The organism is Nocardiopsis sp. NPDC049922 (assembly GCF_040660275.1).
In the GTDB taxonomy this organism is placed as follows: Bacteria; Actinomycetota; Actinomycetes; order Streptosporangiales; family Streptosporangiaceae; genus Nocardiopsis.
In genome coordinates this window covers 159029-211073 of sequence record NZ_JBFAME010000010.1, presented here as the reverse complement: position 1 = coordinate 211073, position 52045 = coordinate 159029, and the positions used below count along the sequence as shown (strand labels likewise).

General features: G+C 69.5%; 74 protein-coding genes (2 of these 74 cut by a window edge). 24 read left to right on the top strand and 50 right to left on the bottom strand.

Annotated elements, in window-relative coordinates; genetic code table 11:
• The 3 genes from AB0I72_RS20195 to AB0I72_RS20185 form a co-directional block, all read right to left on the bottom strand.
• Nucleotides 1-809, bottom strand: partial view of an iron chelate uptake ABC transporter family permease subunit gene (locus AB0I72_RS20195; protein ID WP_358570771.1) — the 5' portion only. The gene continues 241 nt to the left of window position 1, outside the view; the window shows 809 of its 1050 coding nt (coding positions 1-809); its start codon is at nucleotides 807-809; the stop codon falls past the left edge of the window.
• Nucleotides 810-821: 12 nt separating this feature from the next.
• Nucleotides 822-1856, bottom strand: a complete 1035-nt coding sequence (locus AB0I72_RS20190; protein ID WP_358570769.1) for an iron-siderophore ABC transporter substrate-binding protein — start codon at nucleotides 1854-1856, stop codon at nucleotides 822-824.
• A gap of 139 nt (nucleotides 1857-1995) precedes the next feature.
• A complete protein-coding gene (locus AB0I72_RS20185) occupies nucleotides 1996-2583 on the bottom strand; it encodes a TetR family transcriptional regulator (protein WP_358570766.1) in 588 nt (195 codons plus the stop codon).
• Nucleotides 2584-2711: 128 nt separating this feature from the next.
• Between AB0I72_RS20185 and AB0I72_RS20180 the strand changes: the two genes are divergently transcribed.
• Nucleotides 2712-3290 carry a dihydrofolate reductase gene (locus tag AB0I72_RS20180; protein ID WP_358570763.1) on the top strand — a complete coding sequence of 193 codons (579 nt, stop codon included), beginning with the start codon at nucleotides 2712-2714 and terminating at the stop codon, nucleotides 3288-3290.
• Nucleotides 3291-3355: 65 nt separating this feature from the next.
• Here the strand turns inward: AB0I72_RS20180 and AB0I72_RS20175 are convergent, their stop codons facing one another.
• A complete protein-coding gene (locus tag AB0I72_RS20175; RefSeq protein WP_358570760.1) occupies nucleotides 3356-3955 on the bottom strand; it encodes a hypothetical protein in 600 nt (199 codons plus the stop codon).
• 105 nt (nucleotides 3956-4060) lie between these two features.
• Nucleotides 4061-4765, bottom strand: coding sequence for a TetR/AcrR family transcriptional regulator (locus AB0I72_RS20170; RefSeq protein WP_358570757.1), 705 nt, complete (start codon nucleotides 4763-4765; stop codon nucleotides 4061-4063).
• 556 nt (nucleotides 4766-5321) lie between these two features.
• Here AB0I72_RS20170 and AB0I72_RS20165 point away from each other — a divergent pair.
• Entirely contained in the window at nucleotides 5322-5648 is a 327-nt protein-coding gene (locus tag AB0I72_RS20165; RefSeq protein ID WP_358570754.1) for a hypothetical protein, read from the top strand.
• Between the two features lie 191 nt (nucleotides 5649-5839).
• Here AB0I72_RS20165 and AB0I72_RS20160 read toward each other — a convergent pair whose 3' ends face one another.
• Together AB0I72_RS20160 and AB0I72_RS20155 are read right to left on the bottom strand one after the other, a co-directional pair.
• Complete coding sequence (locus AB0I72_RS20160) at nucleotides 5840-6016, bottom strand: DUF397 domain-containing protein (RefSeq protein WP_358570855.1); 177 nt, start codon at nucleotides 6014-6016, stop codon at nucleotides 5840-5842.
• Between the two features lie 15 nt (nucleotides 6017-6031).
• The gene (locus AB0I72_RS20155) at nucleotides 6032-6883 is read right to left on the bottom strand and encodes a helix-turn-helix transcriptional regulator (protein ID WP_358570750.1); all 852 of its coding nucleotides are present in this window, start codon (nucleotides 6881-6883) and stop codon (nucleotides 6032-6034) included.
• A 171-nt stretch (nucleotides 6884-7054) separates the two neighbouring features.
• Here AB0I72_RS20155 and AB0I72_RS20150 point away from each other — a divergent pair, with 171 nt between their 5' ends.
• The 10 genes from AB0I72_RS20150 to AB0I72_RS20105 all read left to right on the top strand — a co-directional run bounded on the left by AB0I72_RS20150 (nucleotide 7055) and on the right by AB0I72_RS20105 (nucleotide 12472).
• Entirely contained in the window at nucleotides 7055-7447 is a 393-nt protein-coding gene (locus tag AB0I72_RS20150; RefSeq protein ID WP_358570747.1) for a hypothetical protein, read from the top strand.
• Nucleotides 7444-7596 carry a hypothetical protein gene (locus AB0I72_RS20145; protein WP_358570745.1) on the top strand — a complete coding sequence of 51 codons (153 nt, stop codon included), beginning with the start codon at nucleotides 7444-7446 and terminating at the stop codon, nucleotides 7594-7596. The genes AB0I72_RS20150 and AB0I72_RS20145 overlap by 4 nt, the downstream gene beginning before the upstream one ends.
• On the top strand, nucleotides 7593-7844 hold the full coding sequence (locus AB0I72_RS20140; protein WP_358570742.1) for a hypothetical protein: 252 nt from the start codon (nucleotides 7593-7595) through the stop codon (nucleotides 7842-7844). Before AB0I72_RS20145 ends, AB0I72_RS20140 begins: the two co-directional genes overlap by 4 nt.
• A complete protein-coding gene (locus tag AB0I72_RS20135) occupies nucleotides 7841-8407 on the top strand; it encodes a hypothetical protein (RefSeq protein ID WP_358570739.1) in 567 nt (188 codons plus the stop codon). The genes AB0I72_RS20140 and AB0I72_RS20135 overlap by 4 nt, the downstream gene beginning before the upstream one ends.
• 71 nt (nucleotides 8408-8478) lie before the next feature.
• The gene (locus AB0I72_RS20130) at nucleotides 8479-8622 is read left to right on the top strand and encodes a hypothetical protein (protein WP_358570736.1); all 144 of its coding nucleotides are present in this window, start codon (nucleotides 8479-8481) and stop codon (nucleotides 8620-8622) included.
• Nucleotides 8623-8715: 93 nt separating this feature from the next.
• The gene (locus tag AB0I72_RS20125) at nucleotides 8716-8994 is read left to right on the top strand and encodes a hypothetical protein (protein ID WP_358570733.1); all 279 of its coding nucleotides are present in this window, start codon (nucleotides 8716-8718) and stop codon (nucleotides 8992-8994) included.
• Nucleotides 8995-9237: 243 nt separating this feature from the next.
• Nucleotides 9238-9396, top strand: a complete 159-nt coding sequence (locus tag AB0I72_RS20120; protein WP_358570730.1) for a hypothetical protein — start codon at nucleotides 9238-9240, stop codon at nucleotides 9394-9396.
• A gap of 54 nt (nucleotides 9397-9450) precedes the next feature.
• On the top strand, nucleotides 9451-11013 hold the full coding sequence (locus AB0I72_RS20115) for an asparagine synthase-related protein (protein ID WP_358570727.1): 1563 nt from the start codon (nucleotides 9451-9453) through the stop codon (nucleotides 11011-11013).
• 15 nt (nucleotides 11014-11028) lie between these two features.
• Complete coding sequence (locus AB0I72_RS20110; RefSeq protein WP_358570724.1) at nucleotides 11029-11553, top strand: GNAT family N-acetyltransferase; 525 nt, start codon at nucleotides 11029-11031, stop codon at nucleotides 11551-11553.
• Between the two features lie 196 nt (nucleotides 11554-11749).
• Nucleotides 11750-12472, top strand: a complete 723-nt coding sequence (locus AB0I72_RS20105) for a DUF3800 domain-containing protein (RefSeq protein ID WP_358570721.1) — start codon at nucleotides 11750-11752, stop codon at nucleotides 12470-12472.
• Between the two features lie 184 nt (nucleotides 12473-12656).
• Here the strand turns inward: AB0I72_RS20105 and AB0I72_RS20100 are convergent, their stop codons facing one another.
• The 4 genes from AB0I72_RS20100 to AB0I72_RS20085 all read right to left on the bottom strand — a co-directional run bounded on the left by AB0I72_RS20100 (nucleotide 12657) and on the right by AB0I72_RS20085 (nucleotide 14740).
• The gene (locus AB0I72_RS20100) at nucleotides 12657-13832 is read right to left on the bottom strand and encodes an N-acetylmuramoyl-L-alanine amidase (protein WP_358570852.1); all 1176 of its coding nucleotides are present in this window, start codon (nucleotides 13830-13832) and stop codon (nucleotides 12657-12659) included.
• Nucleotides 13833-13844: 12 nt separating this feature from the next.
• Nucleotides 13845-14177: a hypothetical protein gene (locus AB0I72_RS20095; protein ID WP_358570718.1), complete on the bottom strand. Its 333-nt coding sequence runs from the start codon at nucleotides 14175-14177 to the stop codon at nucleotides 13845-13847.
• A gap of 84 nt (nucleotides 14178-14261) precedes the next feature.
• On the bottom strand, nucleotides 14262-14456 hold the full coding sequence (locus tag AB0I72_RS20090; protein WP_358570716.1) for a hypothetical protein: 195 nt from the start codon (nucleotides 14454-14456) through the stop codon (nucleotides 14262-14264).
• Nucleotides 14457-14488: 32 nt separating this feature from the next.
• Nucleotides 14489-14740, bottom strand: coding sequence for a hypothetical protein (locus AB0I72_RS20085; RefSeq protein ID WP_358570713.1), 252 nt, complete (start codon nucleotides 14738-14740; stop codon nucleotides 14489-14491).
• 174 nt (nucleotides 14741-14914) lie between these two features.
• Here AB0I72_RS20085 and AB0I72_RS20080 point away from each other — a divergent pair, with 174 nt between their 5' ends.
• Nucleotides 14915-16681, top strand: a complete 1767-nt coding sequence (locus tag AB0I72_RS20080; protein ID WP_358570710.1) for a pentapeptide repeat-containing protein — start codon at nucleotides 14915-14917, stop codon at nucleotides 16679-16681.
• Between the two features lie 301 nt (nucleotides 16682-16982).
• Here AB0I72_RS20080 and AB0I72_RS20075 read toward each other — a convergent pair whose 3' ends face one another.
• The 24 genes from AB0I72_RS20075 to AB0I72_RS19960 all read right to left on the bottom strand — a co-directional run bounded on the left by AB0I72_RS20075 (nucleotide 16983) and on the right by AB0I72_RS19960 (nucleotide 37469).
• Nucleotides 16983-18524: an SGNH/GDSL hydrolase family protein gene (locus AB0I72_RS20075; RefSeq protein ID WP_358570707.1), complete on the bottom strand. Its 1542-nt coding sequence runs from the start codon at nucleotides 18522-18524 to the stop codon at nucleotides 16983-16985.
• Between the two features lies 1 nt (nucleotide 18525).
• Nucleotides 18526-19449: a hypothetical protein gene (locus AB0I72_RS20070; RefSeq protein WP_358570704.1), complete on the bottom strand. Its 924-nt coding sequence runs from the start codon at nucleotides 19447-19449 to the stop codon at nucleotides 18526-18528.
• Between the two features lie 3 nt (nucleotides 19450-19452).
• Nucleotides 19453-20613 (bottom strand): siphovirus ReqiPepy6 Gp37-like family protein, encoded by a 1161-nt coding sequence (locus AB0I72_RS20065; RefSeq protein ID WP_358570701.1) that lies wholly within the window; start codon nucleotides 20611-20613, stop codon nucleotides 19453-19455.
• Between the two features lie 3 nt (nucleotides 20614-20616).
• On the bottom strand, nucleotides 20617-21846 hold the full coding sequence (locus AB0I72_RS20060) for a hypothetical protein (protein WP_358570698.1): 1230 nt from the start codon (nucleotides 21844-21846) through the stop codon (nucleotides 20617-20619).
• A gap of 12 nt (nucleotides 21847-21858) precedes the next feature.
• The gene (locus AB0I72_RS20055; protein WP_358570696.1) at nucleotides 21859-25635 is read right to left on the bottom strand and encodes a phage tail tape measure protein; all 3777 of its coding nucleotides are present in this window, start codon (nucleotides 25633-25635) and stop codon (nucleotides 21859-21861) included.
• A 69-nt stretch (nucleotides 25636-25704) separates the two neighbouring features.
• Nucleotides 25705-26025 carry a hypothetical protein gene (locus AB0I72_RS20050; RefSeq protein ID WP_358570693.1) on the bottom strand — a complete coding sequence of 107 codons (321 nt, stop codon included), beginning with the start codon at nucleotides 26023-26025 and terminating at the stop codon, nucleotides 25705-25707.
• Between the two features lie 15 nt (nucleotides 26026-26040).
• Complete coding sequence (locus AB0I72_RS20045) at nucleotides 26041-26319, bottom strand: hypothetical protein (protein ID WP_358570690.1); 279 nt, start codon at nucleotides 26317-26319, stop codon at nucleotides 26041-26043.
• Between the two features lie 3 nt (nucleotides 26320-26322).
• Nucleotides 26323-26784, bottom strand: coding sequence for a hypothetical protein (locus AB0I72_RS20040; protein WP_358570687.1), 462 nt, complete (start codon nucleotides 26782-26784; stop codon nucleotides 26323-26325).
• 56 nt (nucleotides 26785-26840) lie between these two features.
• Nucleotides 26841-27197, bottom strand: a complete 357-nt coding sequence (locus tag AB0I72_RS20035) for a hypothetical protein (RefSeq protein WP_358570684.1) — start codon at nucleotides 27195-27197, stop codon at nucleotides 26841-26843.
• Between the two features lie 15 nt (nucleotides 27198-27212).
• A complete protein-coding gene (locus AB0I72_RS20030) occupies nucleotides 27213-27524 on the bottom strand; it encodes a hypothetical protein (RefSeq protein ID WP_358570681.1) in 312 nt (103 codons plus the stop codon).
• Nucleotides 27525-27600: 76 nt separating this feature from the next.
• Nucleotides 27601-27771, bottom strand: a complete 171-nt coding sequence (locus AB0I72_RS20025; RefSeq protein ID WP_358570678.1) for a hypothetical protein — start codon at nucleotides 27769-27771, stop codon at nucleotides 27601-27603.
• 26 nt (nucleotides 27772-27797) lie between these two features.
• On the bottom strand, nucleotides 27798-28445 hold the full coding sequence (locus AB0I72_RS20020; protein WP_358570675.1) for a hypothetical protein: 648 nt from the start codon (nucleotides 28443-28445) through the stop codon (nucleotides 27798-27800).
• 73 nt (nucleotides 28446-28518) lie between these two features.
• On the bottom strand, nucleotides 28519-28899 hold the full coding sequence (locus AB0I72_RS20015; protein ID WP_358570672.1) for a DUF3168 domain-containing protein: 381 nt from the start codon (nucleotides 28897-28899) through the stop codon (nucleotides 28519-28521).
• Nucleotides 28900-29115: 216 nt separating this feature from the next.
• The gene (locus tag AB0I72_RS20010) at nucleotides 29116-29442 is read right to left on the bottom strand and encodes a hypothetical protein (RefSeq protein ID WP_358570670.1); all 327 of its coding nucleotides are present in this window, start codon (nucleotides 29440-29442) and stop codon (nucleotides 29116-29118) included.
• On the bottom strand, nucleotides 29439-30005 hold the full coding sequence (locus tag AB0I72_RS20005) for a hypothetical protein (protein WP_358570667.1): 567 nt from the start codon (nucleotides 30003-30005) through the stop codon (nucleotides 29439-29441). Before AB0I72_RS20005 ends, AB0I72_RS20010 begins: the two co-directional genes overlap by 4 nt.
• A 3-nt stretch (nucleotides 30006-30008) precedes the next feature.
• The gene (locus tag AB0I72_RS20000; RefSeq protein WP_358570664.1) at nucleotides 30009-30173 is read right to left on the bottom strand and encodes a hypothetical protein; all 165 of its coding nucleotides are present in this window, start codon (nucleotides 30171-30173) and stop codon (nucleotides 30009-30011) included.
• Nucleotides 30166-30444, bottom strand: coding sequence for a hypothetical protein (locus AB0I72_RS19995; protein WP_358570661.1), 279 nt, complete (start codon nucleotides 30442-30444; stop codon nucleotides 30166-30168). The genes AB0I72_RS20000 and AB0I72_RS19995 overlap by 8 nt, the downstream gene beginning before the upstream one ends.
• Nucleotides 30445-30511: 67 nt before the next feature.
• On the bottom strand, nucleotides 30512-31774 hold the full coding sequence (locus tag AB0I72_RS19990; RefSeq protein ID WP_358570658.1) for a phage major capsid protein: 1263 nt from the start codon (nucleotides 31772-31774) through the stop codon (nucleotides 30512-30514).
• A gap of 70 nt (nucleotides 31775-31844) precedes the next feature.
• Entirely contained in the window at nucleotides 31845-32762 is a 918-nt protein-coding gene (locus tag AB0I72_RS19985) for an HK97 family phage prohead protease (RefSeq protein WP_358570655.1), read from the bottom strand.
• Nucleotides 32763-32769: 7 nt separating this feature from the next.
• The gene (locus AB0I72_RS19980; RefSeq protein WP_358570652.1) at nucleotides 32770-33462 is read right to left on the bottom strand and encodes a hypothetical protein; all 693 of its coding nucleotides are present in this window, start codon (nucleotides 33460-33462) and stop codon (nucleotides 32770-32772) included.
• A 5-nt stretch (nucleotides 33463-33467) separates the two neighbouring features.
• Complete coding sequence (locus AB0I72_RS19975; RefSeq protein ID WP_358570649.1) at nucleotides 33468-34868, bottom strand: phage portal protein; 1401 nt, start codon at nucleotides 34866-34868, stop codon at nucleotides 33468-33470.
• Nucleotides 34856-35233: a hypothetical protein gene (locus tag AB0I72_RS19970; RefSeq protein WP_358570646.1), complete on the bottom strand. Its 378-nt coding sequence runs from the start codon at nucleotides 35231-35233 to the stop codon at nucleotides 34856-34858. Before AB0I72_RS19970 ends, AB0I72_RS19975 begins: the two co-directional genes overlap by 13 nt.
• A 9-nt stretch (nucleotides 35234-35242) precedes the next feature.
• Nucleotides 35243-37039, bottom strand: coding sequence for a terminase TerL endonuclease subunit (locus tag AB0I72_RS19965; RefSeq protein ID WP_358570643.1), 1797 nt, complete (start codon nucleotides 37037-37039; stop codon nucleotides 35243-35245).
• Complete coding sequence (locus tag AB0I72_RS19960) at nucleotides 37008-37469, bottom strand: phage terminase small subunit P27 family (RefSeq protein ID WP_358570640.1); 462 nt, start codon at nucleotides 37467-37469, stop codon at nucleotides 37008-37010. The genes AB0I72_RS19965 and AB0I72_RS19960 overlap by 32 nt, the downstream gene beginning before the upstream one ends.
• Before the next feature lie 132 nt (nucleotides 37470-37601).
• Between AB0I72_RS19960 and AB0I72_RS19955 the strand changes: the two genes are divergently transcribed.
• From AB0I72_RS19955 to AB0I72_RS19915, 9 genes are all read left to right on the top strand, one after another.
• On the top strand, nucleotides 37602-37820 hold the full coding sequence (locus AB0I72_RS19955) for a hypothetical protein (protein ID WP_358570637.1): 219 nt from the start codon (nucleotides 37602-37604) through the stop codon (nucleotides 37818-37820).
• A 73-nt stretch (nucleotides 37821-37893) separates the two neighbouring features.
• Complete coding sequence (locus tag AB0I72_RS19950) at nucleotides 37894-38982, top strand: DUF932 domain-containing protein (protein ID WP_358570634.1); 1089 nt, start codon at nucleotides 37894-37896, stop codon at nucleotides 38980-38982.
• A 73-nt stretch (nucleotides 38983-39055) separates the two neighbouring features.
• Entirely contained in the window at nucleotides 39056-39250 is a 195-nt protein-coding gene (locus tag AB0I72_RS19945; protein ID WP_358570631.1) for a hypothetical protein, read from the top strand.
• Entirely contained in the window at nucleotides 39247-40407 is a 1161-nt protein-coding gene (locus tag AB0I72_RS19940) for a hypothetical protein (RefSeq protein ID WP_358570628.1), read from the top strand. The genes AB0I72_RS19945 and AB0I72_RS19940 overlap by 4 nt, the downstream gene beginning before the upstream one ends.
• A gap of 55 nt (nucleotides 40408-40462) precedes the next feature.
• On the top strand, nucleotides 40463-40741 hold the full coding sequence (locus tag AB0I72_RS19935; RefSeq protein WP_358570625.1) for a hypothetical protein: 279 nt from the start codon (nucleotides 40463-40465) through the stop codon (nucleotides 40739-40741).
• 92 nt (nucleotides 40742-40833) lie between these two features.
• Nucleotides 40834-41133 (top strand): hypothetical protein, encoded by a 300-nt coding sequence (locus AB0I72_RS19930; RefSeq protein ID WP_358570622.1) that lies wholly within the window; start codon nucleotides 40834-40836, stop codon nucleotides 41131-41133.
• Entirely contained in the window at nucleotides 41130-41528 is a 399-nt protein-coding gene (locus AB0I72_RS19925; RefSeq protein ID WP_358570619.1) for a hypothetical protein, read from the top strand. Before AB0I72_RS19930 ends, AB0I72_RS19925 begins: the two co-directional genes overlap by 4 nt.
• Nucleotides 41525-42076: a hypothetical protein gene (locus tag AB0I72_RS19920; RefSeq protein ID WP_358570616.1), complete on the top strand. Its 552-nt coding sequence runs from the start codon at nucleotides 41525-41527 to the stop codon at nucleotides 42074-42076. Before AB0I72_RS19925 ends, AB0I72_RS19920 begins: the two co-directional genes overlap by 4 nt.
• 75 nt (nucleotides 42077-42151) lie before the next feature.
• On the top strand, nucleotides 42152-42697 hold the full coding sequence (locus AB0I72_RS19915; RefSeq protein WP_358570613.1) for a hypothetical protein: 546 nt from the start codon (nucleotides 42152-42154) through the stop codon (nucleotides 42695-42697).
• Here the strand turns inward: AB0I72_RS19915 and AB0I72_RS19910 are convergent, their stop codons facing one another.
• Nucleotides 42698-43615 (bottom strand): NAD(P)-dependent oxidoreductase, encoded by a 918-nt coding sequence (locus AB0I72_RS19910; RefSeq protein ID WP_358570610.1) that lies wholly within the window; start codon nucleotides 43613-43615, stop codon nucleotides 42698-42700.
• Between the two features lie 92 nt (nucleotides 43616-43707).
• Here AB0I72_RS19910 and AB0I72_RS19905 point away from each other — a divergent pair, with 92 nt between their 5' ends.
• Nucleotides 43708-44451 (top strand): DUF2786 domain-containing protein, encoded by a 744-nt coding sequence (locus AB0I72_RS19905; RefSeq protein WP_358570607.1) that lies wholly within the window; start codon nucleotides 43708-43710, stop codon nucleotides 44449-44451.
• Here the strand turns inward: AB0I72_RS19905 and AB0I72_RS19900 are convergent.
• From AB0I72_RS19900 to AB0I72_RS19870, 7 genes are all read right to left on the bottom strand, one after another.
• Entirely contained in the window at nucleotides 44448-44903 is a 456-nt protein-coding gene (locus AB0I72_RS19900; RefSeq protein WP_358570604.1) for a hypothetical protein, read from the bottom strand. The two genes, AB0I72_RS19905 and AB0I72_RS19900, sit on opposite strands and share 4 nt — an antisense overlap.
• A 107-nt stretch (nucleotides 44904-45010) precedes the next feature.
• The gene (locus AB0I72_RS19895; protein WP_358570601.1) at nucleotides 45011-46156 is read right to left on the bottom strand and encodes a GNAT family N-acetyltransferase; all 1146 of its coding nucleotides are present in this window, start codon (nucleotides 46154-46156) and stop codon (nucleotides 45011-45013) included.
• A 7-nt stretch (nucleotides 46157-46163) separates the two neighbouring features.
• Nucleotides 46164-46730 (bottom strand): ParB/RepB/Spo0J family partition protein, encoded by a 567-nt coding sequence (locus AB0I72_RS19890; protein WP_358570598.1) that lies wholly within the window; start codon nucleotides 46728-46730, stop codon nucleotides 46164-46166.
• Nucleotides 46731-46882: 152 nt separating this feature from the next.
• Nucleotides 46883-47251, bottom strand: coding sequence for a hypothetical protein (locus AB0I72_RS19885; RefSeq protein WP_358570596.1), 369 nt, complete (start codon nucleotides 47249-47251; stop codon nucleotides 46883-46885).
• Between the two features lie 12 nt (nucleotides 47252-47263).
• On the bottom strand, nucleotides 47264-47755 hold the full coding sequence (locus AB0I72_RS19880) for a hypothetical protein (protein ID WP_358570593.1): 492 nt from the start codon (nucleotides 47753-47755) through the stop codon (nucleotides 47264-47266).
• A complete protein-coding gene (locus AB0I72_RS19875) occupies nucleotides 47752-48078 on the bottom strand; it encodes a hypothetical protein (RefSeq protein WP_358570590.1) in 327 nt (108 codons plus the stop codon). Before AB0I72_RS19875 ends, AB0I72_RS19880 begins: the two co-directional genes overlap by 4 nt.
• Nucleotides 48079-48258: 180 nt before the next feature.
• Complete coding sequence (locus AB0I72_RS19870; RefSeq protein WP_358570587.1) at nucleotides 48259-48468, bottom strand: helix-turn-helix domain-containing protein; 210 nt, start codon at nucleotides 48466-48468, stop codon at nucleotides 48259-48261.
• Between the two features lie 120 nt (nucleotides 48469-48588).
• On the opposite strand from AB0I72_RS19870, the gene AB0I72_RS19865 reads away from it, so the two are divergent.
• On the top strand, nucleotides 48589-49047 hold the full coding sequence (locus AB0I72_RS19865) for a hypothetical protein (protein WP_358570585.1): 459 nt from the start codon (nucleotides 48589-48591) through the stop codon (nucleotides 49045-49047).
• A 48-nt stretch (nucleotides 49048-49095) separates the two neighbouring features.
• Here AB0I72_RS19865 and AB0I72_RS19860 read toward each other — a convergent pair whose 3' ends face one another.
• The 7 genes in view from AB0I72_RS19860 to AB0I72_RS19830 are tightly spaced (at most 46 nt apart) and all read right to left on the bottom strand, a layout consistent with a single transcriptional unit that may run on beyond the window.
• Nucleotides 49096-49656: a hypothetical protein gene (locus AB0I72_RS19860; protein ID WP_358570583.1), complete on the bottom strand. Its 561-nt coding sequence runs from the start codon at nucleotides 49654-49656 to the stop codon at nucleotides 49096-49098.
• On the bottom strand, nucleotides 49653-49991 hold the full coding sequence (locus tag AB0I72_RS19855; protein ID WP_358570581.1) for a helix-turn-helix transcriptional regulator: 339 nt from the start codon (nucleotides 49989-49991) through the stop codon (nucleotides 49653-49655). The genes AB0I72_RS19860 and AB0I72_RS19855 overlap by 4 nt, the downstream gene beginning before the upstream one ends.
• 46 nt (nucleotides 49992-50037) lie before the next feature.
• Nucleotides 50038-50382, bottom strand: coding sequence for a hypothetical protein (locus AB0I72_RS19850; RefSeq protein WP_358570578.1), 345 nt, complete (start codon nucleotides 50380-50382; stop codon nucleotides 50038-50040).
• Nucleotides 50383-50398: 16 nt separating this feature from the next.
• Nucleotides 50399-50665, bottom strand: coding sequence for a hypothetical protein (locus AB0I72_RS19845; protein WP_358570575.1), 267 nt, complete (start codon nucleotides 50663-50665; stop codon nucleotides 50399-50401).
• Entirely contained in the window at nucleotides 50662-51135 is a 474-nt protein-coding gene (locus tag AB0I72_RS19840; protein WP_358570572.1) for a hypothetical protein, read from the bottom strand. The genes AB0I72_RS19845 and AB0I72_RS19840 overlap by 4 nt, the downstream gene beginning before the upstream one ends.
• Nucleotides 51132-51845, bottom strand: coding sequence for a hypothetical protein (locus AB0I72_RS19835; RefSeq protein WP_358570569.1), 714 nt, complete (start codon nucleotides 51843-51845; stop codon nucleotides 51132-51134). Before AB0I72_RS19835 ends, AB0I72_RS19840 begins: the two co-directional genes overlap by 4 nt.
• Nucleotides 51842-52045, bottom strand: partial view of a hypothetical protein gene (locus AB0I72_RS19830; protein WP_358570566.1) — the 3' portion only. It continues 153 nt past the right edge of the window; 204 of the gene's 357 nt are visible here — the last part of the coding sequence; the start codon falls outside the window, past its right edge — the gene reads right to left on this strand; the stop codon is at nucleotides 51842-51844. Before AB0I72_RS19830 ends, AB0I72_RS19835 begins: the two co-directional genes overlap by 4 nt.

The following is a 52045-nucleotide window of genomic DNA, read 5'->3' as shown; positions in this document are numbered from 1 at the left end:
ACGGCCGCGGTCGCCGCGCCGCACAGCGCGATGATCGCGACGGCCGCCAGCACGCGTGTGCGCGTGATGTCCTGGCCCAGCCCGCGGGCCACGTCCTCGCCCAGGGCGAGGCCGTTGAGGGATCTCCCCAGGCCGAGGGCGAGCACCGCCCCGGCCGCGATGACCGGCCCCGTGGCCAGGAACACCGACAGGTCGCGCGAGGCCAGCGCGCCGACCTGCCAGAACCGCATCTGGTCCAGGGCGGACTGGTCGACCAGCAGCACGGCCGTGACCACCGACGTCAGGGCCGCCGTCACGGCGGCGCCCGCGAGGGCGAGCTTGACCGGGGTCGCGCCCTCCCGGCCGAGACTGGACACGCCGTACACGACCACCGCCGCCAGGGCCGCCCCCGCGAACGCGAACCAGACGTAGCCCTCGGGCGCGGCCACGCCGAAGAGGCTGATCGCCACGACCACGGAGAGGGACGCGCCGGCGTTGACCCCGAGCAGCCCGGGGTCGGCGAGCGGGTTGCGGGTCAGCCCCTGCATGACCGTGCCCGCCATGCCCAGGGCCAGGCCCGCCGCGAGGCCGACGAGGGTGCGCGGCACCCGTCGGTCGACGACGATCAGGTGCTCCGGGTCGGAGAGGTCGGTGTTCAGCAGCGCGTCCGTGACGACGCGCGACGGCAGGGGGTTGGCCCCCACCGCGAGGCTGCACGCCGCGGCGACCGCGAGCCCCGCGCACAGCAGGACGAAGCCCAGCGGTACGCGGAGCCGTCCGCGCGGTCGGGCGGCGGGGGCGACCGTGCCGCCCCCGGTCGTGGTGGTCATGCGGTGTCCGCGCTACTCGACGTTCTCGGCCGCGGCGGCGAGTTCGGGGACGTACCGGTCGAGCATCCACGGGATGGACAGGACGGTCGGGGCGCTGCTGGCCATGACGAAGTCCTCGCCGACGATCGGCGCGAAGCGGTCCTCCCGGACGGCGGGCATGGCGGCGACGAGCGGGTCGGAGGTGAACTCCTCCAGGGCGGCCTCGTCGGCGAAGTACATGACCAGGACGTCGGCCTCGATCTCCTGGAGGTTCTCGTAGGAGACCGGGAAGAAGAACGAGTCGTCGGGGTCGGCGTCCAGCTCGGTCACGCTGGCGCTGGGCTCCATGCCGAGGTCGGTGAGCATCTCGACGCGGGGGTCGTACTCGCGGTACACGTTGAGCACGTCCGGCTCGTTCGCGGCCGCGTAGAAGAAGGTGGTGCCCTCCAGGACCGGGTGCTCGGCGGCGAGCGTCTCGACCTGCTCCTGGGTCTGCTCCAGCAGGTCCTCGGCCTCCGCCTCCATGCCGAGCGCGCGGCCGACGATGTCCACCTGCTCCTGCCAGGTGGTGGCCCAGGGCTGGTCGGGGTAGGCGACGGTGGGGGCGATCTCCGAGAGGCGGTCGAAGTCCTCCTGGGTGATCCCGGAGTTGGGGGCGAGGATGACGTCGGGGCGGGCCTCGACGATCTCCTCCAGGGGCGGGCCGTCGGAGTGCGCACCGGTGAGGATGGTGGGAGCCGCACCGCCGAGTTCCCCGATCCTCTCGGCGTCCCAGGGGAAGATCCCGTTCTCGTCGCCGCCGTAGTCGTTGCGGGGCATGGCGACCGGCACGACGTCGAGGGCGAGCACGACGTCCTGGGCGGACCAGCCCCAGGTCACCACGCGTTCGGGCGCCTCGGGGATGACCGCCTCGCCCAGCGCGCTGTCGATGGTGACGGGGAAGGCGCCGTCACCGCCGCCCTGTGCCGCGTCCTCGGACTCACCGCCGGAGCAGGCGGTCAGGACGGCGGTCAGGGCGAGTCCCGCCGCGGCGTACCGTGCGGGTCTGGGCAGGCGTACTGCGGGCATGCGCGAGGGCTCCTCGAGATCAGGTCGAAACCTCCGCCGACGGGCGTTGGTTAGGCAAGGCTAACAAAACCCGCACCCGGTCCGGACCGCACCCCCGCGCTTCCGACGGCACGTCCACGCAGGTCGCGCCGGGCGACCGTCAGGCGGAACCGTCGGGGGCGGGCAGGACGCGCTCGACCGCGGCGTCGACCAGGGCGCGGGCCCGGTCCTCGGAGATGACCTCGGGGAGGGTGAGCCGCTCCAGGATCAGCCAGTTCAACGCCAGGTAGAGCAGGGTTACGGAGGTGTCGTCGCCGGGGAAGCCGGTGCGGACGTGGAAGTCGACGTTGGCGTCGAGGTCCGCGCGGACCCGCTCGGTGAGCAGGCGACGCAGCTCGGGGCGGCGAGTGGCCTCCAGACGCAGTTCGATCTGGGCGAGGAACCCGGAGCGGAAGTCGCTGACGCGGCCCACGATCCCGTGCATGAGCTCGGCGACGCGGGCGCGGTCGTGCGGTCCCTTCTCCGCCGCGGCGACGAGGTCGGCGCCGGGCTCCAACCGCTCGTAGAACCGGTGGCCGACCTGGGTGAGCAGGTCGTCCCGGTTGGCGAAGTAGTTGGAGGCCGTGCCACCGGGAACGGCCGCCTCCTGGTCCACGGCGCGGAAGGTCAGGCCGCGCGCGCCCTCCCTGGCGAGTACCTCGATGGCCGCGTCGAGCAGGGCGGCCCGGCGTTCGGGATTCTGGCGCATGGAAGGGTCCTCCGTCCGATTGAAACCACTCTGATCGTAGTGCTACATTCAAACCACTTCACTCAAAGTACTACGAACAAAGCGATACGAGGGCGGCACGCTCATCCGATCGCGAGGAGAGGACCCGTATGCGCAAGCTCGTCTACTACGTGGGCATGTCCGTGGACGGTTTCATCGCGGGACCCGAGGGCCGGACCGACGACTTCCCGGTGACCCAGGACGTGATCGACCTCATCGTCGAGGAGTTCCCGGACACCCTGCCGACCCACGTCCGCGCACAGCTGGGCGTGGACGTCCCCAACCCGAACTTCGCCGTCGTCGTCCAGGGGCGGTCGACGTACGAGCCCGCCCTGGACATCGGGATCACCAGCCCGTACGCCCACCTGCGGCAGTACGTGGCGTCGAGGAGTCTCGGGAAGGGCGAGGACCCCGCGGTGGAGGTCATCTCCACGGACGTCGTGGGGCGGATCCGGGAGCTGAAGGCCGAGGAGTCCGGAGAGGGAGGGGACGTGTACCTGGCGGGGGGAGGGGGTCTGGCGGGCGCCCTGCTCCCGGAGATCGACTCGCTCGTCATCAAGCTCTACCCGGTCGTGCTGGGCGACGGCGTCCCGCTGTTCCGGGTCGGCTTCTCGCCGACCCACTTCACGCTCAGGGGCACCCGCACCCTGGAGGGCGGCATGGTCGTCCTGACCTACGACCGACGGTGAGTGCCCGCCGTGCGCACCGCGGCCACCCGCCGGCGGCCGCGGTCGCCGAGACGACGGGGACGGTCTCAGCCGTTGACGACCCCGTCGAGCGCGGCCGCGTACTGGGCCTTCGTCGGGACGGTGTACAGGCGGTTCAGCGACCCCCGGTAGCTCACGATGTAGGGGCAGGACGTGTCCTCGCCGACCAGCTCGACGGGCTCGCCGACCTCCTCGCCGGTCCGTGCCTCGTACACCCGGACCTCCACGGTCGCCCTGTGCAGGGGCACGGACTCCGAGGAGAAGTCGCAGTCGCCGACCCGTTCTCCCACGTCGATGTCCTCCGTGCAGGCGACGAGTTGCACCTCCGCCGGATCCCCGGGGGCGAACGGGCCGTCGGAGGCGTCGGCGACGAAGGACAGGCGGCGCCAGCCGTCGTCGGAGTGGCGTTCCCCGCCGAACACGACGATGGGGTGCGGACCCGGTCCGGGGGTGTACTCGGCGGCTCCGGGGATCTCGCGACCACCGCACAGGGTGCCGTAGTCGTCCATGTCCTCGGCGACCTCGTGGACGGGACCGGTCAGCCACCGGACGACGCAGCCGACCGGGAGGACGACGAGCACGAGTAAGGCGACCAGGCACCCCGCCGTGCGTCCGACCGACCCCCGCTCACCGCTCTTCTCGTTCATGGGTCTCCCTTCACAGGATCTCGTCCGCCGTTCGGCGGATCTCGGCGACGACGCGGGCTCGGTGACCAGCGCGCGGCGTCCGGAACGCTCGGGGGTCGGAGACGCTCACCACGGACCTCCCACCGTGGACAGCTCCGCCACGATCTCGTCCACCGGGCGGCCCGGCGGCGCCACCGACACCAGCCCCCGGATCTCCGCGATCAGGAGCAGCCGGGAGAACTCCTTGGGCGTCACCGACGGGAGGCCGGAATGCGCCCGACCGAGGCGGGCGTGGTCGTTGAGCATCGCGACGACGGCGTCCCGCTCGCGCTCGTACCCGGCGGGGTCCGCGGCCGTGGTCGGGCGCTCCTCGGCCACCGCCGACCAGGTCACCAGTGAGGCGACCGCCCCGGACAGGACCATCGCCGCGTCCGTCGCGTACCCGCGCCGCTCCAGGGCCGCGACCTCGTCGAGGAGCAGCCGGACGCCCGACTCGCCGCGCGGGAACAGTGCCTGCACGTACGACGCCAGTCCGGGGTGGGACAACAGGAACGACCGCAGCTGCCCGCCGAAGGACACCAGGTGCCGCTCGACGTCCTCCTCCGGGGCGTCCCGGATCACGAGCTCGGCGAGGAAGCTCTCGCCGACCAGGCGTTCCAGCTCCCAGCGGCCCTCGATGTGCCGGTACAGCGCCGTGGCCGACACGCCGAGCTCGGCCGCCACCGCGTTCACACCCAGGTGGCGCATCCCGAGCCCGCGGCCCGCCCGGACGATCCTCTCGGTGGACACGACGGCCGCCCGACCACCGCGCCGCCGTCCGGTCGAATCCATGAGGGGCACCTCTTCCCAAGCAAAGTTAACGGGATTAACTTAGAGGCGCCGCATCCGGGCGTCAAGAGGCCGAAGGCGACGCCCCGGCGCCCCGAACCCTCCACCGTGAGCGATGGACCAGATCCGATGGGTCACGGCTGAACCGGTGGAAGCACCGATGCGCGGGAGCGATCGTCCGCCCCAGGATGAGGAGCACCACCGGCGCGCCCCTCGCCGCCCCTTCGGGACCCGCACACGCTCGGCTGGGCCGGGCGCCGTCGCGTCGCCATCGAAAAACGCCCGGGGCCTGTGGCCTCCGGGCGTGTTCCCTGTTCGGGGTGGGTGGCTAGGGGCGGGGTCGAACCGCCGACCTTCCGCTTTTCAGGTCTAAGCGCCTGAGCGATGTAGCCACCTGCGTCTTTCCACGTCCGACCTGAGCGAGAAACGCATAGGCGGAATGTGGATCAGACAGTAGCTGCGAGCGTCCGCCACCGCAACCCCTTCCGGAGAACCGCTACCGTCCCGGCCGCCGCCGTGTCAGGATGCGGACAACGTCCCCCCGACTGATGGAGCCGCGATGAGCACCCGCGCCCTGATCCCCACCACCCTCTTGCTGGCCGCCGCGGTGACCGCGTGCGGCAGCGGCGACCCCACCCCGGAGGAGATGGTGATCGACGCCGAGGTGATGTGTGAGGAGTTCGTGGACCGTGAGCTGAACACCCCGGTGGAGTTCTCCGACAGCACGGCCGCGGTCGCCGACGCGGAGTCGTGGACCTACGAGGCGACAGGCACCGTCGACTACGAGGACGAGACCGGGCCCGTGCGCGCCACCTACACCTGCACCCTCACCACCGACGAGACCGGTGGGGAGTGGACCCTGCAGGACCTCACCATCAACGAGTGAGGAGGCACCTCGACGCAGGCGCTCTGGTACCGAGCCCAGTCTTGCCCGACAACCGACATCGGCTATGCCCATCGGTCGGCCCTCGCGGGTCTGGTCGGCACCACCGGCGGAAGGTAGACTCTGCGGCGGGTTAGGTACCTAAGAGGGGCCCCGGTGTGACACCGGGGCCCCTCTTTTCGTGTGCGCCCAGGTCAGAGCTGCGCGGTCTCCAAGAACGCCGTCCACTCGGTGGACGGGAAGGCGAGGTGGCCGAGTTCCGGCTGTGTAGAGTCCCGGACGGCGGACGCGCCGGGCACGTCGGCGACCTCGACGCACTCCTGCGCGGTGGTGCTGTACGACGACTTGCGGAAGGTCAAGGGCTGGGTCAGGTACACGGGTTGGTCCTAGTCGATGAGTCGTGTCAGGTAATGCACGGACTCTGCCGGAGACAGAGCTGTGCCCTGGAGGTGGTCCAGGACGTCGCGATAATCCGCGATCTGCTCCGGGTCCTCCAGGTAGAGCCCATCGTGTCGTGTCTCCAGGTACACGATGGGCCGGTCCAAGGGGTTGGGGAAGTCCAGCAGCACGAACGGCCCGCCCGTTCCCGCGTGCAGGCCGGTGGAGAACGGGAGCACCTGGACAGTGATGTTCGGGTGCTCGGTCATGGCCACCAGGTGCCGGAGTTGGCCGCGCATCACCTCGGGGTCAGTGGCGGTCGCGGGGCGCGCGAGGGTGGCCTCGTCGATGATCGTCCACAGTCGTGGCGGGGTCTCACGGTCGAGGATGCGCTGACGACGCATGCGGGCGTCCACGATCCGCTCAGCGTCCTCGGGGAGGGTGAGAGCGGCCCGCGCGGATGCGGTCGCGTACTCCGATGTCTGGAGGAGCCCGGGGATGGCACCCACCTGGTATGTGGCGATGGATGATGCTTCGGCCTCGAATCCGAAGTAGGCACCTGCGAAGTCGCTGTAGCGGGTCCACCATCCCTTGATGCGGGACTGGCGGGTCAGCTCGAACAGCGCTTCCCGCCGCTTCTCGTCGGTGACGCCGTAGACGTCCAGGAGGAGCGCGATGTCCGTGACGTAGGGGCGCAGCCTCTTTCCGGTCTCGATGTTGGCGATTTTGGCCCTGCTCCATTCGAGCTTCTTCGCTGCTTGCTCAAGGGTGAGCCCGGCCGCAGCCCGGAGCTGTTTCAGCTCCTCGGAGAGCCTGCGGCGGCGGATGGTCGGGCTGAAGTCACCTGCGGATTCGGGCATGCGTCGATGGTATGGGCGTGAGCGTCTTGGGGCCAATGTCCGATTCACCGTCTCTCTTTCACAGGGGCCGATTCACTGCACGGGCTTGAAAATCGGTGATTCACCGTTTTAGATGGACCATACCTAACCCAGTAGTGGCCCTGATGGGCCTTCGCTCCAGGAGGTGCGCCTGTGCGCTACCTGATCCTGTTCCTCGCATCGCTGCGGCGCATGCTGGCCCCGCCCGCGCAGGGCCGCCACGCCCGCCCGCCCCAGCCCTCTCCCGGACGCCGGCACTCCCGGCCGCAGCCGCCCCGCCGCATCGCCCGGCGCGTCCCCGACACCCACCCCCCGAGGTGGACCGCACCGCTCTCCGCCCCCACGTGGCACCTGTCCGTCCTCGATGAGACCCCGGTCCGCCCCTACTACCGGGCCTGGGAGGAGGAGCGCCGCCGCCGCACCGAAGACCGCGACCGGCTGGGCATCGCCGTCCTGTGGGACATCTCCACCCCACTCCCGGACCCCGACCCCGGGGAGCTGGCCACCACCGTCCGCCAGCGGCAGCACACGGGGGTGGAAGTGTGAACCCCCCGACGCCGACTCCGAAGCGCCGCCGCGCCGCACGGCTCCGCCTCTTCCTCCCCGACCTGTCGGCCATGTGGTTCGACTCCGCCGCGACGGTGTTCCCGCTCGTGCGGGACGCCCACCAAGTCCTTCGGGAGGTCCTCCGATGACGCACGCAACGACCGTGGTCACCGTGACCGACCTGACCGAGGCCGATGTCCGGCTCGCCCGCGACCTCGTCGACGGGTCCGCGACGTCCCTGGTCATCGCCGGGTGCTACATCGACGTCACCCCGAGGGCCGTCCGCACGGGCCGCCCGGACGAGCGCATCGCCGCGCTGGAGCGCCTGGCCGACCTGGCCGTGGAAGCCGCCGACGAGCTGAGTCGAGCCCGGATGCGGGAGGTGCGCCGGTCATGAGCCTGCCTCGCACCGTGTTCGAGGTGCGCGAAACCAAGACCCCTATCGCGCTCAAGCGGTGGGCTCACCAGTTCGGCATCCCGATCCACCACCTGGGTTCGGACATCGAGGGCCACGAGGTGTACGGGGCGATGCTCGGCCCCCACCTGCGGGTCTGCCGCACCGCCCAGGAGCGGCTTCACCCGGTCCGCTGGGTCTCGCCCCTCGAACAGCTCCCCTGTCCCCGGAAGGCCCCGCCCATGTCCGCCTGCCCCGCGTGGTGCGAGAACGACCACGCCATGGACCCCTCGTCCGACGTCGCCCACCACATCCGGCTCCTGCACGACGAGACCGGCCACCCGGTGACCGTCTACGTCGAACAGGACGACCCGGTCTCGGGGCCGCCGGGCTGCCCCCATGTCTGCGTCACCACGTGGGCCGACCCCAAGACGGCCCAGCTCCAGCTCTCCGCCGTGCAGGCTCGGGCGCTGGCCGTGCTCCTCACCGCGACCCGCAGGGACGGCGACGTGGCGTCGGCCCTCACCGACGCGGCCGAGGTGATCGAGGCCGATCCGGGTACCTGACAGGCTCCCGCGCACCCGGTGACCGTCCCCCGGGTGCGCGGGCCCCACCCCCTCACCGAAGGAGAGGCCCCGTGGACGACGCCGACGACACCCCGAAGGCACCACCGCCCCCGGACTCCGAATCCGACTACCAGAGGGCGCGTGCCATGCGTCTGGGGCTCGGCACCGACCTGCCCGCGCTGGGCGGGGTCACCGGTAGCTACCCCGACGACTAGACCTCCGCGCGCCCCGGGACCCCGGGCGTGCGGGCCCATCCGAACGACAACGAACGAAGGCCGACGATGCCCGACCTGTGCCCCCGGTGGTGCATGAGCGACCACCGCACCCAGGACACGACCTTGCGTCACGAGCGCGAGGTGGCCACCCGCACGGGGGTGACCGTGAGCCTGCTCCGCGACGACCCGTGGACCGGTCCCCCGCAGGCCACCGAGGTGGTCACGGCCGCGACCGTCGGCCCTAAGAAGATCCGCCTGGCGCTGGACACCGACCAGGCGCGGCAGTTCTCCGCGCTGCTCACCATCGCGGGCGCGGACCGTGCGCTGGCGATGGCGGTCCTGGACGCGGTCGACCTCGCCGACGCCCCGTAGACCCTCATGGAGGTCACGCACACACGAGGGGGGCGCGTGACCGACCCCGGTGGGGTCACCGGACTGGGGAGAGCCGGTGGCCCCACCACACCCCGCCCCTCACGAGACTCCCGCACGGTCGGGCGTCCAAGCTGCCCTTCCTGCCCGGCCGTGCGGGGCCGCCTCCTCCCGATGAGGGGACGGCACGCCAAAGGGGATAAGCCCTCTGGCACCCTCCACCAACGCAACCCGAAGGAGAGAACGTTGAGCGACTTCATGCCGCCGCCGAGCGCGGCACCACCGACCGGCCTGTTCACCACGGCCGCGCGCTCGGTCGTGCAGAGCGCCGAGCAGAGCCACGAGTACAAGAAGTGCGCGGGCAGCAGCGACGCCGCGCACACCTACGACACCACCGCCGTCTAGTCACCTGATCCGCTGAACGCACGCCCTGGAGCAGCCCCCATGTTGCGATTGCAGTTGACCCCTTACAGCGAGAATCCGACCTGGCACTGGTCCGGGGCGTGCTACAGCACCCTCGACCAGCGCAGCAGGGTCGAGCCCTTCGACCACCCGATGGTGGAGCACTTGGCCGCGACCGACGGACACCGGACCCTGCTCGTGGTCCGCGAGCGCGTCGCCGACCGCCCGGCCTGCGACCCCGGTGTCCGCGACCTCACCCCCGCCGAGTACGACCAGGCGCTCGGCACCGTCATCGGCTGGCCGACCGACTACGTGCTCATGGAGACCGAACCGGGGCGGCCGGTGCGTGTCACCGCCGGGTCGGCCCGGACCACCCCCCTGTACCTAGCCGCCGACGACACGACCCTGTTCGGTTCCTGGGACATGGCCGACCTGCGCGGCCACGCCACCGGCATCAACCCCAAGGAGGCCGCCCGGCTGCTGATCTACCGGCCCCGGTACTCGTCGGAGACCCTGTACCGGGGTGTGCATCGGCTCACCGAGCGCGCGGTCGCGCACTTCGGCGGGTCCCTGTGGATCACCTACCCCGAGCCCGCACTGCACTGCGTCCCCCGCGAGTTGGCACCGGACGCCGACGTCCTGGGCGCGTTCATCGCGACCATGGACACGGCGATGGACCGCCGCCCCTGGGCGGAGGGCATCACCCTGTTCCACCTGACCGGAGGTTTCGACTCGGGCACCGTGGCCACCCGCGCGGCCGAGCGGCACCCCGACCGGTTCCCCACGGCCACCCTGTTGATCGGCGGCCCGGGGCGCGGGCAGCAGATCCGACGCCGCGCCGAGATGCGCTCCCGGGTGGCGTTCGCCGACACCGACATCGTCATCGACGCCATGCGACACCTCCCGCTCTCGCCCGGCTGCCCCTGGGTCAACGGCCACGTGGTCTCCCCCACCGAGGAGCCCCTGCACGTGCCGTTCGTTGAGATGGCGCGCGTGGTCGCCGCGGCCGGGGTCCGCACTGTGGTGACCGGTCTGGGTGGGGACGAGATGGTCGCCCTCACTCAGGAGGAGGAGCCCCACAAGGGGCTCGGTGAGATCACCGACGCCCAGATCCTGCCCTGGGTCGGGCCGCGCGCCCGGAGCGTGCTGGAGTTCGCCGACGACGGGATCGCACCCCCGGCGCTGGTCAACTCCATGACCCTGCTCTCCCTGGAGACCACCGCCCCCGTCCTGCTGAGGCACGGACTGTGGCCGGTACACCCGTTCGCGGACTCGGGCATGGTCGCACTCGGCGAGCAGCTCCCCTACGCGTGGCGGGAGTTCAAGCAGCTCCAGCGGTGCCGCCTGGCGGCGCTCGGCATGAGCGAGGACGTGGTGCACCCGGTCGAGCGAGAATCCTTCGCCGAGGTCATCGAAGCGTCCCTGACCACCCACGCGCCGAAGCTGTTCGCTCGTATGCTGGCCGAGGGCTCGGTGCTGTTCGAGGAGGGCTTGGTGGACCCGGACGGTCTGCGCCGGTCGGTCGCGCGGCTGGATCCGGGGACCTACGCCGAGGAGCAGGACGCGAAGATCCTTGAGGTCCTGAGCCTGCATCTGTCCGCCACCGCCTTCCTGCGCTGAGAGAGGACCACACCCGTGTTCACCATGCGTCCCGCCACCGAGGCCGACACCCCCGGAGTCGCGTCGATGATCACCGCGCGCTGCGACTGGATGGAGCAGCAGGGGCTGGAGTCCTGGCGTGCGAACGTCGACGACCTCGCCGGGCAGGCCGGGGCCGGGTTCATGCGGGTGCTCGAAGCCGAGGATCGGATCGTGGGGTGCACGACGGTGACGACGCACGCACCGCCGAAGGACTGGACGTCCGAGGAGGCCGCCGAGCCGAGCCTGTACCTGTTCACGACCGTGACCGACCCCGCCTACCGGGAGCACAAGCCCGGCACGCTGATCGCCCTGTGGGCGGTCGACCAGGCGGCACGGCAGGGCCGCCAGTGGGTGCGGCGGGGGTGCTTCTTCCCCGAACTGGTCAAGTACTACGAGACCCAGGGGTTCACCCTGGTCAAGGAGCAGGACCGGAACGCCGGGCATCTGTACCTGCTCGCACGCCGCGCGGAACACCTCGACCTCGCCCGGCTCGGGGTGACAGAGAACGCTGCCGCCTGACCCCGGCATGACGAAGGAGCCCCACCCCTCTTTCGGGAGGTGGGGCTCCGTGCGTCCGTCCTTGGGACGGATCGAAAACAGTCGTCGGCACCGACCGATCAGAAACGGCCCGTGTTCATCGGCTCCTGCAGTAGTCGCTTATCCACAAGCCTGTGGAAAAGGTCACTTGCTGCAGGGAACGTCGTAGCCTAAGAGGGTGCTGCTGACCTACGTTGACGAGAGCTACTCGTCAGATGCCTACTACATCGCCGCGCTGATGGTGCCCGAGAGGGAGGCCATCTCCTTGACCGACGCCCTGGACGCGGTGGTCGCCAAAGCTGCCGTCGACCATGAGGTCAGCACGACTGCTGAGCTTCATGGCCATGATCTTTTCCAGGCAAAGGCCGAGTGGACACACCTGGAGAAGAAGCCTCGGGTGAGAATCGGTGTCTACAACGCCGCGTTCCAAGCCATCGCCGACCACGACGTGAAGATCGTCATTCGAGGTGTCGACGTGATCAGGTTGAAGCGGCGCTACACCAACGCTCATCATCCCCATTCCGTAGTCCTGACCCATCTCATCGAGCGGGTGAACGAGTGCGCGGCAAGGCAGGACGAGCTTGCGCTGCTGATCTCTGACGAGATCTCAAAGCAGGACCAGTACCGGCGTGAGCTAGGTGAGTACCAAAAGGTGGGGACCTGGGGTTACCGAGCGACCCAGATCACTCACATCGTGGACACGATGCACTTCGCTCCCTCCCGGGCAAGCCGCCTTGTGCAGGCAGCCGACCTGATCGCCTTCCTGCACCGTCGACGCTGCTCAGAGCAAAGCCGGAAGCTGAAGGGTCACACAATGGACGAACGGGCATTGCGCGCAAACCAGATGCTCTGGGACCGCATCAAGCCGAAGGTCGTGCACCAGAACACGTGGTGCCCGTAGATGCACGAAGGCCCCGCCTCCTGAGAAGGCGGGGCCTAAGGCTCACCGGATCACGATCCCAGGGCTCTCCGCCCTGAAAACCTCGTCCTGACCCCGAGGATAGCAAGAAGGTATGTCAGTGTCCCCCAGGGAACCCTGATGTGTCCCCCAGGGAGATCTTCGCTGCCACTGCGTACATCGAGTGTCAGAACCGGCCGTTGTTCACCGTCCTCTGCAGGGCCTTCGTAGTCTCGGAGACCACTGTGCCGTTGAAGGTGACAAGGCCCCTGGTGGACACGGCCCGGATGGATGGCCAGACGCCGTCCACCGCCCGGCCCGTGAGACCGCACCAGCGCTGCACTGCGCGGGTGGTCTGCGGCCCCAGAATGCCGTCGACCGCGCGCCCGCGCAGCCCGCACCGGAGCTGCATCGCGCGGACGGTGACCGGCCCCCACACCCCGTCGGCCTTGACGTCCAGGGCGCGCTGCACGGCCTTGGCGGTCAGCTCTCCCAGACGCCCGTCGACGACGAGCCGGTCCGGCTGCGGCTTCGACGGCGGCTTGGCCGAGGACAGGGCTCGGCGCAGCTCGGCCGCCGACTCGGTCCCGTACACGCCGTCCACGCTGATGCCCATGGCCCGCTGCATGGCCTTGACCGCAGCCTCAGTCTCCGGACCGAAGCCCCCGTCCGCCCCGTACTTCGGGAGCAGCGACGGCCGCCACTTGAGCAGGGCCTCCTGCAGGCGCAGGACCGGGGTGCCCCGCATGCCGCGCAGCAGCCACGGGTTGCCGGTCGGTACCCGCACACCCGCCACCGTCCAGTAGGAGAAGGTCGGTGCGGGTGCCGGGCCGTCTCCGCTGTCGCCGTTGCCCCAGTCGCCGGAACGGACGCGGCGGTACAGGTTGTCCCCCGGGCAGGAGGTGGACACCCAGTCGCGGTGACCGGTGACCGAGGCGCGGACGCCGCGCCCAGCCAGCCAGGCGGCCAGGGCGACGAACGCGGCGAGTTGAGAAGCCGATGGACGCTGCGACCCCCCGAGCATGAACTGGACACCGACGTGGCTGGTGTTGGCCCCGGGAGCGTGCGCGCCGACGCGGTAGATTCCGCGGCCGGTGAGCACGGTGCCGTGGTAGCAGATGAGCAGGTGGTAGCCGATCCCCGCCCATCCGCGCGCACGGTGGTAGGCGTGCATCTGCCGGACCTGGGCACGGCAGTTGGCGTGCGACCCCCAGGTGAGCGGCCCGCCGTTGTAGTGGACGACCCGGCCGGACCGTGGACGACCCGAGGACCCGATCACGGTCGGGATACCGACGGTGGAGGCGGACTCGATGACGAGGCCGAGCATCACCGGGACGGTCGTGAGCGCGACCAGGAGCTGCATCACGTCCACGGGTCAGCCCTCGCGGGTGCCCTCGTCCGGCGGCGTGGCCAGGCGGGGGTCGAACTCGACGGTGTCCTCCGGTTCCGGGTAGGACTCGCGGGCCGCGATCAGGTCTTCCACGCTGTCGGGGGACCACACCTGCAGGCGGGTAATGACCCCGGTGGCGAGGATCAGCATGGACTCCACGTAGTGCTCGGTGAAGACGTCCTCGACGGGCATCCCGTTGGCGACCCGCCAGCCCGTGAGCACGGCGACCAGGCCGACGGCCAGGTAGAGGGCCGGGTTGCGGCGGAAGCGCAGCAGGTGTCGGACACGTCCGTACACGGTGAGCAGGTAGTCGGTCATGGTGCCCTCCTCGGGCAATGAAAGGGGCCGCCTCACTGGGCGGCGGGCGGGTACGCGCTCAAGTGCGCGCATGAGGGGGTGCGGTCAGATCAGGCCGGTGATCAGGTGGACGGCCAGCCAGGTGCAGAACGTGGCGATGACGGCGATGCCGACCGGCCTCCAGGGGCGACGCGGCCGAATACCAGCCAGGCGGCGGATGACGGCGGACAGGGTGTCCTCGCGCTCGGACCGGTTCAGCAGTGCCCACGCCTCCAGCACGGCGAACGTGCTCACTGGCACGAGCCACATCCAGGGCGGCACTTCCAGCCCGGTCACCGGTCGACCCCGCGGGTGCGATGGTCGGCGAGGTGGTCGTCGAACCGTTTCGTCAGGGTGGTGATCTGCCCTTCGATGCGGGTGACCTGGTCCTTGATGGAGTTGCCGCCGTTGGGGACCAGCTCGTCGACCGCGTTCGCGATGCGGACGATGCGGCGGTTTGCCCGCCACGCGGCGCGGATGAGCGCACCGATGGTGAGGAGTGCGCCTGCAGCGCCTCCGATGGTCAGGATCAGGGTGAGCGTCATACGTGACTCCTCGCTGTTGACGAGCGTGGGAACAAGTTCTGGCGCTGGTCTCAGGTGTGGTGACAATTCGTCACTCAGGTTGCCGAGGGCATGCAGAGATGCAGACAGCCGAACAACAAATCACACAGCGCGTCACATTGGAAGTGCTGTACGTGTTGAGTAACGTGCAGATCTATGGCCACCCCAGACCGGCCCAACCGAACCACCCTGCGGGCCCACCTGAGCAAACTGAAGCGAGAACACCCACACCGATTGGCAATCAGTGTGCTGATATTCATCATGGGGGGCATCCTCTTGATTGGGGGTGGTTACCCGCTGGCCGGTACCGCCTGGTCCTGGCTCTGGTTGCGCAACCAAGCCGGGGATGTCGTCGTAGCTTCTCTTGGCGTGATCTTGATCGTCCTCGCGGTCGCTCGCGTGTCATCGTCCACTTGGGTAGAGCGAGCGAAGCTAGGCCCTCTGATCTTCGCGGCATGGGCGACGGTGATCGCTCTGGTGGTCACCTTGGTTGCGGGTGTGTGGTGGGCGATGGACACCCCAGCCTGGATGCGACCGCCAAGGATGACGACCCGGATGCTGCTGGACGTGGTAACTGCACGCGTATTCGCGATAGTTGCTGGGCTAGGTGGTGCAGCGCTACTGGTCATTGCCTACCGCCGCCAGAAGTCGACAGAGGAACGTGAAGAGCGAGAGGCTACCAAGCTTTTCACCGAACGGTTCACAACCGCTGTGAGACAACTTGGTGAGGAACACGCCGCAGTACGACTGGGAGGGGTACACGCCCTGGCACGCTTGGCCGATGACGCACCAGACGACCGCGATGATCTGGTGCAAATGGTGATTGACGTGCTATGCGCCTACCTGCGCATACCTTACGCAGCCGCACCCGGACCTCGCTCCGAGGACACCAACGACGAACAGGCCGCCGAACATCACAGACGTGATCTTGAGTTCTCCTCATTCCGGGAGGTTCGCCACACAGTCATCCACATCATCGGAAACCACCTACGCGATGGCACTAAATGGTGCCGCATGAAGTATGACTTCACCCGTGTGGTCTTTGATGGTGGCGACCTGAACGGCGCGAAATTCTTTGGCAGCAAAGTGGACTTCACAAACGCCCGGTTCACGAGCAGTCCAGTATCCTTCCGCAATGCCTGGTTCTCCGGCGACCTGGTGGATTTCACAAACACCGACTTCTCCGCCAGCGCAGCGGACTTCACAGGTGCCAGATTCCTTCACACCACAGCAGACTTCACAGGCGCCAACTTCAGCGAAACAACAGCGGACTTCACAGAAACCAACTTCCTTTACACTACGACGGACTTCACGGGCGCCAACTTCAGCGAAACAACAGCGGACTTCACAGGAGCACGATTTACTGGCGGAACGGTGAAATTCCAAAACATCGGCCTCTTTTCCACTACAGCGAAGTTCAGAAAAGCTCGTTTCACTGGCGCCACAGCAGACTTCAGGGGTGCCGAGTTCTTCGGAGGCACTGTAGACTTTCGCAACACTAACTTCACCCAAGCTATAGCGAAATTCATGGCTGCAAAGTGCTTCAGTGGCACGCTGGACTTCAGAGAAGCCCGATTCACCGACAGCATGGCAGACTTCTTCCTCGTCGAATACATCGGAGGAATGATTGATTTTAGCAGCACTAACTTCACCAGAACTACAGCTTTGTTCACTGGCGACAACTTCATCGGCGGCACGGTAGACTTCACAAACGCCCGATTCGCCAGCGGAACAGTGGACTTCACCAATGCTCGATTCACCAGCGGAACAGTGGACTTCACCGATGCCGTTTTCGAGCCACCCCCTACAGGACTGCAAGAAGCAATTGACAAAGGAGAACATGGAGCGGTAATTCGACCCGAGCAACAACAGGGAACCAATAACCAAAATGGAGAATCGGAAGACCCTAGACCTCCGGATTGAACGCTTCACCTATGAGTGAGTGAAACTCATGGCACGGTTGAACATTCCACTGCAGGGGCCATCCTTCCCGTGTACAGTCACACTGAGTTACTCAGGCTCTGACACTGATCTTGTGGTCTAACCACTAAGGGTCACGAGGCCCGTAATTCTGGGCTGCGTGAGAACCCCGTTTGGTCCTCGTTAAACCCGAGTCCTTGACCTAACGCGTAACGGGCTGTCACCGCATCACAAGATCAGTATCAGAACCGTGATTCACGTTTCCGTGACTCACAGGCATGGTCAGTTCTTGCTCGTCAGTACTTCATCGTGGGGACAGGATGTCGGCGAGCCGGTCCGCGACATAGGACAGGCCCCGGTCGGACAGATGGACAGCGTCGGCGTACAGGCCCCAGTTGGGGCTGTCGGCCTGGTCGGGGAAGCGTGGCCCGAGGGTGAGGTCGGCGACGGCGACCAAGGGGTCGGTTCGGGCGAGTGCGTGTGCCTCGGCGACGTAGTCGGCCCAGGGGTGGGTGAAGGGGCCGTCTCCGCGTGCTGCGTGCATCGCGATCAGGATGGGTGGGTGCGGGACTGGGGCCAGGGTCGCGCCGCGCAGCGCGGAGATGAGGGACGCGACGTTGGTGCGGAACGTCGCTGGGTCGGTCCCCGCCCACTGGTCGTTCGCGCCGAGCATGACCACGACCAAGCCCGGTTCGAGAGCGCCGATGGCTGAGGGCCATTTTTCTGCGTCGGTCGACGTGGCCCAGGTGGTGCTGTCCCATCCGAAGTGGGAAGCGTCGTGCACGGTGATTCCCGCGCTCTCGTCGCCGTCGTACTCCACCACTCCGGCAACGATCTGCTTGAAGGTCGCGGTGACCGCCTCGATCTCCAGGGTGTGTGGCCCGGAGGTCCCGAGGGTGACGCGGGTGAGTTGCCCGTCCTGGTCGGAGCCGGAGGTGTCCACGGACGTCCACGTCCCGCCGTCGACCCGGTACCGAAACGTGCCGCTGAGGGAGGAGCGACCCCACAGGATGTCCACTGAGGTGCCCTGCAGGTTGCTGTAGGTGATCAGGTCGGGGGTTCCGTCACCATCCAGGAACGGCGTGTGCCTCTTCGGCCCCCATCCGGTGTCCACGGATGGGCTGCCGGTGATAGTGGCGGGCCAGGTGTAGGACAGGGTGCCGCTGGAGGCCGCGCCGATGAACCCCCGGCCGCCCGTCACCCCGGCGGTAGGGAACCGAGCGCGCAGCAGATCTCGGAGCCTCGCGGGCCATGTGTGCGCGAAATCCGTTGCGCCCTGCCCCTCGGTGATGCTGTCGCCCAAGGCCACGATGTTGGCGCGGGCGTAGTGGCGGTCGGCCAAGGCCGCGTGCCAGCCCATGAGCGCGGCCGTGGATCCGTCTGGTCTCCAGGAGGCGGTGTCGAGATCGTAGGTGAGGACCCCACCTCCCTTGACGTCGGCGGTCGCCGGGTCTGCTGCGGCGTCGATCAGATTGGCCAGCGCCGTCATGTGCGGGTTGGCCTGGCTCTCGTGGTCGGCGAGCCCGGTCTCGGTGGTTGTCAGGTCCTCTCCGATGTCGATGGCCAGGGCGCGCCGCCGCGGCCCGGCCCCCGAGTTCGCGTCCAAGTAGAGGGACCGGACACCGTCGGGGCCGTAGAACTCGGGGACTGCTCCGACGGCGTCTGCGGTCAGTTCGCCGCCGGGGATGGGGGTGGAACCGTCGATATCAGTGAGGTCGGTGTACTGCATTCCGCCTGTCGACTGGTTCCAGCAGGTGACTGTGGACGCTGGCTGCAGGGTCGCCGCGTTGTCGGTCCCGAGGGTGATCACGTAGTCGGCGGTGCCGCCGAACCGGTGCCGGGCCATCTCACCACCTCACGTAGGTCATGGTCAGGCCGAGAGTGCGACCTGGAGGAATGGACTCGCTGGGGTACCGAGCCCAGATTTCGCCGTCGGTGCGTACCTCGACTCGGGCTGTGGCACCGGAGGTGAAGTGGCCCGTGGCGTAGTGGTACCGGCTGAGGGGGCGCAGCGCGGAGGGGACGGTGCCGAGTTTGGATCCGTCGGGGTCGGTGACGCTGAATGTGCTGTTGGCGCGTCGGACCGCGATGCGCAGGGTCACTACGCCGTTGTGGAGGCGGCCGACGTTGTCCGCGCTGGGCTCCCAGGTAGAGAAGCCGGGCCCGAGCGCTACCTCGCCGCTGTCCTCGTACAGGGTGCGGCGGGCGCTGCCGTCCCATCCTCGCCACCGGCCGGTGTCGCGCTCGTACTGGATCTCACCCAGTCCGGGGAACGGGTTGGGGGTGGCACTGTCGACTGGGCGAATGCGGGTGCCGACGTACAGTTCCTCGCGGGTGACGGTCACCGACGAGGCGCTGTCGGGGACGATCACTCGGGCCAATGGGATCTCGTACACGCCGGTGTCGCCCGGGTCCTGGGTGAGCGCGGGTGCGCCCGCTCCGGGGGTGCCGTCCTTGACGACGGCGCGCACGTCCCAGGTGGAGCGGTCCAGGCGGAGCACTACACGGTCGGTGCGGGTGGATCCGGAGGCGTTGCCGTTGATGGTGAGGGGGTCGTCGACGGTGCCCGACGTCCAGGCGTGCCCGCGCAGGCTAGCGTACTTGGTGGCTCGGACGAGCACTTGCAGGCCGGTGCCTGCGGTGACCACGGCGGTGTCGCCGGGGTCACCGAGCACGCCGTCATCGGAGAACCGCGCGGCCAGCGCCTCGTATTCGGCGTCGGTGACGTTGCGGGAGTTGTGGGCCGGGGACGGCCAGGAGTTCTGCGCCATGATTCACCTGCTCGCTTCCAGTCGTCCGAGCCGTCGGCCCAGGTCACGGATGAGACGTACGGTCGCCGGGTCGGAGGTGGCCTCGGCCGACCCGATGAGGGAGGACACGTACTCGCCTCCGTTCGGGGTGGCCTGCAGGTGGATGGACCGGACGACGTCGGTGACCTCCAGCCCGGTCGGCAGCTCGACGGTCACCCGGTCGCCGAGCCCGAAATCAACGCCCGCCCGCAGGTCGGGGGTATCGACGGTGACGGTGGCCAACTCCACAGGGGCCGCCCCGCCCGCCAACTGCTCGTTGCCCGCTGCGGTCAGCTCGCCGTTGGTGTCGTCGGCGGTGCTGGACTGGTCGACGAACGCCTCCACCCGCCACCACTCCGCTGCGGCGGCCGTGTCGGCGACTTCCACGAACACGCGGCTGGTGTCTTCTCCCCCGGCGACCAGGGCGTGGGTGACCGACGGGGCGGACTGCTTGTACTGGACGCTGCGGAGGTTGCCGAGCCCCCGCGAGAACCGGGCCGTCGCGGTGAGGTCGGCCGGCGCGTACACCTCGAACAGGATCTGGTCGTCGACCTGGTGGGTGCGGAACCCGAGCTGGCCGCCGTTGAGGGCGGCGCGGCGGGCCGCGGCCAGCAGGCCCTCGAACCGGGTGGTGAGGGTCGTGGTGGTGCCGACCCCGGCCACGGGTGCCAGAGCCAGGTGGGGGATGCGGCGTTCCGCGCGCGCGGACGGCCCGCAGTTGGCGTCGACCACCTGCCGGATGATGGTCTCTGCGTTGGTGGTGGTGACCTGCCAGGTGCCGGTGGCGGGCTGCGCGGACCAGGCCAGGGCAGGGTCGGGCCAGGTGATGTATCCGGCGATTCGGGCGAGGTCGTCGGAGAAGGACACGGTGACCTTGCCGGGGTCGGGCTCGGCCGAGTCGCCCACGCTCCAGGCGTAGTCTTGGGGGATCTCCAGAGGGCCCGCGCACCACACGGCGCGGTCGCGGATGACGACGATCCGGTTGCCGGGCTGGAGTTGCGCCATCACCTCGGGGCGGGCGGGCAGGTCGACGTTGCCGCTGGCGGGTTCGTTGAACCGCAAGGTCGAGTCGAGGTCGGTCCACCCGTCGATGGGGTCGCCTTGAACGACCAGGTCCTGGTCGGTGATCAGCAGGCTGATGGTCATCGGTCAGGCCGTCTCGTAGCGGGCGGACGCCGCCAGGTCGACGGCGGACCCGGGCCCGGACCCGTCGAGCTGGAAGGTGGCCCGGTTGGGGCCGGGCTGCAGCGGCCACAGTTCCGCCCCGGGCCAGTCCAGGGCTCCGACCCAGTTGGCGGTGCCGCCGTCCACTGTGGTGGCGACGGTGACGGTGCCTCCGGTCAGCCCGGTGGGGGTGACCAGCACCTCGTCGACGTCCACACCCACGTACCGGCCGACGAAGGCCAGGGTGATGGTGGCGGGCAGTGGGCCACCGGTCACCAGTACCTCGTCGGGGTCGACGGCGACGAGCCCTTCGAGGGCGGTCTGTACCGTCGCGGCGTCGGCGTCGTAGGTGATGGGCACGGTGGTCTCACCGAACGCGGTGATGGTGATGGTCCCGGCCGTCGCCGCACCGAGGTTGATGGTCTGCTGCTCCACGCTCAGCTTGCGCACCCGAGGTGGGTCGGTGGACACGGTCACCTGCTCATGGGCGAGCAGGCTCCCCCCGATCGCGGCCGGGTCGACGGTGAAGGACTCCCCGGTGTCGTTCTGGGTGAAGGTCACCAGGGAGGCGGGGCCGGTGATCGTCCACTGCGGCCAGGCCACCACGTCACCCGGGTTGGCCAGCGTGGTGGAGCCGAGCACCTGGCCGGAGGACACCGACGGGTAGGGCTGGAGGAAGTCCTCCCCCGTGCCGTGCTCGCGGTGTTCAGTGAGCGGTACCGAGTCGATCCAGTACGGGTCTTCGCACAGCAGGGACAGAACAGCGCTGTCGGAGACGATGCCTGTGCCCTGCTCGCCCTGCCCGTCGAAGCCCTGGCTGTAGTAGACGGCGATGCGGCGGCGGGTGCCGTCGGGCCGAGCGATCTCCAGCAGGCCGGGGCCGCGCCGCAGGGTGTCGGTGAACGCCTTCACCAGCGCCCGCCACCTGCCGATGAACTCGGTGTGATCCTGGCCGTAGACGTGGATCGGCCACACCACAGTGCGGGCTTGTGGCTGGGCGTGCCGCAGCCGCACACCGCCGCGCGGGTGAGCGTCCGTGGTCAGGTCATAAGGGGCTGCACCGAGCCCGGACACCCCGTCGGCGAGGGTGAACCAGCCGCGCAGGGTGTCGGTGAGCGGCCACACCTGCCCGCTGGGGTCCATGTACACGGCCGTGGCGAACCCGACGTCGGGCAACAGCGCCCCGCCCGAGTGGTCGCCCGCGATGATCGGCACAGCTCGACCTCCCTACCGTGGGCGTCTGACTCGGGCACGCGCCTCCTGGCGGCGCTGCAGGACCTCCAGGTCGTGCACCGTCATGTCCAACGTGCGCGGGTACAGGTTGTAGGTGTCACCCGACCGCTCGGCCCCCCGCCCAGCGAGAGTGGAGATGTCCGACCACTGGCGGTGAGTGAGTACCGGTTCCGGGCGGCGGGTGCCGTTGATCAGGGAGGTGACTCCGGGCTGGGCGTAGCCTCCGCTGTCGTAGAAGAACGAGTTGCCGCCGCCTGCGGTGGAGTCGCCCACCACGGGGCGGAACCCGTACCTGGTCGAGAACAGCCGGTCGTTGGCGCCGCGTGCTCCCCGTCCGACGATCACGCCACGGCCGCCGCGGCTTTCGATGTGGACGCCCATGAGCGTGCCCGCCGTGTGGCCGACACCGCTGTGGGTGATCCCGACCTCGTAGGGAGAGCGGAGTCCGCGCACCCATCCAGGCGGGGCGCTGTTGCCCTGGAAGGCATGCGTGCTGTATCGCCTGAAATAGGGTCCGACGCCCCTGATGCGGTTCTCCACGCTCCCCGTTAAACCACTGCAGTCGAACCCGTGCGGTCCCGCGCCGCCCCACACATACGGGTCGCCGTGCTGGCTGCGAGCGAACCGGGCCGCGCGGCGCAGGCGGGCCGACGCGGACGCCAGTCCCACCCAGTCGTCGGCTCCTCCAGCCATGGACGCCGCGTAGTCGGAGTCCGCTCTGCCCAGTCGGCTCAGGATCTTCTCGCGGATCCCGACCACCATCCGGTAGGGGATGCCGGGGAAGTCCTGGCCGCCGCCGTAACGGTCCTTCATCCGGTCGCGCAGGCGGTTCAAGGGGGCGGTCGCCCAGTCCTTGAGCTTGCCGACGATGGAGTCCCAGGCGCTGCCGATCCACTCGCCCACGATGCCGCCGACAGCGAACCCGTCGATGGGCGGCTGCCCCGCAGCGATGGCGCGCGGGGAGGTGACTACTCGGGCGCGCCGGTCCTGGGCGTATCGCCGCAGTGCGCCGACACCGCCGCGTACGCCGACCGCGTTCCACATGAGCAATTCCGAGCGCAACGCGGGCACGCGCATGGCCTCACTGATAGCGATGCCCTCGCCCTTGCGGGCGCGGATGAACTGATCGTCGCCCTGCCGCCACGTCGAATATCCGGGAAGGATGCCACCCTTCCGGAACCCGCGCGGAAGGTTCATTTCCGAAAGCTCGTTAATGCCCGGGACTTTCGCGGCCACCTTGTTCCAGAGGCCGACAATTCCACGGTTGTACACCGTCTGAATCAGGAACCGAACGGGGGCTTTCGCGACGTCCTGCAGTTTCGACCAGGCTTTGTCCACGCCGTCGCGGGCGCGCTCGAACGCGGAGATCACCTTGGAGCGCAGCGTGTCGGCCGCGCCGACCACGCGGTCACGGAGCTGCTGCGCACGGGCGACCACCCAGTCACGCAGCGCGGAGGCGATGGCCACGCCCCGGTCTCGGAGCGCGGTCAGGACCGCCACGGCCCGATCGCGCAATCCGGCCACACGCGCCACAGTCCGGTCGCGCAACTCGGTCGCCCGCGCAACGACCCAGTCACGGGCCTTGGCGACCAGCGCAACAGACCGGTCTCTCAACCCGGTCACGGCTCCGACAACGCGGTCTCGCAGGCTCAGGGTACGGCTGACCACCCAGTTGACCAGGCCCCGCCAGAGGGCGGACACGGTTATGCGCAGCCACCGCCAAGCCGCTGCGGTGGCGGCCTTCAACTTGTCCCAGTGCTGGATGATCAGCCCGACCGGGGTGAAGTTCAGGAAGAGCCAAACCAGCCAGTCGACCACAGCTCCGATCGACGACTTCACCCACTGCCAGGCTGCGAGCGTGGCGGCCTTGATCTGGTCCCAGTAGCGGATCACGAGCCCGATCGCGATCCCGATCGGCCCGGTGATAATCGCGAGCAGGAGCGGCCAATTCGACTTCACCCACGACCAGACGAACTTGATGGCCGACCAGACAGCGTTAAAGGCACCGGTGACGATCGAACGGAAGGTCTCCGAATTTCGCCAGAGAAGCACAATGGCTGCAATGACGGCGATAATCGCGATAACGATGAGCCCTAATGGGTTAGCGCTCATCGCCAAATTCAATGCCCACTGCGCGGCCGTCCAGATCCCGGTGGCGACGGCGATCGCGCGCTGCACGATGGCCTGCCCGAGGATCGCGGCACGGGCGGCGACGGCGCGGACGGCGATCTTGGTGTATTCGACCGCGACGAGGGCGAGGGTCTTGAGGAACGACCCGGCCGCGGCGAGCTTCTGCGCGGCGGACACCGCGAGGATGCGGGCACGGGCCAGCCCGGCCTTCACGCCGATCTTGGTGTACTCGGTGCCGACCAGCGCCAAGGTGCGGATGAGCCCGGCGGTCCCGCTGACGCCCCGCCCGACCGCGCCACCGAAAGTCCGCACGGCCGCGCCGGCACGGGCGGCCCGACTGGCGTTCTCGCCCAGGGCGGCCGACCCACGGATGAGCCCGCCGGTGAACCGGGCGGTCCCGGCGACCGCGCCGACGGCCGCGCCACCGACGCGGGTGATACCCGAGGCGACGAACGACAGCGGCCCGGCGGCGACCGCCACGGCGGCGAGCCCCAAGGCGAACTTCTGCGCAGCGGGGTCCGCCTGGTTGAACCACGTCGCGGCATTGCCCAGGGCGGTGACCAGCTCACCCTGGAGCCCGCGCTTGAACACCTCCAGCTCGTGGGAGGGCCCAGTGCGGATGGTCTCGCCGACCTGCTCGGCCGCGCCTCCGAACTCCCCCAGCTCCTGCGCGGCCGTGGACGGGTCCATGGCGAACAACGCGGCACCGAGATCCTCGGCTTGGGTCCCGAACAGGGCGGTGGCGATCTCCGCCTGCTTGACCGGGTCCTCGATGTCACGGAGCCGGTCCAGGGTGGTGTCCAGGGCTGCGGACGCGGACGCTCCGCCTTCCCCGAACTGGGCAGCCATCTCCGACGCCGACAGGCCGAGCGCCTCGAACCCCTCCTGGGTTAGGTCGCTGCCGTCGACCGCCCGGATGGAAAATTCCTTGATGGCGTCGGCCGCCTTGTCGGCGGACGGCGCACCCGCGTCGATGGCCTGGTTGAGCAGACCGATGGCGGTGGCCCCGTCCAGGCCCGCCTTCTGGAACTGGACGCCGTACTCGTTGATCGTGTCGAGGAAGTCCTCGCCCTTGTCGACCCCGTCCTGGAAGCCAGCGCTGAGCAGGTCGAACGCCTCGTCCGCGCTGCCCGCGAGGCCGGTGCGAAGCATCTGGGACACGGCGTTGGTGACGCCGCCTAGGTCCTGCTCGAACACCGTGGCGACGTCGGACGCCTTGGTGGCGATCTCTTCGAGCTGGGCGTTGGTGGCGTCTGGCGGTGCCAGCCCGGACTGCACCACCGCGCGGATCGCTGCGGCGGCGTCCTCGAAGGTGGCGGTGACGCCTTCGGCGTACAGCTCCCCGGCGAGACGGCCGTGCCGTTCGGCGACCGGGCCGGTGGTGCCGAGTTGGGCCTGCAGCAGGTTGCCCGCGTCCATGCGGCCGAGGGCGTCGGTGATCCCCGTGACGAGCACGGCCCCGGCAACGACTCCGGCCGCGGCGGCGCCCGCGCGGATCTTGTCCTTGAGCCCGCTCCCGGCAGCCTTACCTGCGCGCTCTCCTGCATCCCCAGCGGGTTGGACGAGCTGCTGGCGCAGTTCGTCGGACACCCCGCGCATGGACGGGATGACCTGGAGGGTGGCGTAGCCGACGTTGGACACAGGCCACCCCCCGTCCGGTCCTGGTCATGTCGCTGGTGTGCGGGCCGGGCGGGCTGTGCACGGTGAGGGTCAGGCGTCGCCGGGGTCCTCGTCGGGGTCCGGGGTGGGCGGCTTGCAGTGGTCGATCCACGCCTGCCACAGCGGGCGGACCTTGTACTGGGGCAATCCCAGGGCGCGGAACTCGGCGTACTGGTCGCCGAGAGCGACGCGCAGGGAGCCGGTCATGGCGGTGATGTCGCCACCGATGGCGGCTTCGGTCAGTTCCCAGGCGTCCAGGCCCTGGAGGTGGGCAAGCACGAACCGCTTCCCGCCCCAGGTGATGGGGAACGGTTCCAGCGGCATGGGCGGGGGTACGGCGTCGAGGTCGAACACGTCAAGTTCGGTGGGCATGGGCGGGGCTCGTCTCTACTCGGTGGCGGGTGGTTCTTCGGTGACCTCCAGGCCCGTGCTGCGCGCGGCCTGGTACAGCTCCTCGCTGCGGTCCTCGGACGACATGACGGTCACCGACGCCGCCCGCCGGTCGGTGGTGTAGGGCCGGTAGGCGACCCGTTCGTCCTTGGGCACACGGCTCCGGGTCGCGGCGGCGACTCGCACCGCAGCGCCGTTCATGGCATCGCGCATCTGCGGGGACTTCAGGACCTCGGCGATGCCGTCGGTGTCCAGCTCGAAATCGACCAGGGCCATGGCTCACACCTCTCCTTCGGGTCGTGGTGGTGCGGGTGTCCGCCCCGGGCGCAGGGCGGAGTGCAGCGGGTCCGGCGCGGTGGGGGCGTCGGCCATGGAGGGCCGCCGCTCCTGGCGGGCACGTCCCAGCTCGGCGAGGATGTGCTCCCGCTTGCGCTGGCGAACTTTGCGAAGCACCCGGTCCCGTGCGGTGACCGGGCGCGGCAGCGGCCGGGGAGGTTTGGCCTTGCCGCCTGCGGCGTTGTACACCGCCGCGATCAGCTCGCCGAGCCGGTCGACCGCCACGGTGAGCCGCTCCACTGCGGGCGACCACTCGGTGAGCGGCGGCGCGCTCGGCCCTGTGGGCTCGGGGCTGGTCTCCGCCAGCTCGTCGTCGTCGGCCATCGCCGCAGCCAGGTGGGAGGTGCGCGGCAGGTGGTCGAGCAGGTTGAGCAGGAACCGCCACCTGCGGGCCGTCCACAGCACGGCCAGGTCCCACCCGATCAGGGCGAGGTCAGCCTCGATCTGGTCCCGGTAACGGGTCAGGAGCCAGACGAGGCGCTGCCTTCCCCCCGGGTCCCGTAGAAGCGCGAGTAGTGGGCTTCCATGGCGTCGTTGAGGGCCTTCATCTTCCACATGGGCATGCGGATCTTCTTGAAGTCCTCGTACTGGTCGCCCAGCAGCGGGCGCAGGCTGCCCTCGATGTCGTTCATGTCGATGAGGACGGCGTCCTGCCAGTCCTCGTCCATCGGGTCGGAGATGACGAAGACCTTGCCGCCGAGGCGGACCCCGAACGGCTGGACCTCGCCGTCCTTCTCCAGGGCGTCGAGGTCGAACACGTCCTTGGGTCGGACCGGGGACTTGCGCTGCGGCGGGCGCTGGCTACTGCGTGCGGCCATGGGCGGGCTCCACTCCTACTCGGTGTCGGTCTTGGTCTTGGCGGTGCGGGCGCGGGATCGGGGGGTGTCCGGCCGGGCAGTCCGCGCCTGCGCCGCACCGGTGGCAGGGCTCCGGTCGAGGGCGGCCCTACGGTCGGTGGCACGCTGGTCGGCGTCGGCGCGTGCAGCGTGCGCCTTCTCCAGCCGCGCGGCAGCGGCCTTGTCGTGCTCGGCGGCAGACTCCAACTCGGGGCGGGGCCTCCATCCCCGTGCGCGCAGCCGCACTTCGACCACGGGGTTGTCCGTGGTCTGGGTCGCGCCGTCGGGCGACACGTACTCCGTGGACATGGCACTCCTCACGGGGGCGGGCGAAGGTGGAGCCGCGGCGGCCGGCGCCCGCCCGGCATACCGGCCGCCACGGCGGTCAGGGGGACGGTGCGGTGTCGCAGCCGTCGGTGGTGCAGACCGTGAGGGTGCCCACGAAGATGACGCCGCCGGTGTACATCCACAGCACGTCTGCGCACACGAGCGAGGGCAAGAGGCAGTCCTCGCACAGGTCGTCAACGGGTTCGGGTGTGCCAACGTCGACACGCACTGGCACGGTCCTGCGGGTGGCCACGGTCAGAACCCCATGGCGCTCAACAGCGCTTCCCAGCCCGGCCCGCCGAAGAAGAACCGCTCGGAGTAGCCGACGCTGGAGTCCATGTAGGCGGTCATGGTGACCGGCCAGCCGAGGGCGCTGTCGTCGTTGGACTGGAACGCCTGGTCGTCCTTGTCGGTGACCGATGCCCGGGGCAGGAAGCGGCCGATGTAGATCTCGCCCGCGTCCGCCAGGTCCACGCCGATGGTCAGGACCCGCCAGAACCGCAGCGGCGGCCGGTCGGGCTTGGAGATGGCGACCTCACCCGAGGTGGGGTCGGGGACGACGGCGGTCATGTCCGCCCCGGTGTACAGGCCCAGGGTGTGCTTGTTGGTTTCCTGGAGGTTGACCTGCAGGGTGGTGACGTCGGCGGTGATGTCGCGCCGGGTCGGCTCGACGGCACCCCAGGACGTGATGTCGCTGGAGGTGACGTCCGCGCTGAACTGCGGCCCGTCATCGCTCATCCACCCGAGGTCGTTGTATCCGGCTGGCAAGGCGTTGAGGCTCTTGTCGGCTCCGGTCAGCGACGCGACGGCGGCAGAGGTGATCGGCGCGATGAACGTGCTGCCCTCCAGAGCCTTCCGGATGAGCTGGTTCTGGTGGTTGCGGAGGGACTCCCATGCGGCCACGGCCCGTCTCCTTTCGTGCGGGATTCCATGTGCGGACGCCCCGCAGGTGTGCGGGGCCGGGGCCGGGCGGGCCTTAGTAGCGGCGGGTGCTCACGCGGTAGGTGGCGAGCACCCGGCGTACGGTCTCGTCGGGGTGCGGGGCGCGGCGCGGACCCAGCTCGGTACGGGCCCGGTCGATGAGACCGACCCCGGGGACGTGGACGGGTCCGGAGATGAGCCGCTGCTGGACGGCGCGGGCGACCTGCCACGCCTGCGCGCGGGTGGCACCGAAGCAGTCGATGTCCACGCGGGAGGTGTCGGTGCGCCGGTCGTCGGACCCGCCGATGCGGGTCGGCCGGATGAACGGCAGGTGGTCCTGGAGGTCGGCGGGGGTCTCGGACCCCGTCTCGCCCAGGTCGGCGAGCGCCTCGCACAGCACGTCCTCGATGTCCGGGAACGGCTGGAGGTCGGCCACGGCACCTCCCCGGGATGGGTCACAGTGTGTGAAATGCGGCTGTGCGCCGGTCAGACCGGGCGTGCCGGGCGCGCCCCCGGGTCAGCATGCGTCACATACGGCCCGGACGGATCGCCGTTTTCGCAGGTCAAGGGCGCTTTTGGGGTGCGGGTGTGCGGGCGGTGCGCCCGGGGTCACGGCGGCGTGGTGGTCGGGAGTGACGTACTGCGACGCGGGTCAGCCGCGGACACGCCGCAGGGTCACCTCGGTGTGGTGGGCTCGGCCCCGGTGATCGGGCCACCGCTGGGGTTGGCCCTGCACCTGGTAGAGGTCGCCGCGCCAGCGCACCCGGTCGGTGGCGGTGATGTCGGCACCGGGCGGGCCGATCGCCGTCCACTCCTCCTGCACGGTGTCGCCGCCGTCGTCGACGTCCTCGGAGGTGGCGGCGGGCTGGACGTCCCACCCGTGCGAGTCGGTCTCGGCGGGGTCTCCGGGGAGCGGGTCGCCGTGCCGGTCGGTGCCGGGGCCGCGCACCACGGTCAGGGTCTCCCGGCCGAACCTCACGCCAGCCCTCCGTCAGGAAGCCGCCACACATCCAGGCGGCGGTCGTCGATGGGGCCGACCAGGGCCCGGACGTCCGCGTAGGACACCGCGACCTTGTTGACGGTCCGCGACTTCACGAGCCCGGCGGGGTTGTCGGCGATCCGGCCGACCACGTCCAAGGTGACCGCCTTGAACACCCCTGGGACGGCGGCGTCGGGGTAGCCGTGGGTGTAGGTGACGGTGATGCCCTGCAGACGCCGGGTCCACCGGATCGGGGTCGCACCCTCCACCTCCACCCGCTTGATGACGCCGTGCCGGTACCGCAGGTACCCGGACGGGTCCAGCAGGACACCGTCCTCGACCACCGACGCCACAGCTGTCAGGTGCAGGGTCGGCAGCAGCAGCTCCGTCACCCCGGGCCCGTCGACGACCGCGACCACGTCGGTCTCCTGGGTGACGGACCAGCCCACGGCGAAGCGGATCTCGTCGGCGATGACGTCCAGGACGAGCTGGATACGGGTGTCGTCCAGGCCCTCGTCGTCGAGGAAGAGCCGCACCTCATCGGGGGTGGCGAACGCGACCATCGGTCAGTCCTGGGCGATGATGCCGCGCGAGCGCAGCGCCGCCAGGATGCCGTTGATGGCGTCGGCGTTGGCTGCAACGTCCGCCGACACGTCGGTGGGCACGTCGGGGATCGCCGCGCCGTGGACGTAGGCGCCGGTGTCCTCGTCGAACACGGTCGGCTCAGCCATCCTTCTTCCCCTGCCCCTCGGTCGCGGCCTTGGTGGTGCGATCGGTGGCGGGCTTGCCCGGGGTACCGCCCGGCTCCTTGGTCTTCGCCGCCTGGCGGACGGACCGCTTCACCTCCCGGCCCCGGCCGTCCAGCTCGACGGCCTTGCCCTGGCGGACCAGGTCGGCGGCCGTCTTGTCGTCGTCCAGGTAGTACTCGTGGTGGGCGTCCAGGCCGACCTTCTTGCCGCCCTTGACCTTGATGGTGACGGGCTCGGTGACGCGAATCCTCACGACGGTTCCTCCTTCGAGGTCAGGTGGGGCGCCCCAGTGCGGGGCACCCCACCTTGGGTGGTCAGGGTCAGAGGCGGTACCAGGCGAACGCCTTGGGGCGGATCACGTCGCCGCCCACCCGGTGGCGGAAGAGGAGGCCGATCTTGCCCTCCTCGGCGTACCGCTCAGTGAGGCGGGTGACGGTGATCCGGCGGCGGTCCGCGATCATGTAGCCCTGCCGGAGGTCACCGAAGATCACCGACTTGTCGGTGCCCGCTCCGGCGCCGTCCACCGTGGTGGTGATCGCCGGAAGGCCATCGACGGTGTAGGCCCGGTACCCGAGCAGGGTGTCGGGCTCGCCCTGGGACAGGGAAGGCTGCAGCAGGTACCGGCCGTCGGCGTCCTTGAGGAGGGCAATCTTCTCCTCAGCGGACGTGTGGTACAGCCAGGCGGCGTTGGCCTTGCGGCGGAACTGGGACGGGACCTGGAACACGGTCCGCTTCAGCTCGTCGCCGGTGACGGTCTCCCCCGCCGCAGCGGCCACGCCCTGAGTGATGGTGGTGGCCTGCGCGAGGCCGCGCGGCCGGCCAGTCCCGCTGCCGTTGGCGAACGCGTCGTCCTCCTGCTCGGCGAGCTTGAGGGTGAGCGCCTGGGTGATGATCATTTCCAGGTCGTCGTCGGCGTCTTCGAGCTGGTCGACGCCGATCTTGACCAACGCGTTGAGGTCGTGGACCTCGATGGAGTCCTTGTCGGCCGGGTCGGCGGCCAGGCCGTCGGTGGCGGTGGTGCCGGTCTCCAGCTTGCCCCACCCGGCGGCGGCCACGGTGACCACGCCGATGTCCACCTTGTTGGAGGTGGTGGGCTGCACGGCCGCCAGGCCGCGGATGACTGCATCTCGGGGCAGCTCGCGCAGGATGGTGCCGACCCAGTCAGAGGGCACAAGCACCTGGCCTTCGGTGTCCTCGACCAGGTCGGCCTTGCGCTCGTGGGACATGTGCTGTCCCTTGCGCACGAACTCTAAGAACGCCTTGGTCTTGGCTTGCTTGCGCTGGGTGTCGGTGGTGTAGATGCCGCCGATCTGGTCGACGGACATCCCGCCGGAGCCCGAGCTGCCGCCGATGCCGTCGGCGTTCATGTCGTGCTTGTAGTCGGGGGCGGTCAGGTAGTTGTCCAGGTCGGTGAGCTTTGCCTCGCGCTGGACCTGTGCCCTGCAGTTGGACGCCTCGCCCAGCAGCTTGTCCATCTTCTGGGCGACTTCGGCGGGCATCTGGGTCTTGTCGGGGAACTCGTCGTTGAGTGCGCGCGCGGCTTCGATGCACTGCGCGGCACGCACCAGCAGCGGGTGGGCCATGGCCCAGCCCTCCTTTCGTGCGCACACGAAAAAAGCCCGCCAGCGGCGAGCCCTTCGTGTGTCGTGGTCGTTACCGGCTCCCGCGCAGGGTGGCCAGTTCGTCGGCCAGCTCCTCCGCGCGGGTGTGGCGCTGGAGGAAGAGGTCCAGCGCTTCCAGTCGCGCGTCGATCCCCGCGAGCTGCACGGGGTCGGTCGTCGCGTCCGGGTCCCGGCCTGCGAGCACGGCGTCCGCCTTGTGCATCAGGAGCGTGAGTGAATCGGGACCGGTGTCCGTGCTCGACTCGGCGCCCCCGCCTGCCCCGGCGTTCTCGGTGTCCAGGTGGGGAGTGGTGGTCTTGGTGTCGACGCCGCCCGGCTTCTGGCCGGACTCGTCGGTGTCGTCGCCGGGGGTGATGTCCCCGGCCAAGTTGGGGGCCTGCGCGCCCCAGGAGGCGATCAGCGCCTTGACCTCGGCCTCGTCGCCTCCGGCAGCGACCGCCCCGGCCACGACCGTGTCGATGGCGTCGGCGACCGCGCTCTTGACGGTCTGGATGATCGCCTGGGGGTTGGCGGGGAACACCACCGCGCTGACTTCCCACAGGCGCACGTCTTCCAGGACGCGGACTCGGTTCTGGCCTCGGGTCTCGTAGCGCCACTGCAGGGGCTCGTAGCCGATGCTCATCTTGCGGACGTGGCCGTCGATCATCTTCTGGCGGATCGCCTGCGAATCGGCGTCCTTGGCGAACTCGACCTTGATCTTGAGGCCCTTGGCGTCCTCCGCGCCGTCGGTGAGGGTGCCGATGACGTTGCGCACGGAGGGGATGTGGTCAGCGAGGTAGGGCACATCGCGGTTGCGGATGCGGCCCAGGGTGTTCTTGAAGGCGCCCTTGGCGACCGTGTCGTACTGCAGGTCGACGTTGCCGAACGTCGACGCGTAGCCGGTCAGGGTGTTCTCATCCTCGTCGTCGGCCTTCCATTCGACCGGCACGATGAGCGTCTGTCGGGTCATGGTCTCCTCACTCGGTGTCGATCTCCATGGAGCAGTTGCAGTTGGCGCGGTCCTCGGTGTCCAGGCGGGAGTCGCCCGGCCAGCGGGCCCCGTTGGAGAACAGGTCGTCCAGGGCGACGGTCTCGCCGTCGACGCGGGCGTGGGAGGAGCGCGGGTTGGATCCGGTGCGCCAGGTCTTGACCATGGGGCGGCCGGTCTGCTGTCCGGCTTCGCGGGTGCCGAACCCGGCCGCGGCGGTGACCTCGGTGCGGGCGATCTGCGGGGCTCGGCGGGTGAGGTAGCCGGTGAACAGGGCGGCGATGTCGTCGGGGCCCTGCCCGGCGGTGAGCGCGGTCGCCAGGTCGGCGCGGGTGGTCGAGTTGATGACGGCGGCGACCGCCGCAGCGTGGGCGGCGAGCCAGGCCAGGGTCAGGTCGGAGTCGTAGTCCTCTTCGGAGAACTCGTCCAAGCCCGCCATGACGGAGGTGCCTGCCGCGACCGAGGCGGCCAGGGCGATGCCGTTGATCTCGGGGGTGAGGACCCGGTCCCAGCGGCCGAGGTTGAACAGCTCGTCCACGCGGGCCTTCCGCTGGCCGGGCCGGTGCTGCTTCGGATCGGGCCAGTGCTCCAGGACAGCAGCGCGCTGAAGCCGGAAGAAGGCGACCATCCGGCGCGCGGCGTCGCGTTCGAGCCGGGCGGGCACCCGGGGGCGGGCGGCCACTCAGCTCACCCCGGCGGGAGGGCGGCGAGCATGCGCGTCAGGTCGGCGTCGGAGATGGACGCCCCCTCCAGGCCGTCGTCTTCCTCGGTGGTGTCCTCGTCCTCCTCGGCCGCGGCGTCCTCCTGGACGGTGTCCTCCGTCTCGTCGCCGAGCGCAGCGCCGCCGGTGGGGGTGCCGTCGGCGAGGGTCGGCATGACCCCGGCCGGGCGCAGGAACACGTCGCCGCCGTCCACCAGCGGCATGCCGACGGTGCGCCGGAAGTCATTGACGGTGATGGCCCCGGCCCGGAGTGCGCTGTTCGCGCGCTCCCAGATGGCCTGCTCCGACTCTTTCAGCGCAAGCACTTCGGAGCGGTCCCAGCGGACCGCCACACGGCGCGGAACAGAGAAGGAGGCGTCGTTAACCAACGGCAGGAGCGCACGGACGATCACGTCCTTGAACCGCCGCTGGAGCGGCATGATCGTCTCTTCCCAGAAGCTCCGACGCGCTTCCGCGTAGTTCGCGAACGTGGACCGATCGAGGCCGACCTTGGCGCTGATCAGGATGGGCGGCACCCCGAACGCCATGCAGATCCGGGATTCGGCGATGGTGCGCAGGTCCGGGAACTCCAGCTTGTCCAGGTCCAGGCCGAGGACCTTGGCGTCCATGCCCTTCTGCAGCACGGCGGGCTCGCCGCGTCGGGACCCGCCGAACTTGGCCTTCCACTTCGTGACGAGCCGGTCGGCGATGCCCTCGTCCAGTTGCTGCTGGACGGTGATGACCGTCCCGGGCACGGCCCGGTTCTGCAGGAGGGCCTTGACGAAGTCGGTGGCTTCGTTGTCGAGGGCGACGGCGCGGATGGCGGGCCGGAGCGGGGGCTGCCCGACGAGCGGGTCGATGGGGTTGGGGAGCCGGAACGCGATGACGTCCTCGCCCAGGTCAACGGTCCCCCGGGGGGTCCAGAACCCGAACCGGAGGCGGCCGTTGGGTTGGAGCCAGAACCGGACCAGGTCGGGGCGCAGTGGCCAGAGCTGGATGGGGCGGCCCGCCTGGTCGCGGACGATCTCCCAGAACGCCGTCCCGGCCAAGTAGAGGTGGATGACGGTGATCTCGAACAGCTCGAACTCACTGAGGATGGGGTTCGGGTCCGCGAGCAGACGGCGAAGCGGGTGGCCCTCCTTCGGCTCCCCCAGCCCGTCGGGCCCGTAGACGCGCAGGGTCGCCTCGGGCATGGAGGTCGCCAGCTCCATGAGGCACGCGTACACCAGCTCGTTGCGGTTGAACCCGTGGGCGGCGGCCGACAGGAACCCGCTGGCCGGGTAGAAGGCCGATCCGGGTCCCAGGTTCAGGGTCGGGGCGAGGCCGTCGGCCCCGGCCGCCGCCTTCGTCGAGGTGGGTCCGCTGAGCCACCCCATCAGGCGTTCCATCCGGTGAGGAGGGACAGGCCCGCCGCGGCGACCCCGGCGGTGACCGCTCCGGCCCCGGCACCGGCGGCCACACCAACGAGGGCGCCCGTGAGGACGCCGACGCCCAGGGGCAGCAGCAGCGCGCCGACGACCATGGTCATGACGGCGATGAAGCGACGCGGGGCGGTCCGCATCCGTCCCCAGGCGGCGCGGGCCGCCGCGGCGGCGCCGGTGGCGCGCTGGCGCAGCGCGTCGGCGCGCAGCTCCCCGGACCCGGCGGGGGCGAGCAGCCACACCAGGCCCCCGAGGGAGAGCAGCGCCCACCCGGGCCCGGCGAGGATCCAGACCCCGGCGGCCATGCAGGCTGTGGCGGCCCATCGGTGCATCGCAGCCTCCTAGAAGATGTCGGCCTCGGGAAGGGCGTCGGCGTCGGCGACCGCGCTGGCGAGCTGGCCGTCGACGGCGAAGAACAGGGCGGGCATCCCGTCGATCCGGAGCCCGGTCTTGTGGCGTTCGGGCTTGACCGGGCGGATGCGGTCGGGGTCGTCACGCGGGCTCTTGGCCACGAGGTTGTCGGCCATCCAGCGGGCGACCGGGTTGCCGAAGGTGCGCAGTTCGTGTGCCTTGAGCATCCGCATGGCTTCCTGCATGGGCTGCGTCATCTTGTCGAAGGTCGTCCCGGACTCGACCATCTCCAGGCCGGTGCGGGCCTGGACTTCCTGGCGGACCGGTTCACCGGACCACCGGTCGTAGGTGACGTCGGTGATGGCGTACCGGCCGTGGTCGGTCTCGATGTCCTCGTACACGGCCTGGTAGTCGATGACGTCGCCGTCGGTGACGCGCACCCACCCGGCCGACACCCATTCGGAGAACCGGCCGTCGGTGTGCTCGTCGAGCTTGGGGACGATCGCCTCGGGGCACCAGAACCGCCAGATCACGCTGCCGTCTGCGAAGAGGAGCGCCCATGCGGTGAGGTCGATCTTGCTGGAGAGGTCGAGCCCTGCCCAGCACTTGCGCCCGGCGAGCTGGGGCAGGACCCAGTCCGGGGTGGGTGCGACCTCGCCGGTGTTGGCGTCCCACAGGTCCATGGTGATCCAGCGGGTCGTCTGCTGGACGCGCTGGTTCATCTGGAACTGGCGGAACCCGTTCTCCTTGACCGGGGAGTCGCGGGCCTCCAGCGCCTGGCGGCGCATCGCCTCGATGCTCTTGAACTCGCCCAGGGCGGGGTTGGGCCACTTCCAGTTCGCCTCGTCCCACGGGTCCAGCGACACCGGCAGGTCCGGGTGGCCCGGGAACGCGGCGCGCAGCCGGTCGAGTTCATCCTCGGACCGGGGCGCTTTGCGCACGAACGCGAACACGTGTGGTGCACGCTTCGGGTCGGCCTGGATGGCTTCGGCCTCGTCGATCAGGTCCGCGCCGAAGCTGGCGGCGTCGTTGGTTTCGGTGCTGGCGGCGAACAGCAGTTCCTGGGCACGGGCCCCGACGGCGGTAGTCATCGCCTCCCAGAGGGAGCCATCCGGCTGGGACAACACCTCGTCGAGGCAGAACCCGTGCGGGTTGTGTCCCAGCTCGCCGGTCGCGTCGGCGGTGATGATCTCGTAGTGGGAGGCGGTCCGCTCGTCGTAGATGCGCCGCGCGTTCTTGGTGTGCTTCAACCGTCGCGACAGGGGCGGGGAGAGCTGCACCATCCGCAGGGCGGGCTCGAACACCTTCCCGGCCTGCTTGGTGTCCTTGGCCGCGCCGTAGACCTCCGCCGACTCCTCGTCGTCGCCGACCAGGAGGTAGAGCAGGATGGCGGCGGCCAACTCGCTCTTGCCGTTCTTCCTGGCGACGATGATGTACGCGATCCGGTACCGGCGCACGTACCGGCCGTGGTCCTCGGACCAGATGACCTCGCCCAGCAGGGGTCGGGCGATTTCGTGTTCCTGCCAGTGGCGGAGCACGAACGGCTTCCTCGCGTGCGGTCCCTTGGTGTGCCGCAGCAACTCCGCGCAGAAGGCTACGAACCGGTCCGCGCGCGGCTCGCAGTAGTGCGCGCCCCGCTTGGTGCAGGTCGTGTCGTCGAGCGTGTAGCCGCATACGCCGCCGCGCCGTGACCGGGGCCGCCACCGCCGGTCGTGGTCCGGTGTGCGCGGCCGTGCGCGGCCCGCGCGTGCGGTCTTAGGAGAGGAGCCTGTCCGCGCTGCGGCCACGGCCCGTCTCCCTCGCCATGCGGATCTCCGACCTCGCGCTCGGGGTCAGCCCGAACTCCTGGGCGAAGCCTCGCAGCGTCGCGGCGGCGTCGCGCTGGACCTGGACGACCGGGTTGCGGACGAGCGCGCCGCCCTTCGCCGAGCGGATGAGGATGCCCGACTTGGCCAGCAGCGCGCACGCCTTGCGGTGGGTGACGACCGCTTCGCAGTAGGCGCGTAGGGCGTCCCGGTCGGCGGGGGTGGCGGTGCCCATGGCGGCGAGCTGGTCGACGGTGTAGTCCCAGACCTCGCGCACCTCGGGTGAGGCGTCGTCGGGGCACTCGGGGAGCCCGTCGGCGGGCATCGGCTCGTCGGTGTTGACGCGGTCGCGTCGATCGCCGCGCAGCAACCGCACGTTGGTCGGGGTCGGCCGAGGGCCGCGCTTACCCACTCCACCCACCCCCTCTCACCTGGGAAAACTCCTGAAAATGGGCCCGGAGAACATCTTGTGCCATGCCGGGGAGCCCCTCATACTTAAAACATAACCAGTACAGAGCTAGTCAAGTTTCTGAGAGGAAGCGCCATGACCCCCGACGAACTCGCCACCGCCCTCGCCGACGCCCTGCGCGACAACCTGTCGCTCGCCATCGAGGAGACCACCGGCGCCGACGACATGTACGTGACCGACGTCGCGACCTACGAGCGCGCCGGAGTCCTCACCGCCGACCCGGGCGTCGTCGTGACCTTCTCCGACGGCTCCGAGTACCAGATCACCGCGCACCTGTCCCGCAACCCGCGCTGATCGCGCCCCCGGGCGGAGCGACCGCCCGGGGCCACACCCCCAACCCAACGCAGAACCCGAAAGGAACAGAGCAATGGCTCACGAGATCGAAACCTTCGCCGACGGCTCCGCCGCCTTCGTCTCCGCCCGACTCGACGCCTGGCACCGCCTCGGCACCGTCCTGCCCTCGACCTTCACCGCCGAAGAGGCCATGGCCACCGCCCACCTGGGCGGCTGGGACGTCCGCAAGCGCGAGACCGCCGCGATCGAGCCCGACCCGGCCGTCACCGCCCTCGACGACCTGACCGTCGGCGACACCGCCGTCGTCCGCATGACCTCCGAGGGCGTCACCGTCCTCGGCCGCGCCCTCAACGTGCCCGGCTGCTACGGCACCGTTCGCACCCACCCCAAGACCAAGGACGCCGAAGTCCTCGGGTACGTGGGATCGCAGTGGAACCCCGTGCAGAACGAGGAGCTGGCCGACTTCCTCAACGTCCTCACCGGCGAGTCGGGGGCGCGCTTCGAGACCGCCGGGTCGCTCCGCGACGGGCGGCACGTCTTCATCACGATGAAGATGCCCGAGGCGATGACCATCGGGGACGGCACCGACGACCTCGACCTGTACATCGCCGCGATGAACGCGCACGACGGCACCGCCTCCATGCGCGCCATCGTGTCCCCGATCCGGATCGTGTGCGCGAACACCCAAGTCGCTGCGCTGCGCAACGCCCGCTCCACCTGGAGCATCCGCCACACCTCCGGGGTGGCCTCCCGGGTCGCCGAAGCCCGCGAATCCCTGCGCCTGACCTGGAAGTTCCTCGAAGCGTTCCAGGGTGAGGCCGAGAAGATGCTCCAGACGAGCATGCGGGACGTCGACTTCACCAACAAGCTCCGCCGCCTGTTCCCGCTCCCCGACGACGCCGGGAAGCGCGCCAAGGACAACCACGACGCGCTGATCTCCCAGATCCGCCACCTGTACTCCGAGGCCGACACCAACGCCAACATCCGGGGCTCGCGCTGGGCCGGGTACCAGGCCGTGACCGAGTACCTCGACCACTTCGCCCCTGTCCAGGGAGCGGACGACGCCACCGCGCTCACGACCCGCGCCGAGCGGGTGCTGATCCAGTCGAGCGTCCGCAAGCTCAAGACCGCCGCGTTCGACGCGTTCGCGCTCGCGAGCTGATCACACCCCCGGCGCGGGGCCGGTGACCGTCCCACCGCCCCGCGCCGGGCCCACCCCTAGAGAGGGACACCCAATGCATCCCGTCGAGCACCGCCTGCGCGCATCCCGATCACGCCTGTCGATGGCGACCTACCGCCACCGGGACCGCGACATGTCCCACGCCCGTCTGCGCACCACCGCGCGCCGACTCACCCGAGAGGCCGCCCGCCGCAACGCCCGTTCCCTCCTCCTCTCCGTCCGCCAGCGCACCGAAGGGACGACCCGATGATCACCACCAGCGTGGGCGCGCTGCGCTCCGCCCTGTCCGCCACAACCCTGATCGACCACAGCCGACCGCCCCTGCCCGTGCTGGCCGGGATCCTCATCGAGACCACCGGAGGCACCACGACCCTGACCGCCTACGACTTCGACGCCTGCATCACCGTGACCCTGCCCGGGACCACGTCCGACCGCGACGAGCGGTTCACCGTCGGGCACTTCGCCTTGGCCAAGCTCGTCAAGGCCATGCGCGGCCCCACCGCAAAGCTGACCGAGGTGCCCGCGACCATCACCGACCACGGGGACCACGTCACCTTGACCCTGGGCGACTGGACCGCCGAGCTGGAGACGGAGACGCTGCTCGTTGACGAGTGGCCCACCATGCCCGCCCAGGTGCCGCCCGACTGGGGAGTCGACCGGATGGAGTTTGCCCGTGCCGTGCGTGCCGCCGCGTGCGCCGTCGAGCGTGACGACACCCTGCCCGTGCTGACCGGCATCGACATGCGCAGCAGCGACAGCGACATCGTCCTACAGGCCACCGACCGGTACCGGGCCGTGAGCACGCGCGCGCACATCTACGCCAACCTGTGCCGGGGCCGTGAACCCCACGGCATCGTGCCCGGCCGACTGCTCGCCAAGCTCCTGGGCAAGACCACCTACCCTCACGCCGCCATCGGTCTGACCGCTGACCCGCACGGCGAAGGGTGGGCGACTGTTCACAGTGGCGCGCTCGCCGCGACCCTGCGACTGATCCCCGGCACGTTCCCCAAGCTCGCCCCGTTCATCCCGCGCGAGTCCGAGACGACCGTGACCGTGCGCCGGAAGGCGTTCGCCGCACTGCTCGGGGGTGCCGCCACAGTGCGCGACGCCAAGGGACAGCGGGGAGCCACCGTGTACGTGCGCCCGGACGTCGACAGCATTTCCGTCGCCGCCGCGAAGACCGCGACCGCCACTACCGTGATCGCCGCCGAGGGCCACGGCCGGTTCACGCCCATCGCGTTCAACGCGCGCTACCTCTGCGACGCGCTGCACACCATGCGAGGCGACTCCGTGACGCTGCATGTCGCCCCGGGCCGCCGTGTCGCCGCGCTCGTCCCCTCTGGGGCCCCGCTCAGTCTCGACGCCGAGCACGTCCACCTGATCGTTCCCATCCAGCCCCGCTCGTGAAGACGTGCCGCCCCCGCCCGTCCCGGGGGCGGCACCACACCCCAAGGGAGGAACCTTGGCCACCCGACACGAACGCGACGCGCTCACCCGGCTCGCTATCGACGCCTGGCACAACATCGACGAGATCCTGACCGCACGCGGCGAAACCAACGAGACCACCACCATCACCGACTGGGAGCCCGGACTGCAGACCGCCTGGGCGGAGCTGACCGGCATCCGCCGCGCACTCACCGCCGTGGACCTGTACTCGGAGATCACCGACATCCGGGGATGGCACCACCACGCCCACAGGGGCGACTCCCGATGTGCCCCTGCTGACAGGGACCGGAGGTGAACCGCCCGCAAGCGCGCGTCGCGCTCAGCCCCCTGCCCCGGGGCTGGGCGCGACGCCGGTTCGCACACAGCCAGACCCGTATCATCACCCGTATGACACCGGTTACGTATCTGGCCATCGCGGACCTACCCGCGTACCTGTTTGAGCAGCACGGCATCACCGGCCGCAGTGACAACCCGCTCACCGAATCGACGGTGCGCAGCTACCACGACGCCGCCACCAAGCGCCGCAAGGACAACTGCCCGCGACCAGGCGACTTTCCCGAGCCAGACCATCACTTCGGCCGGACCCCGGTATGGGCTCCGGCGACCGTCGACGCCTGGGCGACCAACCGCCCCGGCCGCGGCGCCGGAGGCGGGCGACCCCGCAAGGAGAAGAGGAGCGACCCATGACGCTGCGAGCCCTGTCGGTACGCCACCCGTGGGCGTGGGCGATCCTGCACGCGGGCAAGAACATCGAGAACCGCACCTGGCGCACCGAGCATCGGGGGCCGCTCGTCATCCACGCGGGCAGCGCCACCGCCCCGGGTGCCCGCCAGCGCCTCACCACCATGGGGTTCACCGTGCCGGGGAACCTCGTGCCGGGTGCCATCGTCGGAGTCGTGGACGTGGTCGACTGCGTCCGCGACCACGCGAGCGCGTGGGCGGTCCCCGACCACTGGCACTGGGTGCTCGCCAACCCTCGCCCGCTGTCCGACCCGATCGTGTGCAAAGGGAAGTTGAGCCTGTGGCGGGTACCCGACGAGATCGTTCGGCACCTGCCAACGGAGCTACAGGAGAGCGCATGACCCCTGAAGTACTGGTCGGCCTGATCGGAGCGGGCGGCGCACTGAGCGGCGCACTCGTCGGTGGCTTTGCCACGTTCGCGGGCGTGGTGTACCAGCAGAATCGTCAGGCCGAGCAGGCCGCCGAGGAACGGCGGGCCGAGATGGCACACCACGCAATCGACACGATCATCACCCAGACATGGGGCCTCAAGAAGCTTTTGCCGGAATGGTCGTTCAAGGAATTCGAGTGGTCACCGGAGATGGACGCGTGCGTGGATACGATCCGGATGGCAGCTCTGCGTCTCCCACAGAAGGACCTACGTGAACCGATCGAGGCAGCGTGCTCGTACCTGTTCGGGGGGACTCCGCACGCCCATGCGGCTTCGCCCTCAATCCCTGACCGACCCGCTATCCGCGTGAGGGAGACGGCAGAGGAGATTCAGCGGCGACTCGGAGCCCACCTGCGCGGGGAACCCCTTGAGCCGCTCGACGGGCGTTTGCGGATGATGCTTGAGAAGCAAAAGCATTGGCAGCGGCTACTCTCGGCGAATCATCCAGTGCAGAACTGAGCCGTCAGTACCCCGCAGCCGTGTCCACCGTGCGGTGGAGAGACCGTTCCTCCGATCCAGAGAAGGAAGACTCATTTGAGCACAGAGATCCTGGTGGCCCTGGTCGGACTGGGCGGCGCGCTGTTCGGTGCTGGCGCTGCGTTCCTAGGAGTCGTCTACCAGCAGCGTCACCAGGCCAAGCATGCCATCAGAGAGCGCCGCGCCACCATGGCCGAAGCAGCCATTGACGTCATCACGACCCAGGTGCAGACCTTGGAGAAGCTGATCCATAGCCAGGCCGGTGAAGACTTCGAGTGGACCGAGCAGATGAGCGACTGCCTGGGGGCGATCCGACTCTCAGCGCTACGCATCCCGAATAAAGACTTGCGGGAGGCAATCGAAGCCGTCTGTGACACCCGGTTCGGCAGTGGACGATTGATGGATGATTACTGCTGTGGCCCTTGCCCTGAATCCCTGAAACGCATGAAAATAATGATCATGACCGAGGAAGTTCAGGAGTCCCTGGGGGCTTACCTTCGCGGAGAAGAACTCCCGAACACCATCTACCTGAATGAAGCCGTCATGGTTCGAGCAGCGTTCCGCAAGGAGTACTACGAACCGCTCCCCGGATCTGATCACTGACTAATACCCGGCAGCCGTGTCCACCGTGCGGTGGAGCGGTCGCCCGGTGCGGTAGCGGTGGAGCTGGTCCAGAAAGTCGGCGACCTGGCGGCGGCCCGCCCCCGAGGCCCGCCACGCGTCGTGCGGGGTGACGACCACGTTCGGTCTGCCCCACAGCGGCGAGTCGGCGGGCAGCGGCTCGACAGAGAACGTGTCGAGCACGGCCCCGCCCAGGTGGCCGCTGTCGAGGGCGGTGGCCAGGGCCCGCTCGTCGACGACCTCTCCGCGCGCGGCGTTGACCAGCCATGCCCCGACGGGCAGCGCCCCCAAGACGGCGGCGCTGATGAGGTGGTGGGTGCGCTCGGTGAGCGGGCACGCGAGGACGAGCCAGTCCGTGCCGGGCAGCAGCGCATCCCACCCTGAGGGCGACCGGCTGCCGACCGGGGTCACGGTGGCGCCCATGGCGGTGAGCACCGAGGCGGCGGCCTGGCTGATCGCGCCGTCGCCGACGATCAGGGCGCAGGTCCCGGAGACGAGCCGGGGGGCGCCGACGCCGGGCTCCCACCGGCCGTCGCGGGACGCGTCGGCGTAGGCGGGGGTGCCTTTCGCTGCGACGAGGACGGCGGTGACGATCCACTCGGCGACGGCGTCGGTGTACGCGCTGGTCTTGGTGAGCACCACGCGGCGGGCGGCCAGCTCGGGCAGCGGTAGGTCGTCGACTCCGGCCGTGTCGGTGTGGACCCACCGGGCGGCGCGGGCGCGGCTGAGCGCCGCGGCGATCTCGGGGCCGGTGGTCCCGGCCCTGCGCCAGAGGACCTCGGCGTGGGCGGGGGCTGCCTCCTCCAGGGGGACGGCGCGAACGCCGCTGCAGCCGGCCAGGGCGGCGCGGCCCCGCTCGCAGGTCGCGACGGTCACCACCATGGCTACCTCCTGAAACATCACCCGTTTACTACTTGTGACGATTCGGTTCCTCCGCGATACTTAAAACATAGCTAGTACCAAGCTAGTTAAGTATCAGAAGGGACGACCCGATGACCAAGTCGCAGAACGACCAGCGCGAGAAGATCGCCAAGCTCCTCGCGAAGGCCGAGGGCACCGACTCCCCTGCCGAAGCCGAAGCGTTCACCCGGGCCGCCGAAAGGCTCATGATCAAGTGGGGCATCGAAGAGGCGGTCGTCCGCGCCGCGATGACCGGCGAGCAGCCCGAGGAGATCACCACCGCGCGCATCCTCTACACCGACACCTACTCGGACGCGTTCGTCGCCTTCACCAGCTCCATCGTCGACGGGCTCGGCGAACTGCGCACCTTCTACGTGAGCGGGCACGCGCACCCCGACCACCGCGTCGTCTACGTTGTCGGCCACCGATCCGATGTGCAGCGCGCCGAGATGCTGATCTCCTCCCTGCGCCTGCAGGCTGTGTCCGCCATGAAGACCTGGTGGCGCACCGGCCGGTACTCCACCCACCTCAAGGGATGGCGCGCGTTCAAGGCCCGCCGCCAGTTCATCATTTCCTTCGGGCACGGAGTCGGTGAGCGCCTGGCCGGTGTGCGCACCGAGACCATCGCCGAGACCGGTGGCGCGTCCACCGAGCTTGTCCTCGTCGACCGTGCCACCCGAGTGAACGCGTGGGTGGACGAGCACATCGGCGAACTGCAGAAGACACGCGGGCTGCAGAGTAGCCTGCTCGGGTTCGCCGCCGGGCGCGAGGCCGGGCGCCGCGCCGACATCGGCAACAACGTGACCGACGGCGACACCGAGTCGATCGAAAGCTAAGTGCACTCGCCCTGCCCGACCGGTCGTGACCCCACGGCCGGTTCGTGGCGGAACGCCTCGCACCACGTCTCCAGCTCGTCGACGGTGTCGGCCTGGTGGCCGATGTCGAGCCGCGGCCGGGAACACACGGCGAGCCGGTCAGCGGGGAACGGCTCCAGGACGCTGCGCATCCACGCGGGATCGGTGATGGCCATCCACAGGTGCGCCACGGTGTGCGTGACGGTGCGGGCCGCGACCGCAGCCCAGTCCACAGCCTGTGGATACCCCCGGGACGGTCCAATGTCGACGGCCCACCGCAGCGTGGGGAGCTGGTCCATGTCGGACAGCAGCAGCCCGGCCCCGGTGGTGATGAGCAGCCCGTCGCCCTCCCGGTCGGGACCGTAGTCGATGACGTGCGCGACGCCGTAGAGGCGCGCGGCGCGCACGGGGTCCAGCCCTGCGACGAGCCCCATGGAGGGTCACCTCCCTGAACCGTGCCCGTGAGTCCGGGCGTGACGGGCGATCCGGGTTCCCCTGATGTGATCGTGCGCGCGGTGGGGTGCTCCCGACAGCAGCGCTCTCAGCGACGCTCCCCGGATGTGGCTGATGTGGAGGCGGAGCGCCGCATCTCCTCGGGCACGTACACCCACGTGGTGGTGAGCCGCCCGACGGAGGAGGACAGGCCCTTGATGGTGGACGTCTTGCCCACGGCCGCCTTCATCTTCGGGGCCATGGTGAGCCGCCACATCTCGGGGTGGCGGCGCCGGTGAGCGATCAGGCTCCGCGCGCTCGTGGTGGCCCGGAACCGTTTCTTCTCACGCTTCCAGAGCTGTTCGGCGGTGGCCTCGATCATGGCGTTGCCGATCCCGAGCCCTTGGTAGTCGGGCAGGACTACGGTGCGGTGGCCACGCCACCAGCCCCGGTGACCGGCCACGGGCAGCAGGGAGAAGAACCCCACCAGGTGCTCGGCGGGGGCGTCGCCGAGCTGCACGTAGGCGAGGAACACGCGGGCCGCGTTGTGAAGCTCACCGGTCAGATAGTGGTGGCCGCGAAAGCGCGACCAGGCTTTGCGAGAGCCCTCGCGGACTTGGAGACGGACGCGGGGTCGATGAAGACGCCCCCAGTGGGTGCGGCCCTCGTCCAGGTCGTAGTACCAGTCCACTTCGAGCCACTCCAGGACGTCCCGGTGGCAGGTGACCGCGACGAACTGATGGCCGGCGCGGCGCACGTGCCGGGCGACGGCGGCCGACAGCGACGCGGCCACGGTCCGGTCCACCACGGACGTGAACTCGTCGACGACGACCAGCTGGTCCTCACCGACCAAAGCGCGCGCCAGGTCGGCGCGGTGCTTCTGCCCGGTGGACAGCACCCGGTACGGGCGCAGCCATGCGGGCGGCGAGGAGAACCCGACGGCGGTCAGCGCGGAGACGATGTCGTCGGTCGACAGGTCCTCAGGGAAGTCGTCGAGGAGGCAGTCGGCGTGCCAGCCGTAGGCGACGTCCCGGTACTCGCGTGGCCACAGGGCTCGGGCCAGCGTGCTCTTGCCGCGGCCGGACGCGCCGACGACCGCGCCCACCGACCAGGGCTGGCCCTCGCACTCGGTTAGGTCGGCGGAGAAGGTCAGGGACTGCTCGGTGCGGTGCGGGATGTCGAACTGGCCCTCCACCCGGGCGGCCCTGAACGACGTGGGCACGGGAGAGGCCACGGTCACGTGCGCGGTCGGCATACCGTCCTCACAGCGTCAGGACCCGGCAGGTGTGCCCCTCGCCGGTAAGTCGGTCGAACATCTCCTGCTGGTCGGACTCGTCGGCGCACTCCACCACGACCTCGAACCGGGAGGCAAACACCTCGTCATCATCGTCGGTCACATCGGTGCCGAGCAGCTTGGCGAGGTCGGTCTCGGTGTAGCCGGTGCCTTCCAGGTCGGACAGGTCCGACAGGAGCGCACCGAGCGCGTCGGGATCGTTCTTCGCCAGGTCGGAGGCCCGGTTGTCCATCACGACGATCTTGGCGGCGGTCTCGGCGTCCACGTCCACGAAGGTCGCGGCGATCTCGTCCCAGCCCAGGCGCTTCGCTGCGGCGTAGGTGTGGTTGCCCGCCAAGACCTCGTTGGTCCGACCGGTGTGAGATCCCCGGTTGACGACGATGGGCCGGTACTGGCCATTGCTCTGCAGGCTCGTGGCGATCACGTCGACGTTGCCCCGGCGCGGGTTGCGCTCGAAGGGCTGCAGCTCACCGAGCGGTACGGCCAGGTGCTGGATGTCGGGATGGATGCGTGGGGGCAGTGCGGCCTTGGCCATGGGCGGGCTCCTTCGGGTGTCCCCGTTTCGGAAAACCTGTCAGCGAGTAAGCGCAGTCACCGGGGCGTTCTGGGGGCCGTGCCCCTCAGGTCCGCGACCCACCCCCTCCCCCCTGAGCGCCCGGGGTCAGGGGGCGCGGTCAGGGGTGGGGTTCACCTGCGGTTCCACCCGCCCGGCTGCGCGCGGGCGGTCTCCGTGGAGTGGCAGGGGGCGCACAGGCCACGGCCGTGCTCGGGGTCGTTGGGGTCGAGCCCTTGGGCGACCAGCTGCTTGCGCGAGCGCGGGTGGTGGTCGGCGTGGGTGGCGGGGGCGACACCGCAGCGGACGCACACGGGGTCGCGGGCGAGGACGCCCGCGCGGAAGCGCGACCGGTGTTCGGTGCCGTACCCCTGGGCGGTGCTGCTGCCGCGTGCCCGCTGGCTGCGCGCGCGGGTGCGGGTGCGGCACTGGGGTGAGCAGCGGCCGTTGGCGTCCTTGAGTTGCCTGCACCGGTTGCATCGGCGGGGTGCTCTGCTGGGCACGGCTGGGTTCGCCTACTCGTGCCGGAGCTGGTCGGGCCGGTACACGGCCATCTGCTCGATGCCGTGGAAGATGGTCGTGTCGACGCCGGGCATGCGCTGGGCGACGTCGGCCTTGAGCCTCGCGGCCACCTCGGCGGTCATGGGCGCCGTGCTACGCAGGATGAGGGTGTCGCCGGGGCGCACGACCTGGAGGTCGCCGTCAGCGCTGCGCAGGAGCGGGCCTCGGGTGGCAGCCTGATCTGTGGTGAGTGCGGCGAGCCGCCGGTACTTCTCAGTGGAGTGCCCGTCCCAGGTAGGGCCTTCGTCCACGGTGGGCACGTGCGCGAACAGGTCGAGGTCATCACTGGACAGGTGCCAGCTCATCTGGCCCTGCGGGGTGTCCACGTAGATGAGCGACCAGCCGGGCGTTGCGGGGTCTCCGTCGGGGACGATCACCGCCGGGTACAGAGCGGCGAGGTACGCAACGAGGGCGGCGCGCTCGCGGTAGACCGCGTCGGTACTCACGGCTCGAACGCGATCAGTTTCAGCTCGGTCGAGGCGACATCGACCGGGACCGAGGTGCCGTACAGGGCGGTGGACAGCGATCCGAAAGTGCGGGTCTCCCCAGCGGGGATGCTGATCACGGTGTCCTCGACGGCCTTGCCTGCGACGGTGATGGGAGTGCCGAGGGTGAGGTCGTGAGCGGACACGTCGTTGTTGCGTACGCGCAGAACGGTTCGGCCGGTGTTGGGCAGGGCGTGCTGGTTGACGGTGTCGCCGTCGGTTTCGGCGGGGTCGGCGGCTCCGGCGTCCGACAGGGTGGTGATGGGGATGGTGACGCGCGGCACGGCGGCCTCCTCAGAGCATGGGTGCCCAGCAGGGTGCGGATATGTGTGGTTGGGACCTCGGCGTCCCTGCTGGGCACGTGTGAGCGGGCGTCCCTGGGCATAAGAAACGCCCGGAGCCGTGGGACGTCCGGGCGTCGGGGTACAGGTATTCGATTCTGATCTAAGGCTATGCCACGCCCTCTACGCTGCGCAACCAGGCGAGGGGCAGGTACGGGCAGCTCGTCGTTCGCGTTCGACCTCGAACAGCTCGGCGGCGTTCACGTGACCGTGGCGCTCGGCCAGGCGGCCATCGAGCACCCACCGCTGGACGGTGCGGACGGACACCCCGGCCTCAGCGGCGGCCTCGGCCCGGGTGTACCACCGGCGGCGCGGGTCCTCGTGCGCGATCATGCCTCCATCATCACAGATCGTCAGTGGCACCGTCCACGCGGAGTCGGCTGTGCAGGTGTTGAACCAAACAGATCCTGCGGATTTCGTGCGAACGCTGTCGCACATGAGTAAGGTCCGGCCATGAGCTGGATCCCACCCGTCGCGTTGATCTTCTCGGCGATCGCAGTTGTAGTGTCCGTGGTTGCTGCCTACCACGCGCACCGCTCAGCCACTGCCTCCGAAGACTCCGCGCTTTCCGCCCGCCGCTCCGCTGACGCGGACCAGCGCCAAGCCGCTCTGGCCGAGGAGGAGGCCAACCGCTATCACGTGCCTTGGGTTCTTGAGAGTGATCCCCGTAGCGACCGAGCAGGCCGTTACCGGCTGATCAACAAGAGCGACGAGCCAGCTCACAACGTGCGAATCACAGGCGATGTCGACTTGCCCTACTTCAAGCAGGGTCAAATCGTCCGGGCACGTGAGTCGGTGTACATCGTTAACTCCCGAGGCTTTGGAGAAACCGAACCGATGTCGGTCACATGGCGTCGTCCGCCAGACAAGGGTGGTGAAGAGCAGGGCCCTTGGGAGGACTCACTGCCCTAACCCTGGACCGATGGCACTCCACCAGAGCCTTGCGCTGATCCCTACCGATCATTCATCAGAGCGGTGCATATAATTTTTCAGGTCGATATCTATATGCAGGGGCCTTCCGTCAGGGCTAACGACTTCATAAACATAACTACCCTTCACCCTGCGGAACAGCGCACCCTTCGGCACGTCAAAATCCCGCAAGGCTATCCGGAGCGCGCTATCAAAATCTGGAACCAACCTTCCTTTGGCAATGACTTCATCCATCGGGTTAGTCGATGCACTAGCCTCCCGAGAGGCCACTGAATCATTACCGCCCTGTACGCCGAACTCTCTTCCAAACTTGCGAGCCGAGACGAAAAGGCTAAATCCATACGCCACGCCCTTAACCAGACGTGTGACCGGGACGGCATCGGCACCGTGGAGAACGACGTGCAGTTCGGCAAGCCACTCACGGGCCATATCGTCGCGGATCTCTTCGGGAAGCCTTCGGGCCGCCAGTCGGACGAGGGCTTGGGGCAGGCGGTCGAGGCGGGTGCGCATCTCCTCGCTGATCATGTCGGAGCACACACCCAGGAACAGGCCACCGAGAGCGCAGAGGGCGCCAATCAGTAGGCCCGTCATGCCTGCCCTCCCAGGGGGCTCAGACCAAGAGCCGGGGTACTTTGCACTCCCAGGCGTTCGTGCAGTTCAGCCAAGGCGACACGAGCTGCCGCAGCCCCGTCGGGGTTGAGCTGGTAGAAGCGCCGGGCGGGGCGACCTTCGGCCTTCTCGTCGATGTCCTCCCATTCGGATTCGATCCATCCGGCTTTCTGGAGGCGGGCGAGGATCGGGTAGAGGGTGCCGCTCTTGAGGCTGGTGTCCTTCATGAGGTCGTAGCCGAACCGGTGGCGGCCGGTGTCCTCCAGGAACGCCCGGAGGACCGCCGCCACCGACACGGTGATCTTGACGTCATCCATGACCGAAACTCTACATAGGGGCTATGTAGATTTGCAACCGAGGTGGTCAGCGGGGCGGACGGGGCTTGCGGTGCAGCCCTTCGACCAGACCGACGATGCCGACCACAGTGATGAGCGCGCAGGCGATACCGGCAGCGGTCCACCACCCTCCGAGCAGGAACGCCCACGCGGTGAGGCCGCCGAACAGGGCGGTGACGCCCGCGCCCAGCGCCGCCCCGGCGGGGTCGCGGTGTGCGTTGCGGGCTTCGGCCTGTTGGGTGCGGATGTCGGCCGGGGTGCGGTCGTCGATCCAGGACCGGTACACGGTGATCTGTGCGTCGTGGAGGGCGTCGACGGCGCGTCGGCGCGCGGCGTCGTCCGCTTCGGTGATGGTGATCCACAGCGATCCCACGGGAGTGTCCTTTCGGTCAGGTGGTGTGGGGTGGCGACAGAGTCTTCCCGCACGTCTGGCAGAGGCGGGCGATGGTGCTGCCTCCCCACTGGGTGATGTCGGCGGTCTCTTGCGTGTGCGGGCAGGCGGCTTGTCGGGCTGTGAGGGCGCGGCGGGCGGCCAGCTCCGCTCCGAAGTCGTCGGGGAGCTGGGTGCCGCAGTCCGGGCACAGGTAGGCGAGGGTGGTGCCGGTGACCACGGAATCGACCGGGACGGCGGCCTCGTGTCTGCAGGGACCGGTCATGGGCGCCGCCCGGTGCGGGCCGGGGCGCGGCGAACGTTCACCCGACGAGGGTCGGGGCCGCGGCGGCGGGGCCGCTTCTGTCGGCCCGGCTGGTCGGTGAACGCAACCCACGCCTTCGGGTCGGGGTCCTGGCGCGGGTGCGGCCACAGCGTCCAGTGGTTGCCACGGGTTGGCCGGGCGACGGTGGCTGTGATCTCGCGGAGCTGCTCGAAGGCGGGCCGCATACTCGCCCACGCCTGGGTGACGTGGGTGCGGTAGTGCTCGAACAGCCACTGGAGCCGTGCCAGGTCGTGAGGGGCCATGACCAGGCGGCACGGCACGTCGTAGGCGTCGGCGACACGCTCAGGGGTGAGCACGGGCGTGCCCGGGGCGTCGGAGTCGGTGGGGATGCTGCGCATGGCGTCGCCGGACACCGACCAGTCGTCCAGGGCGGAGTCGATGAGGTCTAGGACCTCGTCGGCGCGGCTCATGAGGCGGCCCGCTGGGCGCGGTCGGCCACGTAGGCGTCGTACTCGTCGGTGGACATGACGCGTCCGCACTGGTCGCCTTCGCAGCGGACTAGGTCGCGGTCGACCTCGTGCACGAGGGTGCGGCGGTCGCAGCGCGGGCAGGGGCACGGCTTCCGCTTGCCTTCGGGGCGGGCCTTCGCGAGGGCCTGTAGGTGGCGCTGCCACCGCAGCACCGATTGGCCGAATCCAACGCTGCCGGGGTTGGCGAGGATACTGTCCAGGTGCGCGCCGAGCCAGGACACGACCACGGTCAGGGCCGGGGCTCCCCGGGAGCGTTCGGGTCGGGGGCCGTACCCGCGTGCTTCCCGCCACTGGTGCTCGATCTGGGACAGGTACCCGTACAGCTCGTCCAGGACGTCGGCGGCCGGGGAGGGTGAGGGTGCGGTCTGGGAGGTGCGGACCCGGTCGGAGTCGTCGGCACGGGTCCGGTACCCGTCCGATGTGGCGGCGATCAGGGGTGCGAGGTTGTCGAGGTCGGCCAGGGCGCGGCGGATGCTGCCGGTGCAGCCCCGGCACCACACCGGCTCACCCGGGGTGGGGATGATGTCCGGTGGGATGGGCCGGTCACCGCGCAGGTCGGTGTCGGCTTCTTCCCATGCGGTGAGGGCATCGACGAACGCCTGGCGGGCCTGCCTCCAGGTGCGGTTGCAGGGTCCTTCGCACACGCTCATGTGTGGCCTCCCTTCGTTGAGGCGGGCGGGTCGACCTCGGTCACGCCACCTAGCAGCACCCGGGCGACGCGGATGGCGAGGACTCGGTCGCCGTAGGCTTCGTAGAAGCCCCGGCACCAGGCGTTCAGCGCTCCGGTTCCGGAGTAGGAGAGGGTCTGGTGGCAGGTGAGACCAGCCCCGACAGCCAGGTTGTGCTCAAT

What these genes read in the sequence shown, in the direction of transcription:
- AB0I72_RS20190 (WP_358570769.1), bottom strand. Translation starts at nt 1,856, where the DNA reads ATGCCCGCAGTACGCCTGCCCAGACCCGCACGGTACGCCGCGGCGGGA.
- AB0I72_RS20185 (WP_358570766.1), bottom strand. Translation starts at nt 2,583, where the DNA reads ATGCGCCAGAATCCCGAACGCCGGGCCGCCCTGCTCGACGCGGCCATC.
- AB0I72_RS20180 (WP_358570763.1), top strand. Translation starts at nt 2,712, where the DNA reads ATGCGCAAGCTCGTCTACTACGTGGGCATGTCCGTGGACGGTTTCATC.
- AB0I72_RS20175 (WP_358570760.1), bottom strand. Translation starts at nt 3,955, where the DNA reads ATGAACGAGAAGAGCGGTGAGCGGGGGTCGGTCGGACGCACGGCGGGG.
- AB0I72_RS20170 (WP_358570757.1), bottom strand. Translation starts at nt 4,765, where the DNA reads ATGGATTCGACCGGACGGCGGCGCGGTGGTCGGGCGGCCGTCGTGTCC.
- AB0I72_RS20165 (WP_358570754.1), top strand. Translation starts at nt 5,322, where the DNA reads ATGAGCACCCGCGCCCTGATCCCCACCACCCTCTTGCTGGCCGCCGCG.
- AB0I72_RS20155 (WP_358570750.1), bottom strand. Translation starts at nt 6,883, where the DNA reads ATGCCCGAATCCGCAGGTGACTTCAGCCCGACCATCCGCCGCCGCAGG.
- AB0I72_RS20140 (WP_358570742.1), top strand. Translation starts at nt 7,593, where the DNA reads ATGACGCACGCAACGACCGTGGTCACCGTGACCGACCTGACCGAGGCC.
- AB0I72_RS20135 (WP_358570739.1), top strand. Translation starts at nt 7,841, where the DNA reads ATGAGCCTGCCTCGCACCGTGTTCGAGGTGCGCGAAACCAAGACCCCT.
- AB0I72_RS20125 (WP_358570733.1), top strand. Translation starts at nt 8,716, where the DNA reads ATGAGCGACCACCGCACCCAGGACACGACCTTGCGTCACGAGCGCGAG.
- AB0I72_RS20100 (WP_358570852.1), bottom strand. Translation starts at nt 13,832, where the DNA reads ATGCAGCTCCTGGTCGCGCTCACGACCGTCCCGGTGATGCTCGGCCTC.
- AB0I72_RS20095 (WP_358570718.1), bottom strand. Translation starts at nt 14,177, where the DNA reads ATGACCGACTACCTGCTCACCGTGTACGGACGTGTCCGACACCTGCTG.
- AB0I72_RS20085 (WP_358570713.1), bottom strand. Translation starts at nt 14,740, where the DNA reads ATGACGCTCACCCTGATCCTGACCATCGGAGGCGCTGCAGGCGCACTC.
- AB0I72_RS20080 (WP_358570710.1), top strand. Translation starts at nt 14,915, where the DNA reads ATGGCCACCCCAGACCGGCCCAACCGAACCACCCTGCGGGCCCACCTG.
- AB0I72_RS20075 (WP_358570707.1), bottom strand. Translation starts at nt 18,524, where the DNA reads ATGGCCCGGCACCGGTTCGGCGGCACCGCCGACTACGTGATCACCCTC.
- AB0I72_RS20070 (WP_358570704.1), bottom strand. Translation starts at nt 19,449, where the DNA reads ATGGCGCAGAACTCCTGGCCGTCCCCGGCCCACAACTCCCGCAACGTC.
- AB0I72_RS20065 (WP_358570701.1), bottom strand. Translation starts at nt 20,613, where the DNA reads ATGACCATCAGCCTGCTGATCACCGACCAGGACCTGGTCGTTCAAGGC.
- AB0I72_RS20050 (WP_358570693.1), bottom strand. Translation starts at nt 26,025, where the DNA reads ATGCCCACCGAACTTGACGTGTTCGACCTCGACGCCGTACCCCCGCCC.
- AB0I72_RS20045 (WP_358570690.1), bottom strand. Translation starts at nt 26,319, where the DNA reads ATGGCCCTGGTCGATTTCGAGCTGGACACCGACGGCATCGCCGAGGTC.
- AB0I72_RS20035 (WP_358570684.1), bottom strand. Translation starts at nt 27,197, where the DNA reads ATGGCCGCACGCAGTAGCCAGCGCCCGCCGCAGCGCAAGTCCCCGGTC.
- AB0I72_RS20030 (WP_358570681.1), bottom strand. Translation starts at nt 27,524, where the DNA reads ATGTCCACGGAGTACGTGTCGCCCGACGGCGCGACCCAGACCACGGAC.
- AB0I72_RS20005 (WP_358570667.1), bottom strand. Translation starts at nt 30,005, where the DNA reads ATGGTCGCGTTCGCCACCCCCGATGAGGTGCGGCTCTTCCTCGACGAC.
- AB0I72_RS20000 (WP_358570664.1), bottom strand. Translation starts at nt 30,173, where the DNA reads ATGGCTGAGCCGACCGTGTTCGACGAGGACACCGGCGCCTACGTCCAC.
- AB0I72_RS19990 (WP_358570658.1), bottom strand. Translation starts at nt 31,774, where the DNA reads ATGGCCCACCCGCTGCTGGTGCGTGCCGCGCAGTGCATCGAAGCCGCG.
- AB0I72_RS19985 (WP_358570655.1), bottom strand. Translation starts at nt 32,762, where the DNA reads ATGACCCGACAGACGCTCATCGTGCCGGTCGAATGGAAGGCCGACGAC.
- AB0I72_RS19975 (WP_358570649.1), bottom strand. Translation starts at nt 34,868, where the DNA reads ATGGAACGCCTGATGGGGTGGCTCAGCGGACCCACCTCGACGAAGGCG.
- AB0I72_RS19970 (WP_358570646.1), bottom strand. Translation starts at nt 35,233, where the DNA reads ATGCACCGATGGGCCGCCACAGCCTGCATGGCCGCCGGGGTCTGGATC.
- AB0I72_RS19955 (WP_358570637.1), top strand. Translation starts at nt 37,602, where the DNA reads ATGACCCCCGACGAACTCGCCACCGCCCTCGCCGACGCCCTGCGCGAC.
- AB0I72_RS19950 (WP_358570634.1), top strand. Translation starts at nt 37,894, where the DNA reads ATGGCTCACGAGATCGAAACCTTCGCCGACGGCTCCGCCGCCTTCGTC.
- AB0I72_RS19945 (WP_358570631.1), top strand. Translation starts at nt 39,056, where the DNA reads ATGCATCCCGTCGAGCACCGCCTGCGCGCATCCCGATCACGCCTGTCG.
- AB0I72_RS19940 (WP_358570628.1), top strand. Translation starts at nt 39,247, where the DNA reads ATGATCACCACCAGCGTGGGCGCGCTGCGCTCCGCCCTGTCCGCCACA.
- AB0I72_RS19930 (WP_358570622.1), top strand. Translation starts at nt 40,834, where the DNA reads ATGACACCGGTTACGTATCTGGCCATCGCGGACCTACCCGCGTACCTG.
- AB0I72_RS19925 (WP_358570619.1), top strand. Translation starts at nt 41,130, where the DNA reads ATGACGCTGCGAGCCCTGTCGGTACGCCACCCGTGGGCGTGGGCGATC.
- AB0I72_RS19920 (WP_358570616.1), top strand. Translation starts at nt 41,525, where the DNA reads ATGACCCCTGAAGTACTGGTCGGCCTGATCGGAGCGGGCGGCGCACTG.
- AB0I72_RS19910 (WP_358570610.1), bottom strand. Translation starts at nt 43,615, where the DNA reads ATGTTTCAGGAGGTAGCCATGGTGGTGACCGTCGCGACCTGCGAGCGG.
- AB0I72_RS19905 (WP_358570607.1), top strand. Translation starts at nt 43,708, where the DNA reads ATGACCAAGTCGCAGAACGACCAGCGCGAGAAGATCGCCAAGCTCCTC.
- AB0I72_RS19900 (WP_358570604.1), bottom strand. Translation starts at nt 44,903, where the DNA reads ATGGGGCTCGTCGCAGGGCTGGACCCCGTGCGCGCCGCGCGCCTCTAC.
- AB0I72_RS19895 (WP_358570601.1), bottom strand. Translation starts at nt 46,156, where the DNA reads ATGCCGACCGCGCACGTGACCGTGGCCTCTCCCGTGCCCACGTCGTTC.
- AB0I72_RS19890 (WP_358570598.1), bottom strand. Translation starts at nt 46,730, where the DNA reads ATGGCCAAGGCCGCACTGCCCCCACGCATCCATCCCGACATCCAGCAC.
- AB0I72_RS19870 (WP_358570587.1), bottom strand. Translation starts at nt 48,468, where the DNA reads ATGATCGCGCACGAGGACCCGCGCCGCCGGTGGTACACCCGGGCCGAG.
- AB0I72_RS19865 (WP_358570585.1), top strand. Translation starts at nt 48,589, where the DNA reads ATGAGCTGGATCCCACCCGTCGCGTTGATCTTCTCGGCGATCGCAGTT.
- AB0I72_RS19860 (WP_358570583.1), bottom strand. Translation starts at nt 49,656, where the DNA reads ATGACGGGCCTACTGATTGGCGCCCTCTGCGCTCTCGGTGGCCTGTTC.
- AB0I72_RS19855 (WP_358570581.1), bottom strand. Translation starts at nt 49,991, where the DNA reads ATGGATGACGTCAAGATCACCGTGTCGGTGGCGGCGGTCCTCCGGGCG.
- AB0I72_RS19845 (WP_358570575.1), bottom strand. Translation starts at nt 50,665, where the DNA reads ATGACCGGTCCCTGCAGACACGAGGCCGCCGTCCCGGTCGATTCCGTG.
- AB0I72_RS19840 (WP_358570572.1), bottom strand. Translation starts at nt 51,135, where the DNA reads ATGAGCCGCGCCGACGAGGTCCTAGACCTCATCGACTCCGCCCTGGAC.
- AB0I72_RS19835 (WP_358570569.1), bottom strand. Translation starts at nt 51,845, where the DNA reads ATGAGCGTGTGCGAAGGACCCTGCAACCGCACCTGGAGGCAGGCCCGC.